44 protein-coding genes (1 of these 44 running past the window's edge) are annotated in these 57,671 nt (G+C 71.0%); 17 read left to right on the top strand and 27 right to left on the bottom strand.

The features are described 5' to 3' along the window. A partial coding sequence (locus tag JW613_RS32075) for an extracellular solute-binding protein (protein WP_209214378.1) occupies positions 1-1,267 on the bottom strand: 1,267 nt, incomplete at its 3' end. Positions 1,268-1,512: 245 nt separating this feature from the next. Between JW613_RS32075 and JW613_RS32080 the strand changes: the two genes are divergently transcribed. The 3 genes from JW613_RS32080 to JW613_RS32090 all read left to right on the top strand — a co-directional run bounded on the left by JW613_RS32080 (position 1,513) and on the right by JW613_RS32090 (position 5,322). Continuing rightward, a complete protein-coding gene (locus JW613_RS32080; protein ID WP_372448030.1) occupies positions 1,513-3,228 on the top strand; it encodes a glycoside hydrolase family 13 protein in 1,716 nt (571 codons plus the stop codon). Positions 3,229-3,253: 25 nt separating this feature from the next. Then, positions 3,254-4,267, top strand: coding sequence for a LacI family DNA-binding transcriptional regulator (locus JW613_RS32085; protein ID WP_209214379.1), 1,014 nt, complete (start codon positions 3,254-3,256; stop codon positions 4,265-4,267). Positions 4,268-4,383: 116 nt separating this feature from the next. Continuing rightward, a complete protein-coding gene (locus tag JW613_RS32090; RefSeq protein ID WP_245226638.1) occupies positions 4,384-5,322 on the top strand; it encodes a phosphatase PAP2 family protein in 939 nt (312 codons plus the stop codon). 41 nt (positions 5,323-5,363) lie between these two features. Here JW613_RS32090 and JW613_RS32095 read toward each other — a convergent pair whose 3' ends face one another. Beyond that, on the bottom strand, positions 5,364-8,378 hold the full coding sequence (locus tag JW613_RS32095; protein ID WP_209214380.1) for a bifunctional [glutamine synthetase] adenylyltransferase/[glutamine synthetase]-adenylyl-L-tyrosine phosphorylase: 3,015 nt from the start codon (positions 8,376-8,378) through the stop codon (positions 5,364-5,366). A 193-nt stretch (positions 8,379-8,571) separates the two neighbouring features. Beyond that, entirely contained in the window at positions 8,572-9,933 is a 1,362-nt protein-coding gene (gene glnA2, locus JW613_RS32100; protein ID WP_099880188.1) for a gamma-glutamylpolyamine synthetase GlnA2, read from the bottom strand. Positions 9,934-10,272: 339 nt separating this feature from the next. On the opposite strand from glnA2, the gene JW613_RS32105 reads away from it, so the two are divergent. Then, on the top strand, positions 10,273-11,358 hold the full coding sequence (locus JW613_RS32105) for an LLM class flavin-dependent oxidoreductase (protein WP_209214418.1): 1,086 nt from the start codon (positions 10,273-10,275) through the stop codon (positions 11,356-11,358). Then, on the top strand, positions 11,355-11,996 hold the full coding sequence (locus JW613_RS32110) for an FMN reductase (protein WP_209214381.1): 642 nt from the start codon (positions 11,355-11,357) through the stop codon (positions 11,994-11,996). Before JW613_RS32105 ends, JW613_RS32110 begins: the two co-directional genes overlap by 4 nt. 55 nt (positions 11,997-12,051) lie before the next feature. On the opposite strand, the gene JW613_RS32115 is transcribed toward JW613_RS32110, so the two are convergent. The 7 genes from JW613_RS32115 to JW613_RS32145 form a co-directional block, all read right to left on the bottom strand. Beyond that, positions 12,052-14,001 (bottom strand): glycoside hydrolase family 127 protein, encoded by a 1,950-nt coding sequence (locus JW613_RS32115; RefSeq protein ID WP_307866125.1) that lies wholly within the window; start codon positions 13,999-14,001, stop codon positions 12,052-12,054. After that, entirely contained in the window at positions 13,998-16,022 is a 2,025-nt protein-coding gene (locus JW613_RS32120) for a glycoside hydrolase family 31 protein (RefSeq protein WP_209214382.1), read from the bottom strand. The genes JW613_RS32115 and JW613_RS32120 overlap by 4 nt, the downstream gene beginning before the upstream one ends. Positions 16,023-16,027: 5 nt before the next feature. Beyond that, entirely contained in the window at positions 16,028-16,870 is an 843-nt protein-coding gene (locus JW613_RS32125) for a carbohydrate ABC transporter permease (RefSeq protein ID WP_209214383.1), read from the bottom strand. Further along, entirely contained in the window at positions 16,867-17,865 is a 999-nt protein-coding gene (locus tag JW613_RS32130) for a carbohydrate ABC transporter permease (protein WP_209214384.1), read from the bottom strand. Before JW613_RS32130 ends, JW613_RS32125 begins: the two co-directional genes overlap by 4 nt. 22 nt (positions 17,866-17,887) lie before the next feature. Continuing rightward, positions 17,888-19,135, bottom strand: coding sequence for a sugar ABC transporter substrate-binding protein (locus tag JW613_RS32135; protein ID WP_209214385.1), 1,248 nt, complete (start codon positions 19,133-19,135; stop codon positions 17,888-17,890). Beyond that, complete coding sequence (locus tag JW613_RS32140; RefSeq protein ID WP_209214386.1) at positions 19,132-20,187, bottom strand: LacI family DNA-binding transcriptional regulator; 1,056 nt, start codon at positions 20,185-20,187, stop codon at positions 19,132-19,134. Before JW613_RS32140 ends, JW613_RS32135 begins: the two co-directional genes overlap by 4 nt. A 76-nt stretch (positions 20,188-20,263) precedes the next feature. Further along, positions 20,264-23,860: a LamG-like jellyroll fold domain-containing protein gene (locus tag JW613_RS32145; RefSeq protein ID WP_209214420.1), complete on the bottom strand. Its 3,597-nt coding sequence runs from the start codon at positions 23,858-23,860 to the stop codon at positions 20,264-20,266. Between the two features lie 506 nt (positions 23,861-24,366). Between JW613_RS32145 and JW613_RS32150 the strand changes: the two genes are divergently transcribed. Beyond that, positions 24,367-24,849 (top strand): CAP domain-containing protein, encoded by a 483-nt coding sequence (locus tag JW613_RS32150; protein ID WP_209214387.1) that lies wholly within the window; start codon positions 24,367-24,369, stop codon positions 24,847-24,849. Between the two features lie 142 nt (positions 24,850-24,991). On the opposite strand, the gene JW613_RS32155 is transcribed toward JW613_RS32150, so the two are convergent. Continuing rightward, a complete protein-coding gene (locus tag JW613_RS32155; protein WP_209214388.1) occupies positions 24,992-26,206 on the bottom strand; it encodes a S8 family peptidase in 1,215 nt (404 codons plus the stop codon). A gap of 119 nt (positions 26,207-26,325) precedes the next feature. Next, on the bottom strand, positions 26,326-27,387 hold the full coding sequence (locus tag JW613_RS32160; protein ID WP_209214389.1) for a LuxR C-terminal-related transcriptional regulator: 1,062 nt from the start codon (positions 27,385-27,387) through the stop codon (positions 26,326-26,328). 141 nt (positions 27,388-27,528) lie between these two features. Between JW613_RS32160 and JW613_RS32165 the strand changes: the two genes are divergently transcribed. The 3 genes from JW613_RS32165 (at position 27,529) to JW613_RS32175 (ending at position 31,572) form a co-directional block, all read left to right on the top strand. Next, a complete protein-coding gene (locus JW613_RS32165; RefSeq protein WP_245226641.1) occupies positions 27,529-28,005 on the top strand; it encodes a DUF6153 family protein in 477 nt (158 codons plus the stop codon). 133 nt (positions 28,006-28,138) lie between these two features. After that, on the top strand, positions 28,139-29,734 hold the full coding sequence (locus tag JW613_RS32170) for a multicopper oxidase family protein (protein WP_209214390.1): 1,596 nt from the start codon (positions 28,139-28,141) through the stop codon (positions 29,732-29,734). Between the two features lie 86 nt (positions 29,735-29,820). Beyond that, on the top strand, positions 29,821-31,572 hold the full coding sequence (locus tag JW613_RS32175; RefSeq protein WP_209214391.1) for an NAD+ synthase: 1,752 nt from the start codon (positions 29,821-29,823) through the stop codon (positions 31,570-31,572). Between the two features lie 69 nt (positions 31,573-31,641). On the opposite strand, the gene JW613_RS32180 is transcribed toward JW613_RS32175, so the two are convergent. The 3 genes from JW613_RS32180 to JW613_RS32190 form a co-directional block, all read right to left on the bottom strand. Then, on the bottom strand, positions 31,642-31,920 hold the full coding sequence (locus tag JW613_RS32180; protein ID WP_209214392.1) for a hypothetical protein: 279 nt from the start codon (positions 31,918-31,920) through the stop codon (positions 31,642-31,644). A 279-nt stretch (positions 31,921-32,199) separates the two neighbouring features. Next, positions 32,200-33,399 carry an MFS transporter gene (locus tag JW613_RS32185; protein ID WP_099880216.1) on the bottom strand — a complete coding sequence of 400 codons (1,200 nt, stop codon included), beginning with the start codon at positions 33,397-33,399 and terminating at the stop codon, positions 32,200-32,202. Between the two features lie 225 nt (positions 33,400-33,624). Beyond that, positions 33,625-34,677, bottom strand: coding sequence for an endonuclease/exonuclease/phosphatase family protein (locus JW613_RS32190; protein WP_209214393.1), 1,053 nt, complete (start codon positions 34,675-34,677; stop codon positions 33,625-33,627). A gap of 339 nt (positions 34,678-35,016) precedes the next feature. Here JW613_RS32190 and panB point away from each other — a divergent pair, with 339 nt between their 5' ends. The 3 genes from panB (at position 35,017) to JW613_RS32205 (ending at position 37,849) form a co-directional block, all read left to right on the top strand. Then, positions 35,017-35,844, top strand: a complete 828-nt coding sequence (gene panB, locus JW613_RS32195; RefSeq protein WP_209214394.1) for a 3-methyl-2-oxobutanoate hydroxymethyltransferase — start codon at positions 35,017-35,019, stop codon at positions 35,842-35,844. 119 nt (positions 35,845-35,963) lie between these two features. Next, positions 35,964-36,965, top strand: a complete 1,002-nt coding sequence (locus JW613_RS32200; RefSeq protein WP_209214395.1) for an ATP-binding cassette domain-containing protein — start codon at positions 35,964-35,966, stop codon at positions 36,963-36,965. Beyond that, entirely contained in the window at positions 36,962-37,849 is an 888-nt protein-coding gene (locus JW613_RS32205) for an ABC transporter permease (RefSeq protein ID WP_209214396.1), read from the top strand. Before JW613_RS32200 ends, JW613_RS32205 begins: the two co-directional genes overlap by 4 nt. Positions 37,850-37,855: 6 nt before the next feature. Here the strand turns inward: JW613_RS32205 and JW613_RS32210 are convergent, their stop codons facing one another. The 3 genes from JW613_RS32210 to JW613_RS32220 form a co-directional block, all read right to left on the bottom strand. Next, a complete protein-coding gene (locus tag JW613_RS32210) occupies positions 37,856-41,302 on the bottom strand; it encodes an AfsR/SARP family transcriptional regulator (protein ID WP_209214397.1) in 3,447 nt (1,148 codons plus the stop codon). 190 nt (positions 41,303-41,492) lie between these two features. Next, positions 41,493-41,846, bottom strand: a complete 354-nt coding sequence (locus JW613_RS32215) for a hypothetical protein (RefSeq protein WP_245226643.1) — start codon at positions 41,844-41,846, stop codon at positions 41,493-41,495. A gap of 140 nt (positions 41,847-41,986) precedes the next feature. Beyond that, positions 41,987-42,925 carry a LysR family transcriptional regulator gene (locus JW613_RS32220; RefSeq protein ID WP_099880231.1) on the bottom strand — a complete coding sequence of 313 codons (939 nt, stop codon included), beginning with the start codon at positions 42,923-42,925 and terminating at the stop codon, positions 41,987-41,989. Between the two features lie 123 nt (positions 42,926-43,048). Between JW613_RS32220 and JW613_RS32225 the strand changes: the two genes are divergently transcribed. Then, positions 43,049-44,029: an EamA family transporter gene (locus JW613_RS32225; RefSeq protein ID WP_209214423.1), complete on the top strand. Its 981-nt coding sequence runs from the start codon at positions 43,049-43,051 to the stop codon at positions 44,027-44,029. Between the two features lie 125 nt (positions 44,030-44,154). After that, on the top strand, positions 44,155-44,952 hold the full coding sequence (locus JW613_RS32230) for a site-2 protease family protein (protein WP_209214398.1): 798 nt from the start codon (positions 44,155-44,157) through the stop codon (positions 44,950-44,952). A gap of 53 nt (positions 44,953-45,005) precedes the next feature. Here the strand turns inward: JW613_RS32230 and JW613_RS32235 are convergent, their stop codons facing one another. The 9 genes from JW613_RS32235 to JW613_RS32275 form a co-directional block, all read right to left on the bottom strand. Further along, a complete protein-coding gene (locus JW613_RS32235) occupies positions 45,006-45,200 on the bottom strand; it encodes a hypothetical protein (protein WP_209214399.1) in 195 nt (64 codons plus the stop codon). Positions 45,201-45,262: 62 nt separating this feature from the next. Beyond that, positions 45,263-46,768 (bottom strand): MFS transporter, encoded by a 1,506-nt coding sequence (locus JW613_RS32240; RefSeq protein ID WP_209214400.1) that lies wholly within the window; start codon positions 46,766-46,768, stop codon positions 45,263-45,265. A gap of 189 nt (positions 46,769-46,957) precedes the next feature. Beyond that, a complete protein-coding gene (locus tag JW613_RS32245; protein ID WP_209214401.1) occupies positions 46,958-47,629 on the bottom strand; it encodes a hypothetical protein in 672 nt (223 codons plus the stop codon). A gap of 26 nt (positions 47,630-47,655) precedes the next feature. Beyond that, on the bottom strand, positions 47,656-48,369 hold the full coding sequence (gene npdG / locus JW613_RS32250; RefSeq protein ID WP_209214402.1) for an NADPH-dependent F420 reductase: 714 nt from the start codon (positions 48,367-48,369) through the stop codon (positions 47,656-47,658). 111 nt (positions 48,370-48,480) lie between these two features. Continuing rightward, positions 48,481-49,011, bottom strand: coding sequence for a hypothetical protein (locus tag JW613_RS32255; RefSeq protein WP_209214403.1), 531 nt, complete (start codon positions 49,009-49,011; stop codon positions 48,481-48,483). Between the two features lie 80 nt (positions 49,012-49,091). Further along, positions 49,092-51,494: a DUF6571 family protein gene (locus JW613_RS32260; RefSeq protein ID WP_209214404.1), complete on the bottom strand. Its 2,403-nt coding sequence runs from the start codon at positions 51,492-51,494 to the stop codon at positions 49,092-49,094. A 13-nt stretch (positions 51,495-51,507) separates the two neighbouring features. Further along, positions 51,508-51,849 (bottom strand): hypothetical protein, encoded by a 342-nt coding sequence (locus JW613_RS32265; RefSeq protein ID WP_209214405.1) that lies wholly within the window; start codon positions 51,847-51,849, stop codon positions 51,508-51,510. Positions 51,850-52,120: 271 nt separating this feature from the next. Continuing rightward, entirely contained in the window at positions 52,121-52,924 is an 804-nt protein-coding gene (locus JW613_RS32270; protein WP_209214406.1) for a TrmH family RNA methyltransferase, read from the bottom strand. A gap of 30 nt (positions 52,925-52,954) precedes the next feature. Next, positions 52,955-54,058: a sialidase family protein gene (locus JW613_RS32275; RefSeq protein ID WP_209214407.1), complete on the bottom strand. Its 1,104-nt coding sequence runs from the start codon at positions 54,056-54,058 to the stop codon at positions 52,955-52,957. A gap of 380 nt (positions 54,059-54,438) precedes the next feature. On the opposite strand from JW613_RS32275, the gene JW613_RS32280 reads away from it, so the two are divergent. The 3 genes from JW613_RS32280 to JW613_RS32290 form a co-directional block, all read left to right on the top strand. After that, a complete protein-coding gene (locus JW613_RS32280; RefSeq protein ID WP_099880246.1) occupies positions 54,439-54,645 on the top strand; it encodes a hypothetical protein in 207 nt (68 codons plus the stop codon). A 212-nt stretch (positions 54,646-54,857) separates the two neighbouring features. Next, on the top strand, positions 54,858-55,664 hold the full coding sequence (locus JW613_RS32285) for a biotin/lipoyl-containing protein (RefSeq protein ID WP_209214408.1): 807 nt from the start codon (positions 54,858-54,860) through the stop codon (positions 55,662-55,664). A 170-nt stretch (positions 55,665-55,834) separates the two neighbouring features. Next, positions 55,835-57,671: the 5' portion of an NHLP family bacteriocin export ABC transporter peptidase/permease/ATPase subunit gene (locus tag JW613_RS32290; RefSeq protein ID WP_245226655.1), read on the top strand. Its footprint extends 281 nt past the window's final position; 1,837 of the gene's 2,118 nt are visible here — the first part of the coding sequence; the start codon lies at positions 55,835-55,837; its stop codon lies beyond the right edge, outside the window.

Genomic DNA, 57,671 nt, shown 5'->3' on the forward strand with positions numbered 1-57,671 from the left:
TGTAATCCTTCAAGAGTTTGCGGAACTCGGCGCCAGTCTTGGCGGCAGCCTCCTTCGGCGACTTGCCCCCGGCAAGGACCCCGTCGACGCCGACCCGAACAGGCTCGAAGAGCGAGTTGCCCTCGGCGATCCAGGGCCGCTGCACGGCCTTCTCCACGGCGGGCCGGAAGAACTTCACCATCTCGTTGCGCCGCACGGCATCCCTCTCGTACACGGACTTCCGCGTGGGCAGGAGCGACAGCTCCTTCGTCGTGCGGGCCTGCACCTCGGCGCTGCTCATGTACTTGGCGAACTCCTGCGCCGCGCGCATGTTCTTGCTGCCGGCGTACACGGACAGGTTCCAGCCGCCCTGCGGCGACCCCTGCGCCTTGCTGCCGGCCGGTACGGGGGCCACGCCCAGATTGTCGGCGTCGGCGCCCTTGAACTCCTTGCCCTCGCGGGCGAGTGCGATGTCCCAGGGGCCGTCGATGATCATGGCGACCTTGCCTTCCTGGAATGCCTTGATGCCGTTCTCCTGGCCGTCGCTGGAGTCGGTGACGGCCGCCTTGGAGTCGACGAGGTCCTTCATGGTGGCCAGCGCCCGCACACCCGGCTTGTCGTCGACGGTGACCTTCTTGCGCTCGGCGTCGATCAGGTCGCCGCCCTCGCCGTAGAGGTAGGGCAGGAACCAGTAGGGGTCGTCGCCGCGCAGGTACAGCGCGGTGGCGCCGGTCTTGTCCTTGATCTTCTTGGCGTTCTTCTTCAGCTCTGCGAACGACGAGGGGACTTCCACTCCGGCCTTCTTCAGCAGCCGCTTGTTGTAGAAGAGGCCGAGGGTGTCGGTGACCTGTGGAACCGCGTAGGTCTTGCCCTTGAAGCGGGTGGAGCCGGCTGCCGTCTTGAGGTAGTCGGACTCGTTGTCGAGCGCCGGGGTGCCGTCCAGCGGGGCGAGGTAGCCGAGGTTGGCGAAGTCGGCTACCCAGGCGACCTCGGTGCGCATCACATCGGGTGCTCCGGAGTTGCCGCCGGCCGCGTTCTTGAACTTCTGGTTGGCGTCTCCGAAGTTGACGTGCACGTACTTGACGTCCACCTTGGGGTGTTTCTTCTCGAAGTCTTCGGCGATCTTCTTGTAGGTGTCCTTCTCGCCGTCGTTCGAGGTGTCCCAGTAGGTGACAGTGCCTTCGATCTTGCCGTTGCCGTTGCCGGCACCGTCCGAATCGCCGCCGCAAGCTGTTGCTGCAAGTGCCAGCCCCGCTACCAGCGCGGTGGCGCCTATGCCACGCCGCATGTCCGATCCCTCCGCAAGGTGAAAGGGCGCACGCATCGACATCTGCTGGCCTGTGGCGGCGCCCGGCTGCGGAGGAACGTAACAGCGGTGACATCCAGAGGAAAGACCTTGCCGCAAATTTCTGCAAGGATGCGAGGCGCCCCGCTCCCCCACGTAACTCCTGGGCCGTGTCCGCGTTGTCACCCTTGACACTGGCTTGCCACCCTTCGCGACCCGTACCGGGTCCCGCCCGATGGGGAAGACTTGTGACCCAGCACGCCACCACCCAGCACGCCACCACCCGGCAAACCGTCGGCTCCGCCCCGGAGGTCGGCTCCGACCCGGCGGTCGACTGCGATCCCGCGCCCGCGTCCAGCCCCCCGCAGTCCTCCTTGGGCTGGTGGCGGGACGCCGTCATCTACCAGATCTACGTCCGCTCCTTCGCCGACAGCGACGGGGACGGCGTGGGTGATCTGCCGGGCGTGCGGCAGCGGTTGCCCTATCTGGCCGAGCTCGGCGTCGACGCCGTATGGCTGACGCCGTTCTACTCCTCCCCACAGGCCGACGGCGGCTATGACGTGGCCGACTACCGGGCGGTCGACCCCCGCTTCGGCGAGCTGTCGGATGCCCGTGCGCTGGTGGACGAGGCGCATGCGCTCGGGCTCCGCGTCATCCTCGACATCGTTCCCAACCACACCTCCGACCAGCACCCCTGGTTCCGGCGCGCGCTGGCCGGCGACCCCGAGGCACGGGAGCGCTACTACTTCCGCGACGGCCGGGGCGAGCGCGGCCAACTGCCGCCCAACGACTGGGAGTCCGTCTTCGGCGGCCCGGCCTGGAGCCGGGTGCCCGGCTCCGCAGGGCAGTGGTACCTGCACCTGTTCGCGCCCCAGCAGCCGGATTTGAACTGGCGGCATCCGCGCGTCCACGAGGAGTTCGACTCGGTGCTGCGGTTCTGGCTGGACCTGGGGGTGGACGGCTTCCGTATCGATGTGGCGCACGGCATGGTCAAGGCCGAGGGGCTGCCCGACATCGGCTCGCGTGAACAGGCACGCATGGTCGGTGCGCAGCAGCTGCCGTTCTTCGACCAGGACGGTGTGCACGAGATCCACCGCTCCTGGCGCCGGCTGCTGGAGTCCTACGGCCCCGACCGGATCGGTGTCGCCGAGGCGTGGGCGCCGACCGCCGAGCGGCTGGCGCTGTATGTGCGCCCCGACGAGCTGCACCAGGCGTTCAACTTCCACTTCCTGCAGGCCGGATGGGACGTCGGTGAGCTGCGGAGGGTGATCGAGGAGTCGATGGCGGCCACCACCGGTGTCGGCGCCCCGACCACCTGGGTGCTCTCCAACCACGACGTCGTACGCCACCGCACCCGGCTCGGCTCGCTGGCCCGGGCCCGCGCCGCCGCGCTGCTGATGCTCGCGCTGCCCGGCTCCGTCTACCTCTACCAGGGGGAGGAGCTGGGCCTGCCGGAGGTGACCGAACTGCCCGACGAGGCGCGCCAGGACCCGGCCTTCTTCCGTGTCGTGCCCGGCACGTCGGCCGAGGGCCAGGAGGGGCTGCGGGACGGCTGCCGGGTTCCGCTGCCCTGGGAGCCGGACGGGCCCTCCTACGGTTTCGGCCCGGCCGGAAGCTGGTTGCCGCAGCCGTCGGACTGGCGCGGGCTGTCCGTGCGGGCCCAGACGGGCGATCCGCTCTCCACCCTGGAGCTGTACCGCACCGCGCTGCGGCTGCGCCGGCTGCTGCCGGGGCTCGGCGACAGCGCGATGGAGTGGCTGGAGGCGCCCGACGGGGTGCTCGCGCTCTCCCGCCCCGGTCTGGTCTGCCTGCTCAACACCGGGGAGGAGGCGGTGTTCCTGGATCCGCCCGGCGAGCTGCTGCTCTCCTCGGTGCCGGAGGAGTCCCGGGACTCGATGGAGGACGGGGCGCCTGCCGGAAAGCTTCGTATCCCGGCGAATTCCTGCACCTGGTGGGCAGCGTGATGCCGGGCCGGTAAGGTCCAGTCCTGTGACCGCGCGGCTGGCTGACATCGCAGCACAAGCGGGGGTCAGCGAAGCCACCGTCAGCCGGGTGCTCAACGGCAAGGCGGGAGTGGCGGCGACCACCCGCGAATCAGTGCTGGCCGCCCTCGACGTGCTCGGGTACGAGCGACCCGTCAAGCTGCGGCGCCGCAGCGAGGGCCTCGTTGGGCTGATCATCCCCGAGTTGGAGAATCCGATATTCCCGGCCTTCGCGCAGGTCATCGCGCAGGGCCTCACCCGGCAGGGCTACACCCCGGTCCTCGCCACCCAGACCCCCGGCGGCTCCACCGAGGACGAGCTGACGGAGATGCTGGTGGAGCGCGGCGTCGCCGGGATCATCTTCGTCTCGGGGCTGCACGCCGATACGACCGCCGACGTCGGGCGGTACGAACGCCTGCACGGCCAGGGGGTTCCCTTCGTCCTCGTCAACGGCTTCTCCGAGGGGGTGCGGGCGCCGTTCGTCTCCCCCGACGACCGTGCCGCCATGCGGCTGGCCGTCACCCATCTGGTCTCGCTCGGCCACGAGCGGATCGGGCTGGCCCTCGGGCCCGAGCGCTTCGTGCCGGTCCAGCGCAAGATCGAGGGCTTCACCGGGACCATGCGCGAGCACTTCCGCGGTGATCCCGCCGAGCTGATCCAGCACTCCCTCTACACCCTCGAAGGCGGCCAGGCGGCGGCGACCGCGCTGCTGGCGCGGGGCTGCACCGCCGTGGTGTGCGCCAGCGACATGATGGCGCTCGGCGCGATCCGCGCGGCCCGGCAACGCGGCCTCGCCGTGCCGGACGACATCTCCGTCATCGGTTTCGACGACTCCCCCCTCATCGCCTTCACCGATCCGCCGCTGACCACCATCCGGCAGCCGGTCACCGCGATGGGGCAGGCGGCCGTACGGGCGCTGCTGGAGGAGATCGGCGGTACGCCGGCGCCGCACAGCGAGTTCGTCTTCCTCCCGGAGCTGGTGGTACGCGGATCCACCGCGTCCCGTAGGAGGGACCAGTAGGAGGAGCCCGTAGGAGAAGTAGTTCTCCGGGCTCCACCGAGGGTACGACGCCGGGTGTCCAAGACCCGACCGCAGGATGATCGGCCCGTGGCCCCCATCTGGCAGACTGTCGCTCTATGGGGGTACCGACGACGAGGACCGAAGACGACAGCCGGCAGGACACCGCCGAAGACCCTGCGGGCCACGCCACCGCCGACGCCGAAGACGTCGCGGAGCGTGTCACCGCCGAGGGCGGCGAAGGCGCCGCGGGGCATACCGCCACGGGCGGCGAGCCGCCGAAGGCGGCAGCCGACGCGAGGCGCGGCGTCCTGGCCCGGTGGCGCTCCCCCCGGCACCCCCGGCTGTGGTTCGAGATCGTCCTGATCGCGGTCAGTTACTGGACGTACTCCCTGATCCGCAACGCCGTTCCGGAGCAGCGCGCCGAGGCGCTGCGCAACGCCGACTGGATCTGGCGCGCCGAGCACACGCTCGGTATCGCCGTCGAGCACTCCATCAACCATGCCGTCGGCGGTGTGACGTGGTTGATCGTCTCGATGAACTACTACTACGCCACGCTGCACTTCGTCGTGACGATCGGGGTGCTGGTGTGGCTCTACCGCACGCATCCGGGGCGGTACGCCGCCACCCGGCTGGTGCTCTTCGCCACGACGGGTACGGCGCTGCTGGGCTACTACCTCTTCCCGCTCGCGCCGCCTCGGCTGATGGACGGCGGGAACTTCATCGACACCGTGCAGGTGCATCAGACCTGGGGGTCGATGGCGTCCGGGAACCTCGCCCAGATGTCCAACCAGTACGCGGCCATGCCCTCGATGCACATAGGGTGGTCCGTGTGGTGCGGGATCACCATCGCGATGCTGGCCCGCCCGGTGTGGGTGAAGGTGCTGGGGGTGCTGTACCCGGTCACGACACTGACCGTCATCGTGAGCACCGCCAACCATTTCTGGCTGGACGCCGTGGGCGGGCTGCTCTGCCTCGGTCTGGGCTTCGCCCTGTCCTACGCCTGGTACGGCCGCGTCTCCTACCGTCTCCCCCGGTTGGCCACCGCCCCGGCGTGAGCGCCAGGGCGTGAGGGGCCGCCCTCCCGGGGAGGGCGGGCTCACTCGGCGTCGTAGAAGAGGCGGTCCACCACGGCGCGGGCCCGCCGGGTCACCCGGCGGTAGTCGTCGAGCATCTCACCGACGTGCCCCGGCTCGTACCCCAGATACCGGCCGACCGCTGCGAGCTCCCTCGATTCGGAGGGGAAGGTGTCGCCGGGGCGCCCCCTCACGAGCATCGCGGCGTTGCGCACCCGGGAAGCCAGCACCCATGCCTCGTCGAGCACATCCGCGTCGTCCTCGCCGATCAGGCCGGCCTGCCGCGCGGCGACGAGCGCGGCCCTGGTCCGGGTGGTCCGCAAAGCGGGCAGTTCCGCGCCGTGCCGCAGCTGCATCAGCTGCACCGTCCACTCGACGTCGGTGAGTCCGCCGCGCCCCAGCTTGGCGTGGGTGGTCGGGTCCGCGCCGCGCGGGAGGCGTTCGCTCTCCATCCGGGCCTTGAGGCGGCGGATCTCGCGTTCGGCGTCGTCGGACAGGCCTCCGGTCGGGTACCGCAGCGGATCGATGAGTTCGATGAACCGCTCCCCCAGGCCCGCGTCCCCCGCGACGAACTCGGCGCGCAGCAGTGCCTGGCTCTCCCAGACCACCGACCAGCGCTCGTAGTAGGCGGCGTAGGAGGCCAGCGAGCGGGCGAGGGCGCCGGATTTGCCCTCGGGGCGCAGGTCGGCGTCGATGAGCAGCGGTGGGTCGGAGGTGGGGAGCTGGAGGAGTCGCCGCATCTCGGTGGCGACCGCGAACGCCGCCTTGCCGGCCTCGTGTTCGCTGACCCCTTCCCGCGGCTCGTGCACGAACAGCACGTCCGCGTCGGAGCCGTAGCCCATCTCGTGGCCGCCGAAGCGGCCGACGCCGATGACCGCGAACCGGGTGGGCAATTCGTCGCCCCACTGCTGGCGGACGGCGGCGCGCAGGGCTCCGGCGAGGGTGGCGGCGTTGATGTCGGTGAGCGCGTCGCCGACCCGGTCGAGGGCTTCGCCTGGTTCTTGCTGGGCGATGTCCTCGGTGCCGTACGCGCCGATCAGGTCGCCGGCGGCGGTGCGGAACAGCTCCCGGCGGCGCACCCCGCGCGCTGCGGCGACGGCCGCCTCGGCGCCCTCGGCGCGGCCGACGGCGGCCAGGGTCTCCTGGGTGAGCGCGGTCCGTGAGCGGGGGCGCAGCCCGTGCTCGTCGCCGAGGAGGGCGACGGCCTCGGGGGCGCGCAGCAGCAGATCGGGGGCGAACCGGCCGGCCGACAGGACGCGGGCGAGGTTCTCGGCCGCGGCGCCCTCGTCCCGCAGCAGTCGCAGGTACCAGGGCGACTTGCCCAGCGCGTCGGAGACCTTGCGGAAGCCGAGGAGTCCCGCGTCCGGGTCGGCGGAGTCGGCGAACCAGCCCAGCAGTACCGGCAGCAGGGTGCGCTGGATGGCGGCCTTGCGGGTGACGCCGGAGGCCAGCGCCTCCAGGTGGCGCAGCGCGGAGGCGGGGTCGGCGTAGCCGAGCGCTTCCAGGCGCTGCCGGGCGGCCCTCGGCGAGAGGCGTTCGTGTCCGGCCTCCAGCTGGGCCACGGCGTCCAGCAGCGGCCGGTAGAACAGCTTCTCGTGCAGTCGCCGTACGGCCGAGGCGTGCCGCCGCCATGCCTTGTGCAGTTCGGTGACGGGCTCGCTGCGGTAGCCGAGCGAGCGGCCGAGGCGACGCTGGTCGGCCTCGGCCTCCGGCATCAGATGGGTGCGGCGCAGCTGGTGCAGCTGGATGCGGTGCTCCATGGTGCGCAGGAAGCGGTAGGCGGCGTCCAGGGCCGCCGCGTCCTGCCGGCCCACGTAGCCGCCCGCGGCCAGCGCGTCGAGCGCTTCGAGCGTGGTGGGGCTGCGCAGCGAGGTGTCGCTGCGGCCGTGCACGAGCTGGAGCAGCTGTACGGCGAACTCGACGTCCCGCAGCCCGCCGGGGCCCAGCTTCAGCTCGCGGTCCAGCTGGGCCGCGGGGATGCTGGCGACCACGCGGCGGCGCATCTGCTGGACGTCGGTGACGAAGTTGTCCCGCTCGGCCGCCTGCCACACCAGCGGCGTCACGGCGTCCACGTACTCGTAGCCCAGCTGTGCGTCGCCCGCCATCGGGCGGGCCTTGAGCAGCGCCTGGAACTCCCATGTCTTGGCCCAGCGCTGGTAGTAGGCCAGATGGCTGCTGAGGGTGCGTACCAGCGGCCCGTTGCGGCCTTCGGGGCGCAGATTGGCGTCGACGGGCCAGATGGTGCCCTCGGCGGTGGTGTCGGAGCAGATCCGCATCATGCGGGCGGCGATCCGGGTGGCCGCCTTCAGGGCCTGTTCGGACTCGTCGCCGCTCTCGGCTCCGGAGCTGCCCGCGGCCGGTTCGGCGACGAAGATGACGTCCACGTCGGAGACGTAGTTGAGCTCGTGGCCGCCCGCCTTGCCCATGGCGACGACGGCCAGCCGGCAGGCGGCGGCGTCCTCGGGCGCCTCGGTCTCGGCGATCGTCAGCGCCCGGCGCAGGGTGGCGGTCGCCAGGTCGGCGAGTTCGGCGGCGGTCTGCGCGACATCGCTGGTGCCGCACACGTCGCGGGCCGCGATGGACAGCAGCGCCCTGCGGTAGGCGACCCGCAGCGCGTCGGGCCCGTCGACGTCCTGCAGCGCCGCCTCGAACTCGGCCACCCCGGGGTGGAGGTCGGCCGACTCGTAGGTGACCAGCGCCTCCCAGTCGTGCGGGTGGCCGGCCAGGTGGTCGGCCAGCGCGTCGGAGGCGCCGAGCACGCCGAGCAGCCGGTCGCGCAGCGGCTTGGCGCCCAGGAGGGTGTCGAGGAGGGGCTGGGCGTCCTTGTCGAGGGCCTCCAGCGCCTCGATGAGCCGGACGAGGCCGAAGAGGGCGAGGTCCGGGTCGGCGGTGGCGCCGAGCGCGTCGAGGAAGAGGGCGTCGTCGCGGACGGGCGCGAGTGAGGGGCTGTCGAGGAGCCGTGCGGCGGCTTCCGGGTCCGTGAAACCGTGCCGCAACAGTCGCCCGTACCGGGTGCCCCGCCGCCCTTCTGGTGCCACGCTCACTCCTCTTGTTCCATATCCCGGCCCGCCCCATCCCCCGGAGTCCGTCCGAGGGCCCGCCTTACCCGTTTTCCACGGGGGACACCGCCACGCCCCGGAGGGGGTACAACGTAGCCCCTCCGGTGTCCGGGCAGCGGGTGCCGGCGGCCGGAGCCTTCCCGGGGAAACGGTGACAGGGTGGGACAGGGGCCTACAGCACCGGCAGGCTCTTGCGCAACTCGAAGGCGGTGACCTCGCTGCGGTACTCCTCCCACTCCTGCTTCTTGTTGCGCAGGAAGAAGTCGAACACATGCTCGCCCAGTGTCTGGGCGACCAGTTCGCTGCGTTCCATGAGGCTGATCGCCTCTCCGAGGTTCTGCGGCAGCGGCTCGATCCCCATGGCGCGTCGCTCCGCGTCGGAGAGCGCCCACACGTCGTCGTCGGCCCCGGCCGGGAGTTCGTAGCCCTCCTCGATGCCCTTGAGGCCGGCGGCGAGCAGCACGGCGTAGGCGAGGTAGGGGTTGGCTCCGGAGTCGAGGGAGCGCATCTCGATGCGGGTGGAGCCGGTCTTGCCGGGCTTGTACATCGGTACGCGGACCAGCGCGGAGCGGTTGTTGTGGCCCCAGCAGATGTACGAGGGGGATTCGCCGCCCTCTCCGGCCGTGCGGTTGGCGCCGCCCCAGATGCGCTTGTAGGAGTTGACCCACTGGTTGGTGACGGCGGAGATCTCCCCGGCGTGGGTGAGCAGCCCGGCGATGAAGGAGCGGCCGACCTTGGAGAGCTGGTACTCGGCGCCGGACTCGTAGAAGGCGTTGCGGTCGCCCTCGAACAGGGAGAGGTGGGTGTGCATGCCGGAGCCGGGGTATTCGGAGAACGGCTTGGGCATGAAGGTGGCCTGGACGCCCTGCTCCAGTGCGACCTGCTTCATGACCAGGCGGAACGTCATGATGTTGTCGGCGGTGGACAGCGCGTCGGCGTAGCGCAGGTCGATCTCCTGCTGGCCGGGGGCCCCCTCGTGGTGGGAGAACTCCACGGAGATGCCCATGGACTCCAGCATGGTGATGGCCTGGCGGCGGAAGTCCATGCCGACGTTCTGCGGGGTGTGGTCGAAGTATCCGGAGGAGTCGGCCGGAACGGGGCGGGAGCCGTCCACCGGCTTGTCCTTGAGCAGGTAGAACTCGATCTCCGGGTGGGTGTAGAAGGTGAACCCGAGGTCGGAGGCCTTGGCCAGCGCGCGCTTGAGGACGTAGCGCGGGTCCGCGTAGGAGGGGGAGCCGTCCGGCATCAGGATGTCGCAGAACATGCGTGCGGTACCGGGGGCCTCGGCCCGCCACGGCAGTATCTGGAAGGTGCCGGGGTCGGGCTTGGCGATCATGTCGGACTCGTAGACGCGGGCGAAGCCCTCGATGGCCGAGCCGTCGAAGCCCATCCCCTCATCGAAGGCCTGTTCGAGTTCGGCGGGGGCGACCGCGACCGATTTCAGGAAGCCGAGGACATCGGTGAACCAGAGCCGGACGAACCGGATGTCGCGCTCCTCCAGCGTGCGGAGGACGAATTCCTGCTGCTTGTCCATGGGGCCTATCCTTGCAGGTCAGAGGGGTTCGCTCGGGTCCCCCGGCGCACGGGGCCATATCAGCATTCCACCACAGGGTTTCCGCTGGATTGCGCGGCCCGATCCGATCGTTTCACAGCGGACGACAGCGAGCATCGCCTCGCACCCGCACGCACACTGTGTGATGCCAAGGTCACACATGGAGTCGTCCGCGGGCAAAGCCGCGGGGGCGAGTGCGGGCGGTGGAATTTCCGGGAACCCACGCGCATTGAGAGGGGTGACAGGTAGTTCAATGGTCAACTACTTCGACCGAGCGCACCACCGAGGACGGCGAGCATCATGACGGCCACGGCCACCCCCATCCAGTTCGGGATCTTCACCGTCGGCGACGTGACACCCGACCCCACCACGGGACGTACGCCGACCGAGCACGAGCGGATCAAGGCGATGCTGACCATCGCCCTGAAGGCGGAGGAGGTGGGACTCGACGTCTTCGCCACCGGCGAGCACCACAACCCACCGTTCGTACCGTCCTCGCCGACGACCATGCTCGGCTACCTCGCGGCCCGGACCGAGCGGCTGATCCTCTCCACCTCCACCACCCTGATCACCACCAACGACCCGGTGAAGATCGCCGAGGACTTCGCGATGCTCCAGCACATCGCGGACGGCCGCGTCGATGTGATGATGGGCCGCGGCAACACCGGCCCGGTCTACCCCTGGTTCGGCCAGGACATCCGGCAGGGCATCCCGCTGGCGATCGAGAACTACGCGCTGCTGCGCAAGCTGTGGACCGAGGACGTCGTCGACTGGCAGGGCCGCTTCCGCACCCCCCTCCAGGGCTTCACCTCCACCCCCCGCCCGCTGGACGGCGTCCCCCCGTTCGTCTGGCACGGGTCGATCCGCAGCCCGGAGATCGCCGAACAGGCCGCGTACTACGGCGACGGCTTCTTCGCCAACAACATCTTCTGGCCCAAGGACCACTTCAAGCAGCTGATCAATCTCTACCGCGACCGCTTCGAGCACTACGGTCACGGCACCCGCGAGCAGGCCCTCGTCGGCCTGGGCGGTCAGGTCTTCATGCGGCGCAGGTCCCAGGACGCGGTCGCGGAGTTCCGCCCCTACTTCGACAACGCCCCCGTCTACGGGCACGGACCCAGCCTGGAGGAGTTCACCGACCAGACCCCGCTGACCGTCGGCAGCCCCCAGGAGGTCATCGACAAGACGCTGACCTTCCGCGAGTCCTTCGGCGACTACCAGCGCCAGCTCTTCCTCATGGACCACGCCGGTCTGCCGCTCAAGACCGTGCTGGAGCAGCTGGACATGCTGGGCGAGGAGGTCGTACCGGTACTGCGCGAGGAAATGGCCGCCCGGCGCCCCGCCGGGACCGCCGACGCCCCCACCCACGCCGCGCGGGTCGCACAACACGAGGGAGCCGCCGTATGACATCCGCCGACAGCACCCGTCCGGTGCGGCTGGCCGTCGTCTCGGCCGGACTGAGCGAACCGTCGTCCACCCGGCTGCTGGCCGACCGGCTCGCCGAGGCGACCCGGGTCGCGCTCCGCGAGGAGGGCGTCGAGGCCGAGGCCGGGGTCGTCGAACTCCGGGAAGTGGCCACCCAGATCGCCCACAACTTCGTCACCGGCTTCGCGGACGCGCGGCTGCGCGAGGCGATCGAGCAGGTGACGGAGGCGGACGGACTGATCGCCGTCACCCCGGTCTTCTCCGCCTCCTACAGCGGACTGTTCAAGTCGTTCTTCGACGTACTGGACAAGGACGCCCTGGCCGGCAAGCCCGTACTGCTGGGCGCCACCGGCGGCACTCCGCGCCACTCGCTCGTCCTGGAGCACGCCATGCGACCGCTGTTCGCCTATCTGCGCGCGGTGGCGGCACCCACCGCCGTCTACGCGGCCACCGACGACTGGGCCGCCCGGGATGACGACTTCTCCCGCCGGATCGCCCGCGCGGGCGGCGAACTGGCGAGCCTGGTCGCCCCGCACGCCGCGGCGGGCACCTCCCCCACCGCGGAACCGGACGTGGTGCCCTTCGAGCAGCAACTCGCCGCGCTCCGCGTGGAGGAGTGACCGAGCACCCGGTGCCCCGGCGCCACCAGCGCCGGGGCCACCCGGCCTTCTGGGCTCAGCGGTCCTGGTCCCGGGCGGGGAGCCAGACGCGCATGGCGGAGGGCGCGCGCTCGGCCCACTGGTGGTAGGGGACGAGTCCCAGCTGAACGGTACGCGCCGCCTCCGGCGTCCTCGGGGCGGGTGCCGGCCCGTACGGCCACACCGGTTCCGGACCGGGCCGGCGGTCGGTGAACGCGCGGACGAAGACGTGGCCCTCGCGTTCCACCGGCGCGGTGGCGCCGTCCACCGTCAGATCGTCCAGCCCGGTGCCATCCGGCAGGTCGTGGGATTCCGCGCAGTACACCAGCGGGCCGCGCTCGACGGCCACGCAGCCGCGCACGGCGTCGATGCGAGGGTCCGGCCAGGTGAAGCGCGGGTGCGTGGGGAGGTGGAGCCGGATCTCCTCGCCGGGCACGAGTTCACGGTCCACGACGACCCCTCCTGGCGCTGCGGGGCGGCGGTTGCCGCCCTCGTCGAGCACCGCGCCGTCGGCCCAGTCGGGGACGCGCAGGCGCAGTGCCATCGGGCCCTCGGGCGCCCGCAGTACGCGTACGGTCACCAGGCCGTCGTACGGGTAGGCGGTGTCGATCTCGACCTCGACGGTGCGCCCGTCCCCCAGTTCGGCGCTGATTTGTCCGCCGGCGTACTGCAGCACGGTCAGCTCCCGCTCCCCCGCGGTGGCGAGGTAGGTGTGCCAGGTGGCCAGGGTGCGGGCGACGTTGGTGGGGCAGCACGACACGTCGAACCACGCGGCGCGGGAGCCGCCTTCCGCACGCTGGCTCACCTCGCGGTCGTCGGACACGTCACCCGCTGTCCGCTGGTGCAGCGGGTTGGCGTAGAAGAAGGCCCGGCCGTCCGAGCGCGGCGAGGTGGCGATCACATTGAAGGCGGTGCGCTCGATGAGGTCTGCGTACCGCATGTCTCCCGTGGCGAGATGGAGCCGCCAGGACACCATGACCGAGGCGACGCCGGCACAGGTCTCGCAGTAGGCGCGGTCCGGGGGCAGCTCCCAGTCCTCGCCGAAGCCCTCGTCCTGGTGGCGGGAGCCCATGCCGCCGGTCAGATAGGTGCGCCGGGAGACCGCGTTCGTCCACTGGCGCTCGATCGCGGCGAGCAGGCCGCGATCGTCCCGTTCCACCGCGACGTCGACCGCGGCGGCCGACAGATACAGCTGGCGCACGGCGTGGCCGCGCCAGGTGTCGGCCTCGCGGACCGGGAGGTCGTCCTGGAAGTAGGCTCGGCCCAGCGGGATGTCCCGGAGGGTCCGGTGGCCGCGTCGGTCGAGGAACAGCCGGGCCTGGTCCAGATAGCGGCTCTCGCCGAGTGCCCGCCCGAACTCGGCCAGGCCGAGTTCGATCTCCGGATGGCCGCAGACGGCCTGCAGCCCGTCGGGGCCGAAGGTCGCACAGACGTGGTCGGCGGCGCGGCGGGCCACGGCCACCAGCTCGTCGTCGCCCCAGGTGCGCAGCCGCGCGACAGCCGCCTGGAGCAGGTGCCCGGTGCAGTACAGCTCGTGGCCCCATTCCAGGTCGATGTAGCGGTGCTGCTGGTTCGTGTGGCCGTAGCAGGTGTTGAGGTAGCCGTCGCTGTCCTGGGCGCGGGCGACGCGCGCGGTCAGGCGCCGCACGGCGTCGTCGTGCGCCGGTTCGCCCGACCTGCCGTACTCCCAGGCCAGGGCCTCGATGAGCTTGTAGACCTCGGAGTCGGAGAAGGTCCAACCGGGCCGGTCGGTACGGGTGGTGCCGTCCGCGACGCGGTCGAAGTTGGCCAGCCAGCCCAGCCGCTCCATCCACTCCTCGCAGTGCGCGAGGGTCGCGGTGGCGTTGGTGGCCTGGAGTTTCGCCCAGTAGCCGCCGGTGAGCTTCACCTGGGCCATGCCGAGTGGCCGGTGGGCGCCTCGGGGCGGTACGACCGGCCGGCCACCGCTCGGATCGACCGCGCTCGTCGCGTTCTCCTCGGCCGTCACGCGGCTCCTCCCTTGTGCTCGGTCAGCGGTATGTCCGCACCCTCGCGGGTGAAGACGGGTATGCGGTCGATGGGTGCGGCGGCCTCCACCGTGGTTCCGCCGTCGTGGAGTTCGCCGGTCGCCGCGTCGGTCCAGCGGGTGCCGGCCGGGAGGTAGACCTCTCGTGCGCGTTGTCCGGCCTGGGCGACAGGGGCGACGAGGAGGTCCGGGCCGAACAGGAACGCGTCGTCGGTCCGCCAGGCGCGCGGGTCGTCCGGGTGGTCCACGAACAGGGGCCGCATCGGCGGCAGCCCGGTCCGCGCGGCGGTACGCATCTGCCGGTGGATGTAGGGGCGCAGCCGCTCACGCAGATGCAGCAGACCGGAGATGATCCCGTACGCCTCATCGCCGTACGACCACACCTCGTTGGGTCCGCCCGATTGCGCGTACGAGGTGGGGGTGCGCGGTTCGCGGTCGCCGTGCAGCCGGAAGAGCGGGCAGAACACGCCGAACTGGAACCAGCGGATCATCAGTTCGCGGTAGGCCGGGTCGCGTGCGTCGCCGCCGTGGAAGCCGCCGATGTCGGTGGTCCACCACGGGATGCCGGAGACGGCGACGTTCAGCCCCGCGCGGATCTGCTGCCGCAAGGACTCCCAGGTGGCGGGGATGTCCCCGGACCACACCGCGGCGCCGTACTTCTGCGCGCCCGCCCACGCCGAGCGGCACAGCAGAACCGTGCCGGCAGCCTCGCCGTCGGCGGCCATCCCCTCTGCGAACAGGCGGGCGTTGTCCCGAGGGTAGATGCCGGCGACCTCCGCGCCGGGGCCCGCGTACAGCGTCAGGTTCGCCGGGTGGGCCGGGTTCAGCTCGGGTTCACAGGCGTCGAGCCAGAAGGCCCTGATGCCCAGATCGCGGTAGCCCCGCCGGACCCGCTCCCACACGTAGGCCCGGGTTTCGGGGTTGGTCGGGTCGTAGAAGGCCACCGGCATCGGGGCGGCCATGTGCTTGTCCTGGATGGTCTGGTGGAACTCGACGCCCTGGTCGCTGCCGACGAGCAGACCGCGGTCCCGGTAGTCCGCGAAGTGCTCGGCCAGCGGGGAGACGGTCGGCCAGATGGAGACCATCAGCTCGACCCCCGACTCGGCCAGTTCGTCGACCATGGCCTGGGGGTCGGGCCACTCGCTCCCGTCGAAGCGGTAGTCGCCCATCGCCGTCCAGTGGAAGTAGTCGGCGACGATCACGGACAGCGGCAGGCCGCGGCGGCGATGCTCGCGGGCGACGGCGAGGAGTTCGTCCTGGTCGCGGTAGCGCAGCTTGGACTGCCAGAAGCCGCTGGCCCACTGCGGAAGCTCCGGGGCGTGGCCGGTGGCGTCGGCGTACCGGGCGAGGATCGCCGCGGGCGTGGGGGCCGCGGTGAGCCAGTAGTCGATCTCCCGTGCCTGGCCGGCCTGCCAGCGGGTGGCGTTGTGGGCGAACTCGACCCTCCCGAGTGCGGGGCTGTTCCACAGCAGCCCGTAGCCGCGGTCGGACAGCACGAAGGGGATCGACACCTCGCCGTTGCGCTGGACGAGGTCCAGGGCCAGGCCCTTGAGGTCGAGCCGGCCGTGGGTGCGCTGGCCCATCCCGTACAGACGCTCTTCGGGGTGGGCGGCGAACTGCTGGTGCACCTCGTAGGCGCCGGAGCGGTTGCCGTGGAAGACCCGTGCGCCGGGCAGCCAGAAGTGTTCCCGGCTCTCGGCCAGCAGCACGGCTCCGGTGCTGGTACGGGTGAAGGTCAGCAGCGGCTCGGGGTAGGCGGCGGAGCAGTCGAAGTCCACCGTCACGGTGAGGTCGCCGTGGACGATCCTGGCGTGGTCCTCGGCGACGTCGATCCGTGGCGCCTCGGACGGCGGGGGCGTGTCGAGCGCACCGTGGCTCTCGGCCGGGATGCGGTACTGCGCCGCGCGTACCCGGACGCTGTCGGCGCCCCAGGCCTGGAGGGTCAGGATCTCGTGCCGGTGCCGGACCTGGAGGGCGGTGGCGGAGTGATGAAAGGTCACCATGGGCGTCAGTCCTTCACCGCGCCGGCGGTGACCCCGCCGGCGACGAAGCGCTGGGCGACGACGAGGAGCACGGCCGCGGGTACGGACGCGACGACGGCGGTCGCCATGATCGAGTTCCATTCGGTGGTGTTGTTGCCGATGTAGGCGTAGATGCCGAGGGTGATCGGGACCGCGTCGCCGTTCCGGTCGAGGGTGGAGGCGAAGATGAAGTCCGACCACGCCCACAGGAACGAGAACAGCGACACCGTCAGGACGGCGTTGCGGCCGAGCGGCAGCACCACCCACACGAAGGTCCGCCAGGTCCCGGCGCCGTCGATCCGGGCGGCCTGCATGAGCTCGGAGGGGATGCCGGACATGAAGGCGGCGAGCACCATCACGGCGAACGGGACGGCGATGGTCGAGTCGGCGACGATCAGGCCCCATACGGAGTTGATCCAGCCGAGCCGCACATAGACGGCGTAGAAGCCGATCGCCATGACCACGCTGGGGATCATCTGGGCGACGAGCAGGACGAAGCTGACCGCGCCCCGCCCCCGGCGGAGCAGCTTGGCGAGGGCGAATCCGGCCGGTGCGGAGATCAGCAGGGTGAGTGCCACACAGCCCAGTCCGATGCCGAGGCTGGTGCCGAGGGCGGGCAACTGGTCCCGCAGGACGTCGCCGTACCCCTCGAACGTCGGGTTCCACGGGAACCAGTGCGGCGGGTCGGCCCGCATGTCCTCGGTCCTGGTCAGGGAGACGTTGAACATCCAGTAGACGGGGAAGAGCATCAGGGCGGTGAGGAAGACGCCCAGTGCGGTCTTCCACCGGGTGCGGCGCCCGGGTGCGGGCCGTGCCGTGCGGAGGGTCATGGCTGCTCCCCCTCTTGGTCTGCGTGCTGTCGGCGCTGCAACTGGAGGTAGACGAAGCCGAAGGCCAGCGCCATGAGGATGAGCAGGTTGCCGACCGTGGCCGCGGGTGAGAAGTCGGGCTGCCCGGTGCCGAACGCCTCGCGGTAGGACCAGACAGCCAGGGTGGTGGAGACGTTGCCGGGGCCGCCGGTGGTCATGATCCAGATCACGTCCACGACCTTGAGCGTGTAGACCAGACCGAGCAGCAGTGTGATCGCCGAGACGGGGCGCAGGAGGGGGAACGTCACGCGCCAGAACTGCTGCCAGGCGTTGGCCCCGTCCAGGGCCGCCGCCTCGTACAGCTCGTCGGGAATGTTCTGCAGCCCGGCGTGCAGGATGACGAGGTTGAACGGGATACCGAGCCAGATGTTCGCGGTGATCACGGAGGTCAGGGCCCAGTCCGGGTCGGTCAGCCAGTTGATCTGGCCGATGCCGAACGCCTCCAGGGCCGCGTTGACGATGCCGTTGTCGCCCGCCAGCATCCACGCCCAGGTGGAGCCGGAGACGATCAACGGCAGCAGCCACGGCACCAGGAACATCGCGCGCAGCACTCCCGAGAGCCGGAAGTTGGCGCGGAAGAACACCGCGAGGGCGAGGCCGATCGCGTACTGCGCGGCGATCGAGACGAAGGTGAAAAGGAGCGTGTTGCGCAGGGCGAGGCCGAAGGTGTCGGAGGTGAGGACGTCGCGGTAGTTGGCGAAGCCGGTGAACTCGGCGTTCCCGAGCACGAAAGCGCGGACCGTGTAGTCGTGCACGCTCAGTTCGAGATTCCGGTACAGCGGAAAGGCGTAGAAGATCAGCAGGTAGGCCAGGAGCGGGGCCAGGAACGCCAGTCCCGCCCACTGGGTGGAGCGGATGCGCCGGTGCAGCCGCTGCCGCGGTGGCGGGGCGACGGGCGGCGGCTCGCCGCCCGGGGCGCGCACCGCGGGCGCGACCGGCTCGGTGGTCACTCTCATGTCGGATTCCTCCGGCCGGCGCTCAGCCGACCTTGTCCTTCGCGGTCGACTGCGCCTCCTTCAAGGCGCCCTCGGGGCTCTTGGACTTGCTGAGAGCCTTCTGCACGGCGGTCCACAGCGGCTCGGAGATCTTGGGGTAGTCGGTGCCGAGGTTGTCGCTGGTGCGGCCCTTGGCGGTACGCACCGCCTTGACCCACGGCTTCAGCCGGGGCTTCTCCTTGAGCAGCTGGTCCTGGGTGGCCTTGGTCGGCGGGATGTAGTACGCGAAGGTCTTGGCCGTCTCCACCATCCCCTCGGGGGTGGTCATGCACTTCACGATCTTCTTGGTGACGTCGTAGCGGCCGGTGTCCTTCTGGACGGGCGCGGTGATGAACTCGCCGCCGGTCGGGGTCGGGGCCACACCCCCGTCCTTGCCGGGGATCTGGAGGACGCCGGTGTCGAACTTCGCCTTCGCGGCGCTGTCGACCTGCCAGGTGCCGTTCACGGCGAAGGCGAACTTGCCGGTCAGGAACTCCTCCCAGGTCGTGTTCTGGGAGTTGTTGATCACCGACTCGGGGGCGTAGCCCCTCTTCCGCCAGTCGGTCCACAGCTTCAGCGCGTCGGCCGCCTCCGGCGAGTCGAGGTCGTGCAGGTCGGCGCCGGCTCCCCAGAACCACGGCAGGAACTGGAAGGAGCCTTCCTCGGTGCCGATCCCGGCGAAGGTGATGCCCTTCTTGCCGGCTCCGGTCACCTTCTTCAGCGCGGCGGTGAGGGAGTCCCAGTCCTTGACCGAGGCGGGGTCGACGCCCGCGGCGTCGAGGACATCCTTGTTGTAGTAGAGCGCGAGCGTGTTGGCGCCCACGGGGATGCCGTACTTCTTGCCGTCCACGACACCGGCCGCCAGCAGGTTCTTGTCGATCCCGGAGGTGCCGAGGCCGAACTCCTTCATCGTGGTGAGCATGCCGGTGTCGGCGAGGGTGGAGACGGCGGGGTTGTCGAGCAGCATGAGGTCCGGCGACGTACCCTCCTGGGCCGCCAGAAGCGCCTGGTTGGTGAGCGCTGTGGTGTCGTAGGCGGTGCGCTTGATCGTGACGCCGGCCTTGTCGCCGCACTTGGCGACGCGCTCGGCCCACTCGGACGACTTCTTGTGCTGCGGGTACGGGTCCCACCAGGTGTAGGTGTCGCTGGACTGCGCGCCACCGGCGCCCGTGTCGGACGAGCATCCGGCCATGGCCAGGACGGCGGCCCCGCACACGGCTATCGCTCGGACGGATCTCGATGCGCTGCTCATGGTGTTCCTCCTTGCACGGATGAGGTGCTGGGTACTGCGGGGGGCGGCCCGGTACTGCCGCGGTCGATGAGTTCGGGCGGGAGGAGACGCAGGATGTGCGGCTCCTCGCGGTTGTCCGGCGAGACGATGCGGCGCACCAACTGGGTCACGGCAAGCTCGCCGAGCCGGTCCGGCGCGCTCTCGATGGAGGAGAACGGCAGGGAGAAGGTGCGGGCGAACTCGTCGGAGTACCGGCCGACGACCGACAGGTCGCGCGGCGCCACCAGTCCGCGTGCGTGCAGCACCGACGGCAGGGCCGCGGCGGCGGCCTCGTTGCCCAGCAGCAGTCCGGTGGCGGTCGGGTGGGCGTCGAACAGCGCGTGCAGGCAGCGCCCGACCTGGGGCTGCTGCGACTCGCCGAAGACCGCGTGGAGCCGGATCCCGCGAGCGCGTGCCTGCTGGGCCACCGCGTTCTGCAGCCGCCAGACGTAGGCGCCGCCCCGTTCGACGACGTGCGCGGGCTGCGAGACGAGGATCAGTTCCCGGTGGCCCAGCCGGTGCAGATGATCGACCATCAGCCGGCCCGTCGCCTCGAAGTCGAGGTCGAAGACGTCGACGCCGGAGCAGTCGCCGGGCAGTCCGACCAGGGTGCCGGGCTGCGGGGCGTTGCGCAGCAGGGGCAGCCGGGCGTCGTCCTGCGCGACGTTGAGCAGGACGACGCCGTCGACCATCCGCGAGGAGGTGATCCGGCCCAGCGCGCGGGCGCCGTCGGCCTCCGTGACGAGCAGGGTGTCGTAGCCGAGCGCCCGCGCGGTGTCGCTGACGCCCCGGATGTACTGCAGCATGGCCGGGGCGAATTCGTCCTCGAGGAACTGGGCGAGCAGCCCGATCACCCTGGTCTCCGCGGTGGCCAGTGCCCGCGCACCGGCGTTGGGCGTGTAGCCCAGCTCCCGGGCCGCTTCCCGGACGCGTTCTTGTACCGCCTCGGAGATGGAGCGCTTGCCGGACAGCGCGTACGACGCCGTACTGCGGGAGACTCCCGCAGCGCGGGCTATGTCCCCGATCGTGACCATGGTGCCTTCCCTTTCGGGCCGTTGACGTCCGGCTTCCGGTGGCCGGCGGCCCCCGTCCGAGGGCCGCCGGCGGCTGCTACGGCCGGTCCGCGAACCGCGCGAGCGTGATCTTGTCGAGTACGGGTGCGTACCGGGAGCGCAGCAGGATTCCGGGGAACGTCTGTGACGCGTAGGTCCTGCCGTCGAAGTTGGGCAGTTCCTCGGCCGAGAACCGGATCGTGTTGCTGCCCTTCTTCAACCGCACAGGGACGGTCTTCTCCCAGAAGTTGTTCTCGTGGAACGTGTGCGGGAACAGCGTGCGGCGCGGCTGTGCGCCGTTGACGGAGATGTCCGCGGGCCGGGCGAGCGGGTCGGGGTTGTAGTGGGTGGCCTCGGACTGCTCCGGGTTGGAGTAGCGCACACGCATGGCGTACAGACCCGCCTTCTCGGCCTCCACCCGGAAGGTCGCGGTGTTGCCGTTGCCCGGCTCGCCGCCGATGCCGCGCACCGCGGAACCGTCGTCGGCCAGCGACAGCTTCGCGGCCTCGGCGGAACCGGCGAGCTCGGCGTCCTCGGCCTGGTAGACGGTCGGCTTGAGGCTCTTGGAGCCCTGTTCGACGGCGAGGTGGTCGACGAGGGTCCTGCCGGACTTCCCGGTGACGGTGACCTTGTTGACGCCGCCGGACAGTGAGGCGGCCACCTTCTTGGCCGACGGCGAGACGGACAGCGCCCGCTGGCCGTTCACGGTGAGCTGTGCCCGTCCGGCGCCTCGCGTGCCGAGGCTGAGCGTGGCCTCCGAGTCGGCCGGCGAGTAGACCCAGAAGGTCGCGCTGTCGCCCGGCTCCAGCTGCGCGGCGCCCGCGCCCGTGACGCCGCCTTGGTCGTAGACGGGGCGCCCGCCGTCCAGCGCGGCCAGCTCGCCCTCGTATCGCTCCTTCTTCACCTCGGGGTCGGGCAGCGTGAGTGTGAGCCGGTCGACGATCGCGTCGCCCTTGGTGGCGCGCTTGCCGTCGAGGCTCTTCGCGGCGAGCGAGAGTGTGTGCTTGCCCTTCGTCAGCTCGACCGTGGTGTCGGTGTGGTCCCAGACCACCCACTTGTAGCCCAGCGGCAGGTTCAGCTCCTGCTCGGCGCCGCCGTCCACCGTGAGGAACACATTGGTGGGGCCCCGCTCCTCGACCTTGTCGAAGGTGTTGAGCGAGTTGGCGAAGACGCTCAGGTCGTAGGTGCCGTCCTCGGGCACGTCCACGGTGAAGTCGAGCTTCACATCGGAGCCCGTCCGCAGACCCCCGACGTCGTAGCCGCCCGAGGTGTAGAACTTCGCCACGTCGGACGGTGAGCCCTCGGGGCCGTTCTTGCTGTAGCCGGAGCCGGAGTGCGCGGCGTCCTCGGCCTCGTAGCCGCCCTCCCACAGCGTGCCGGGGCGCGCGGTCTTCGTCTCCCCGCCGCCCGGGGCGAGGACGATCTCGTACGCCGACGACTCCTTCAGCGCCGGCAGGCCGTCGTCGTCACCGAAGTCGAAGACCACCGAGCCGTCGGCACGCACCTTGGCGTCCTTCTCGGCGATCAGTCGCGGGCGGGCGGCGTCGCCGATCTGCCCGCTCCAGGGGATCTCGCGGATCCAGGCGTGCGCCGTGTCCCCGAAGACGTCGGCCGGCACACGGTCGAAGATGATGTGCCCGCCGCCGTCGGAGCCGCCGAAGATCGCCCGCGCCTGGCGCTTCTTCTTGTCCAGGGTGGCCACACCCTGCATCGTGTAGTTCTCGCCGGGGAACGGCGGGTTCACCTGGACGGTGCGGCCGGTCATGCTGCCGTACGCCTGGTAGAGCCACCACTGGCCGTTGCCCCGGTTGGCCTGCACCGCCGAGTCCGACAGATTGCCGTCGATGTTCCAGTAGGCGATGTCGGCGTCGACCTTCGACTCCTCGATCGCCGAGATCCACTGGATCATCTGGCCGGGGACCGAGGTGTGGTAGTTGTACGCGTACTCGTTGATGTTGATGGGCAGTTCGGTGCCCTCGTGAGCGGTGCCGGCGAAGATCTTCTTCTCCCAGCCGCGGTACTTCTCGACGCTGGTGCGGATCTGCTCGGGGTGGCTCAGCTCGTGCCAGGTCATGACCTCCGGCACGGTGCCGGCCCGCACCGCGTGCTTGAGGAACCCCTGGACCTGGGTGAACAGCACACTGGTGTTGGGCCCGGCGATCCGCGCGTGCGGCATCTTGCCCTTGATCAGCCGGTTCACGTCGTCCCACGCGGCGAAGTAGTCGTCCGGCTCGTCCAGCCAGCTGGTGCCGTTGTAGCTCCACTTTCCGGTGCCGAACATATTGCCCTCGGGCTCGTTGAAGGGCACGAAGACGATGTTGTCCTGGTACTTCGCGGGCAGCTTGAGGACCTGGTCGACCTGCTTGGCGATCTTCTTCTTGTAGGTCCGCATCTTCTCCGCCGGCGTGTCGCCCTCCCACTGGTAGGGAAAGCCGCGGTGGATGTCGGTCATGTAGATGTAGACGTCGCCGTCGGTGCTGTCCGCGAGCGGTTCGACGACCTCCAGCGCGTCGGCGCCCGGGTGCTGCGGCCCGTCCTGCGCCTTGGTGGAGACAGTGCGCAGGTTCATTCCCTCGATGAGGTTGTTCGTCGGCACGTCCTGCCCGTAGAGCCCGTAGAGGGTGCCGGACGCGCCACCGTGGAAGTCTCCGGTCTCCTTGCCGAGATCGACGGTGAGCTCTCCCTCGCGGACCACGGTGACCTTCGCGGTCACCGTCCGCCCGGCGGCCTTGCCGGACACGGTGAAGGAGCCGGGCGCGGCGTACTGGTCGGGGTCCACCGGATCCCAGTCCACGGCCACATGCCGGTCATAGCCGTCGGAGTAGGTGGCACGCACCGTGTCGGGAAGCTTCGGAGCGGTCCCGGTGGTGGTGCGTATCCCGTACTCCTCCTTCGTCAGGCCGGTGGGCGTCGGCCTCTCGCCGACCGTCCGCGCGACCTGGTCCGCCGTCAGGGCCGCGTGGTGGATGGTGAACTCGTCCACGGCACCGGCGAACAGCGGGTCCTGGTAGAAGGACTTGCCGAGGTATCCGGCGAATTTGCCGGCGTCGTCGATGAGCTCACCGGCGCTGACGGTCGTTCTGGCGGACGCCACGGCGGCGCCGTCGAGGTAGGTGGTGACGCGGTCGGCATCGGTGTCGAGCGTGACGGTGAGGGTCTTCCACTCCTTGTCCGGCAGCGCGGCCGTCCCGGTGACCTTTGCCTCGCCGCCACCGCCGGAGGTGGTGACGGACGTGCGCAGCAGCCCGTCTGCGTTGTACGGCGTGCTGAACAGATACCGGTCGGTGTCCTTGCCGAGTGCGTAGATCCACTGCCACGGCGCCGTTCCGCCGTCCCAGCGCACCCGGGCCGAGACGGTCAGATCGGTGGCCCCGCTCAACGCTCCCTCGGGCAGCCGGACGTAGGACCCGTCGGAGTCGGCCGCTCCACCGGGAAGGTCGAGGGCGGACCCGCCCGCCGCGCCGTCGACCAGCGCCGCGCTCCTTCCGTTCACCAAAGTGCCGTCCAGCCCGTTGCCCGAACTGTCGGCGACGGTCCCGGAGGCCAGGTCGTCGTCGTCGAACGTGTATGTGAGGGCCGGCTCCGGCAGTTCGGCGGCGGACGCCGTGGTCGGCGGGCCCGCACCCAGCAGGCCGATGCCCAGTGCGACAGCCAGCGCCACGGACAGGCCGGCCCGGACCTGACCCGTTCGCGGGCGTTGCTGTCGTGCTCTCGCACGTGTCTGTCCTGCTCTCAGTAGCACCATCGTTGCGGCTCCTGCGAGGTGTCGTAGGACTGTGTCGAGCTGCCTGGAGGGGTGTCGAACCGGTTCGACACCGCCCCGAAGACGCGATGCCTTCCGTTGTGCGGCGGTGATGTGGATCTGTGACACGCACGTGCGCGCCGTGAGTGACGGGGAGCGACAGCACCCGGCCTCGAACCGCCGGCCGAGACCTGACGTTCGAAATATCGGATGCCATTCCATGCGCCGAACGCAACATAAGGTGAGGCAGATGGGGCGTCAATGCTCCGCGCAACGCCTTTCACCCACGAGCCGGCCGCGGGCGGGCCGCGCTGCGCGCGACTCGTAGCACCGCGCTCCGAAGAAATGAAGAGATTCTCCGTAAATGACCCCTAAAGTGGCATGCGGCCCTCAGAGCTGACGAGAATTGAGAGGGACGTATGGGGTTCGTGTTCAGCCGGATCGCCGGGCGCGGTGGCGCGGCCTTCGGGCTCGCGCTGGCACTGGTGACCGCCACAGGGTGGGAGGCCGGCGCCGCGCCCTCACGCGCCGATGTGCTGGCGCTGGTCAACGCCGAGCGGGCGCGGGCGGGCTGCCCCGTGGTGGCCGAGAACGCCGCGCTGCGGCGGGCCGCACAGCGGCACAGCACACGGATGGCACGGGCACGCGTCCTCTCCCACACCCGGCCCGAGAACGCGGGCCCCGGGCGACGCGTGGCCCGGGAGGGTTACCGGTTCCGGCGCGTGGGAGAGAATCTCGCCCGGGGCCAGTGGCACGCCGCCGATGTGGTGCGGGCGTGGATGCGCAGCCCCAAGCACCGCGCCTCATTGACCAACTGCGCCTTCCGGGACGCCGGCGTGGGGGTGAGCCGCGCTCGCGGGGGCCCCTGGTGGACGCTGCTGCTGGGCACCAGGAGCAGATAGCACCGCCGGCGTAGGCGCACACGCGGCGTGAGCGCACACGACCGCGGCCCGGTGTGTGGGGCACCGGGCCGCGGAAGGTGGGGGGTTGCTCGGGTGGTTCGTTCGTCACCCGACGGCGTTCAGGCCGCTTCGACCGAAACCGTCACTCGACGACGTTCAGCAGCAGGTTGGGCGAGCCCTGGCCGGGGTTGCCGACGACGTCCTTGGAGGCGCCGTCCGTCAGGGCCTTGGAGACGGCCTCCGGAGTGGCGTCCTTGTGGCCCGAGAGGTAGACCGCCGCGGCGCCCGCGACGTGCGGGGAGGCCATGGAGGTGCCGGAGATGGTGTCGGTGGCGTCGTCACCGGTGTTCCAGGCGCCGGTGATGTCGACGCCGGGCGCGTACAGGTCGAGCACGTCGCCGTAGTTGGAGAAGGTGGCCTGGGCGTCCTTGTCGTCGGTGGCGCCGACGGTGAGGGCTTCCTTCACCCGGGCCGGCGAGCTGTTCCCGGCGTCCGTGCCCTCGTTGCCCGCGGCCACCGCGAAGGTGACGCCCGCCTTGATGGAGTTCTGCACCGCCTTGTCCAGCGCCTCGTCGGCGCCGCCGCCCAGCGACATGTTGGCGACCGAGGGGGCCTTGGCGTTCTTGGTGACCCAGTCGATGCCCGCGACGACCTGCTCGGTGGTGCCCGAGCCCTGGTCGTCCAGGACGCGGACGGCGACCACGTCGGCCTTCTTGGCGACGCCGTGCGCCTCGCCCGCGACCGTGCTGGCGACATGTGTGCCGTGGCCGTTGCCGTCCGAGGCGTCCTCGTCGCCGTCGACCGCGTCGAAGCCGCTCTTGGCGCGGTCGCCGAAGTCCTTGTGCGTGGTGCGGACACCGGTGTCGATGATGTACGCGGTGACGCCCTCACCCGCGCTGTCCGGGTAGGTGTACTTCTTGTCCAGCTTCAGCTCGGGGGTGTCGATGCGGTCCAGGCCCCAGGAGGGCGGGTCGGCCTGCTCACCGGTGATCGAGTGCTTCTGGTTCGCGTAGACCTTGTCGACCGCCGGGTCGGCGGCCAGTTCCTCGGCCTCGCTCGCGGACATCTTCGCCGAATAGCCGTTGAGAGCCTTGGTGAAGGTCTTGCGCACCTTTCCGCCGTGGTCGGCGATGACCGACCGGCCCTTGGCGGAGGCCGACTTGGTGCTCACGGCCGACTTCTTCATCGTGACGATGTAGCTGCCCTTGACGGCCTTCGCGGAGCCCGCCCCGACGACGGTGCCCTGTGCGGGCGCCTCCGGAGTCGCGTTCGCGGGGAGCGCCGTGACGGTACCGATGGCCGCCGCGGCCACTGCCGCGGATATGCCGAGAGCAACTTTCTTACGCGTCACTGCCATGGCGAGGGTTCCTCCTCGTGTGGGGGGATGCGCATGTGGGGTGCGCGATCGGCACGCTAAGCGCACTGTCACGAGCAGGACAAGAGGGCGACTGTGACGCGGGTAGACGGTCAATTGCCTTACGCGGTGCCATTCTTGGCAGTTCGGGCGGGACCCTCCGGCGGTGCCTGCGGGAGCCAGCCGAGGCTCGCCGCGCGCATGCCGAGCTGGAACCTCGTCGTCGCTCCGAGGCGCTCCATCAGCCCGTGCAGCCGCCGCTGGAAGGTGCGGTAGCTGATACCGAGCTGCCGGGCCATCACCTGGTCGGTCATACCGGTCATCAGCAGCGCCAGCAGCTTGGCCTCCTGCGGGCTCGGCCCGTCGGGCGCACCAGGGCGGCGGCCCGAGAGATAGTCCGAGATCGGCAGCGCCCTGCCCCACAGCACCTCGAAGAACTCGCACAGCACCTCCAGCAGCCCGGAGGGATGTACGACGACGCTGCTGGCCAGCTCGTTCGGGGCGGCGCGCAGCGGGATCAGCGCGATGCGGTCGTCCGCGATCAGCATCTTCGTCGGGGTGTCCGCCATCACCCGGGCGTCCTCGCCCAGTTCGGCCGCGGCGCCGATGTCCGTGTCGAACCGCTGGGAGGTGATGAGCCCGTCCGTGTCGTAGATCACCCGGTACCGGATCCCCCGCCGCATCATCTGCGCCTGCACCGGCATCATGCCGGTCTTGGGGTCGAGGCGGTCCGGGTCGCTGTTGGCGTAGGGCGGCCGGTCGATGCCCCGTATCTCGGCGTGCGCGCTGCGCTGGAGCTGGTCGACCTGGCGGATGACCGCCGCCCGGCCCGTGACGATCTCCACCAGCTCCAGGGGGTCGCGGCCCGCCGTGTGCGCCCGGAACCGGGCCGCCAGATGCTGGATGTGCCGGCGGGTGCGGTGGATCTCCTCCTCGCGGGCGAGCAGCAGCGACTCGAAGGCGATCTCCGGGGCCACCGGCAGATACCGCTCGGCACCCCCGCCGCCCCGGTCCGCGGCGAAGCGGCCCACCAGATTGAGCTTCTCCAGGGAGGCGAGCGCGGCGCGGACGCGGGCGGCGCTCACCCCGGCGGCGGCACGCAGCTCGCCCACGGTCACGGCACCGTCCACCAGCGCCTCGTAGACCTGCTGCTGGACGGGGTCGAGATCAAGAGCCTCCAACATGCTGCGCATCCTGTGCGCGGTGGCGAGTTCACGTCAATGACCGAACACCGCCAGCGGCCCGTCAAATACCCAAGAACCCTGCGGAATCCGACCCCGCACACCGGTGCATACCCCCGGCGGGCATCCGGTTAGGCTGCTCCCATGCTGACCGGCGAGCGCGCACCCGACGCCCGCACCGTGTGGTGCGGGCGCGTACTGCTGCTCGCCGCGCTGCTGTTCGGGCTCGTCACCATGCACACGCTCGGACACGTCGCGCCCGAAGAGGGAATGCGGGAGGCACCGGCCGTCGCCGAGCACCTCTCCGCCGCACCGGCACCGGACCCGGCTCCGGCAGCGGACCCGGGTCCGGCCCATCATCAGGCAGTACCGGAGCAGCAGCCGGCCCCGGAGCACGGCGACGGACATGGGACGGGAACCGACCCGCTCTCCCTCTGTCTGGCCGTCCTGGGCGTCTGGACCGCCGCCGCGCTGCTGGGGGCGGTCGCGGCACTGGTGGCGCGCGGACGCGGCAGCGGCCTGCTGCGGCCGTATCGCTGCCGCGCAGTGCCCGCCCTGTGGCCACTGCCACCGCGAAGAACAGCGATAAGACTCGCCCAGTTGTCGATCCTGCGGATCTGAGGGGGCCTCACGCCCTCTTCCAGGGGCGGCCCTGTGCACAAGGGGCGCCCTGTTTCTCGGCGTTTCCCGCCGTTTCCCGGCTGCTGTCGGCAGCCGTGCCCTCCGCACCCGATCGACAACACGTGAGGCACCCATGCGTTCTCTTCCCACGCGCCGAGCCGTACTCGGTACCGGCGCAGCCCTCGTCGGCGGCGGCTACCTTGCCGCGTGCACCAGCGGCGGCAGCCGCGACGGCGGCGACCGCAACCCCGACGGCTATGTCGAGCCGGACGGGCCCGAGGTACGTGCCGCCGAGGCCGAGCGCCCGCAGGGCCGTACCGAGAAGGTGCGGCTCACCGCGACCCGTACCCGGCTCGAACTGGGCTCCGGCACCACCGTGGCCACCTGGGCGTACGGCGACCGGGTGCCCGGCAGGACGGTCCGCGTCACCGCGGGTGGCACCCTGGCGCTGACCCTCGCCAACCACCTGTCCGCGGCGACCTCGCTGCACTGGCACGGACTCGCGCTCCGCAACGACATGGACGGGGTACCGGCGCTCACCCAGCGGGAGATCAAGCCGGGCGCGGACTTCACCTACCGTTTCGCGGTCCCCCACCCGGGCACGTACTGGTTCCATCCGCACTCCGGCGTCCAGCAGGACCGCGGGCTGTACGCCCCGCTGATCGTGGAGGACCCCCGGGAGCCGCTGCGGTACGACAAGGAGTGGGTGGTCGTCCTCGACGACTGGGTGGACGGTGTGGACGGCTCCACCCCGGACAGCGTGCTGGCCGAACTGCGCCGCGGCATGGACCACGGCGGCCCGGACAAGGACGGCGGAGACGAAGGCGGTGACGGCGGCGGTGACGGCGGCGGCCACGGCATGCACGGGATGGGCGGCCGGTCCGAGCCCACGCCCTCCGGTCCGTCCCGGATGATGATGGGCGCCACCAGCGAGCTGCTGGGCGGCGACGCGGGCGATGTGAAGTACCCGCACTATCTGGTCAACGGGCGCACCGCGGCCGACCCGGAGAGCTTCCGGGCCCGGCCTGGCGACCGCATCCGTATCCGGTTCATCAACGCGGGCGGCGACACCGCCTTCCGGGTCGCGCTCGGCGGCCACCGGATGACCGTCACCCACACCGACGGGTTCCCCGTCGAGCACACCACCACCGACGCGCTGCTGCTGGGCATGGGCGAGCGCTACGACGTGCTGGTCACCGCGGAGGACGGGGTCTTCCCGCTCACGGCGCTGGCCGAGGGCAAGAAGGCGACGGGCCGCGCGCTGCTGCGTACCGCCCCGGGCGACGCGCCCTCTCCCTCGGCCCGTCCGAAGGAGCTGGAGGGCACGCCGCTGACCGCCCGGAAGCTCAAGGCGGCGGACTCGGCCCGTCTCGCGGCGGGGAAGCCGGACCGTACGGTCACGCTGCGGCTGACCGGCTCCATGGCGAAGTACGACTGGGGGCTCAACGGCAAGCAGTACGACCCTCGGCAGCGGCATCCCGTCACAGCGGGTGAGCGGGTACGGCTGCGGTTCGTGAACACGACGGACATGTGGCACCCCATGCATCTGCACGGCCACACCTTCGCCCTGCCGGACGGCGGCCCCCGCAAGGACACGGCGATCGTGCTGCCGGGGAAGACGTTGGAGGTGGACTTCGACGCCGACAACCCGGGGCTGTGGATGGTCCACTGCCACAACGTCTACCACGGTGAGGCGGGGATGATGACGGTGCTCGGCTACCGTAAGTAGCCGACTGCGCGGGCGAGGCGCCGAGGCGGGGCACTCCGGCCGCCTCGCCCGCCCATAGCGTCAGCCCGACGATTACACTCGGCTCCGTGGCTCAACTACGTCTCGCGCTGAATCAGATCGACTCCACCGTCGGCGACCTGGAGGGCAACGCCGCCTCCGTCCTGCGGTGGACCCGGCACTCCGTCGAGCAGGGCGCCCATCTGGTCGCGTTCCCGGAGATGATGCTGACCGGCTACCCGGTCGAGGACCTGGCGCTGCGCCGGTCGTTCGTCGAGGCGAGCCGCACCGCCGTGCGGGACCTCGCGCGTCGGCTGGCCGACGAGGGGCTGGGCGAGGTGCCGGTCGTCGTCGGCTACCTCGACCGCTGCGCCCAGGCCCAGCCCCGCTACGGCCAGCCCGCCGGCGCCCCGCAGAACGCGGCGGCGGTGCTGCACCGCGGGGAGATCGTGCTGACCTTCGCCAAGCACCACCTGCCCAACTACGGCGTCTTCGACGAGTTCCGCTACTTCGTGCCGGGCGACACCATGCCCGTCGTCCGGGTGCACGGGGTCGATGTCGCCCTCGCCATCTGCGAGGACCTGTGGCAGGAGGGCGGCCGGGTCCCGGCGGCGCGGAGCGTGGGGGCCGGGCTGCTGCTGTCGATCAACGCCTCGCCCTACGAGCGGGACAAGGACGACACCCGGCTGGAGCTGGTGCGCAAGCGCGCGCAGGAGGCCGGGTGCACGACCGCCTATCTGGCTCAGACCGGCGGCCAGGACGAGCTGGTCTTCGACGGCGACTCGATCGTCGTCGACGCGGACGGGCGGGTACTGGCGCGCGCGCCCCAGTTCGAGGAGCGGTGCGTCGTCCTCGACCTGGAGCTGCCCGCGGCGGCGGCCACCCCGCCCTCGGGCACGGTGGACGACGGCCTGGGCGTGGAACACCGCGTCCTGAGCGCCGAGCCGCTGCCCGCCTACGCGCCGGCGGCCACCGGTGGTGAGGCGCCGCGCATGGCGGACGACGAGGAGATCTACACCGCGCTGGTGGTCGGGCTGCGCGCGTACGCGGTCAAGAACGGCTTCCGCTCGGTGCTGATCGGGCTGTCCGGCGGTATCGACTCGGCGCTGACGGCCGCGATCGCCTGCGACGCGGTCGGCCCCGAGAACGTGTACGGCGTCTCGATGCCGTCGCGCTACTCCTCCGAGCACTCCAAGGAGGACGCGGCCGAACTGGCCGAACGCACCGGGCTCAACTTCCGCACCGTGGAGATCGAGCCGATGTTCGCCGCGTACATGGGCTCACTGGGTCTGAGCGGGCTCGCCGAGGAGAACCTCCAGGCCCGGCTGCGCGGCACGCTGCTGATGGCCCTCTCCAACCAGGAGGGCCACATCGTGCTGGCCCCGGGCAACAAGTCCGAGCTGGCAGTGGGCTACTCGACGCTCTACGGCGATGCGGTGGGCGCCTACGGCCCGATCAAGGACGTCTACAAGACGAACGTCTTCCGCCTCGCCACCTGGCGCAACCGCGCCGCCCAGGAGCGCGGCCACACCCCGCCCATCCCCGAGCGCTCCATCACCAAGCCGCCCAGCGCCGAGCTGGCCCCCGGCCAGGTGGACACCGACTCGCTGCCCGACTACGACGTCCTCGACCGCATCCTGAAGCGGTACGTGGACGGCGACCAGGGTGCCGCGGCCATCGTGGAGGCGGGCTTCGACGCGGAGACCGTGGTCCGGGTGCTGCGGATGACGGACCGCGCCGAGTACAAGCGCCGCCAGTACCCGCCGGGCACCAAGATCTCGCCCAAGGGCTTCGGCAAGGACCGCCGTCTGCCGATCACCAACCGGTGGCGGGAGGGCTGACGGGCCCGCCCGGGTCTGCCCGCCGGGGCGCTGCGGGCAGACCCGTCAGGCGCGCGGGTGCCGCGCGCCTCAGTCCTCGACGTACAGCGCCCAGCCGCGCAGCGGGTCCAGCTGGCAGACGTAGCCGCTGTAGCCGTGCCGGAGGTAGTAGGCCCCGCCGTTCTCACACTGCGTCTTGTTGGGGTACCACGCGACGAACTCCATGGCGGCGATCTGCTGCGCGGAGGCCGGGGCGACGGGCGCCGCGTTGTCGGCGGGGGCGGCCACGGCCGGGGCTGCGGCGGCCAGGGTTCCGAGGATCGCCACCGCGGCGGCGGTGGCGGCGAGACGGGCCGAACGGGATCTCATAGGAGTTCCTCCCTCTGGGGCGCGAACGGACCTCACGGGAGCACGTGCCAGGCGGCGGGAGCCGCCCGGCAGCCGATCACTCGGACCTCAACTCGCCTGTTGTGCTGGCGAGTTGGGAACCCCCGTGGTGACGCGAAGAGCGTATGCAGCCCTCGGGGCAACCACCACTGGCATACGCGGTGACTCAGGTCACACATTTCCCCCACGACGCAAACGCCCCACAGTGAGCGGAACTCACCGTGGGGCGCAGGTGTCGCACTGTGGCCCGGCAGCCGGCCGCTAGCGGCCCGAGTGGGCCTCCACCGGAACGTCGTGGGCGCGGGCCACCACGCGCGAGTCGCCGCGGTCCAGCACGCCCGCCGTGACGGCGATGGCGAGCCCGACCAGCGCGAGGGCGGCACCGACCAGGGTGGGGGACGTCCATCCCCAGCCGGCGGCGATGACGACACCGCCGAGCCACGCCCCGCCCGCGTTGGCGAGGTTGAACGCCGAGTGGTTGGAGGCCGAGGCGATGGTCGGCGCGTGCGAGGCGGCCCGCATCACCAGCATCTGGACCGGGGTGGTGATCAGGAAGCCGACGGCTCCCAGCAGCCCCACCAGCACCAGCGCCGCCCACTTCACGGGCGCCACGAAGTGGAAGGCGACCATCAGCGCCGCCATCAGCCCCAGCGCCGCGTACAGGGTGCGCCGGGGTGCGCGGTCGGTCAGCGGCCCGGCGACCAGGGTGCCCAGCGTCATGCCGATGCCGAAGAGGGCGAGCACCCAGGTCACCGAGGTCTCGGCGAGCCCGGTGACCTGGGTCATCATCGAGGCGAGATAGCTGTAGACGGCGAAGACGCCGCCGAAGCCGAAGACGGCGGTCAGCAGCCCGAGGACGACCTGGCGGTTGCCCAGGGCGCGCAGCTCGTGACGTACGCCGCCCTGGTGCTCCAGCGGCATCCGGGGCACGAGCAGCGCGAGGGCCGACATGGCGACCAGACCGATGAGCGTGACGACCACGAAGGTGGCGCGCCAGCCGAGCTGCTGGCCCAGCGCCGTGCCACCGGGGACGCCGACGATGTTGGCGACGGTCAGCCCCAGGAACATGGTGGCCACGGCACGGGCCGCCCGGCCCTCCCGGACGAGCCGGGCGGCGACCACGGCGCCGACGCCGAAGAACGCGCCGTGCGGCAGCCCCGCCAGCACCCGGCCGGCCAGCAGCGTGCCGAAGCCGGGAGCGAGGGCGGAGGCGAGGTTGCCGAGGGTGAACAGTGCCATCAACAGCAGCAGCATCAGCTTGCGCGGGACGCGAGCCCCCACGGCGGTCAGCAGCGGGGCCCCGAGGACGACACCGAGGGCGTACGCGGAGACCAGGTACCCCGCGGTCGGAACGGACGTGCCCAGATCGTCGGCGACGTTCGGCAGCAGGCCCATCATCACGAACTCGGTGGTGCCGATACCGAAGGCGCCCACGGCGAGTGCGAGCAGAGCCAGTGGCATGCGAAGTAAACCTTTCGCGCGTAAGAAGGCGTGACGGAGTGCGTTGTCGAGCGCCCGGGAACGGGCGCTCGGGGAAGGTGGTGGGCCGACGCGGCGCGGGAGCGGCGGCCGCGGCGGGACGGGGCGACACTGCCCCTATGTTTTGCTCTGCAACAAAGTCTCGCAGCCAGATGTTCCAGGGCGCAAAACGAGGCGTTACGGGCCGCCGAATCCCGGTCGTCCGGCTCAGTCCGCCAGGTCGATCTTCGCGGCGACCGGCAGATGGTCGCTGGCCGTCGCCGGGAGCGTCCAGGCGGAGACCGGGTCGGCGCCCTTGACCATGATCTGGTCGATCCGCGCCATGGGGAACGAGGCCGGCCAGCTGAAGCCGAAGCCGTCCCCCGCCGCACCCTGTGCGGAGCGCATCTGGGAGGTGATGGGCGCAAGCGCGCGGTCGTTCATGGTGCCGTTGAGATCGCCGAGCAGGATGACGTTGTCCGCCGGGTCGCGGGCGATGGCCTCACCGAGGGCCCGGGCACTGCCGTCCCGCTGTCCGGCGGTGAAGCCGGAGCGGAACTGCACCCGCACCGAGGGCAGATGCGCGGCGTAGACGGCGACATCGCCCTCGGGCGTGCGCACCGTGGCGCGCATGGCGCGCGGCCAGCCCATCTTGATGTCGACGGCCCTCATCTCGCTCATCGGGTACTTGCTCCAGATGCCGACCGTGCCGGTGAGCTTGTGATACGGGTGCGTCTTGTCGAGGGCCGCCCGGTAGGCGGCGGCCTTCGCCGGGGAGACCTCCTCCAGTGCGATCACCTCGGCACCGGATGCGACCAGCGCCTCGGCGGTCCCCCGGGGATCGGCATTGCCCGCGTTGACGTTGTGGGTGACAACGGTGAGGTCACCGGCGCCGCTGCCGGTCTTGTCGTTGAACAGACCGCCGAACAGGTTCACCCACATCAACGTCGGCAGCAGCAGCGCGACCAGCGCCGTGGCGGAGCGGCGCAGCACGGCGCCGACCAGCAGGACGACGATCAGCAGCCCGCCCCACGGCAGGAACGTCTCCCACAGCGAGCCGAGGTTGCCGACGGCGTTGGGGACCTCGGCGTGCAGGAAGAAGGCCAGCCCGAGCAGCAGGGCGGCCACCGCGAGGAGCACCCCGCGCCGCCATTTCCCCGGCCCCGACCACCCCGGGAAGCCGCCTCGGAAGCGGTCGCCGGACCAGCGGGACCACAAGCCCCGCCGCCCGTCGCCGCCGTCCTCGCGGTGCGTGGCCTCCGACGTGTACACGCGCGTCATCCGCCGTCCTCACTTGCCTGTGCTGGTGCCCGATGAACGATAGGCGATGCCGTTTTCCAGGCAGTTGAACCCTTCGCTGCAACTGCCGCTTTCGCCCTGAAGTCCGATGTGGAGTCCGAGAAGAGGACGAGACGCGGCAGCGCACGGGTTCCAGCAGGTCGGGGCTGGATCGCGACTGTGACACAACCCGCACACGACCGCAGCCACCGGTCGGCCGCGCCGGCGGGTCCTGGGCGCCGAAGCCGGTCCCCTACCGGGCGGCGGAGGGGCGTGCCAGCATGGACAGCGGATCCGGAGACGCCGTAGGGGCGCTTCGAGACGACAACAGGAGTCAATGCCATGCCGCAGACGCTCTACGGGGGAACCCGTAATCGCCGTGTGACCGTGCGCGACCTCGCACTCGCCAAGGAGCGGGGCGAGAAGTGGCCCATGCTCACCGCCTACGACGCGATGACCGCCTCCGTCTTCGACGAGTCCGGTATCCCCGTCATGCTCGTCGGCGACTCGATGGGCAACTGCCACCTCGGCTACGAGACGACCGTGCCGGTCACCATGGACGAGGTGACCATGCTGACGGCCGCCGTGGTGCGGGGCACCAGCCGCGCCCTGATCGTCGCCGACCTGCCGTTCGGCTCGTACCAGGAAGGGGAGATCCAGGCACTGCGCAGCGCCACCCGGCTCATCAAGGAGGCCGGCGCCCAGGCCGTCAAGCTCGAAGGCGGCGAGCGTTCCGCCGACCAGATCGGGCTGCTGGTGCGCTCCGGCATCCCGGTGATGGCGCACATCGGGCTGACCCCGCAGTCCGTCCACGCCATGGGCTACCGGGTGCAGGGCCGCGGCGAGGAGGCGGCACACCAGCTGATGCGTGACGCCAAGGCGGTCCAGGACGCGGGGGCCTTCGCCGTGGTGATGGAGATGGTCCCCGCACCGGTCGCCGCCGAGGTCACCCGGGCACTGCACGTGCCCACGGTCGGCATCGGCGCCGGAAGCGACTGCGACGCCCAGGTGCTGGTGTGGACCGACATGGCGGGCCTGACCCCCGGCAAGCTGCCGCGCTTCGTGAAGCAGTACGGCCAACTGCGTACGGCGCTGGGAGAGGCGGCGCGCGCCTTCGCCGAGGACGTCACCACGGGCGCGTTCCCGGCACCGGAGCACTCCTTCGAGTAGCCCCGGGCGCTCCTCGGGGTGAGTGACACGACGGCCCACCGATCCAGCCCGGCTCGGCTGTCGGTGGGCTGTCGGTCGGCTGTCGGTCGTTTGTCAGTGGCGACTGTCATATTGGCGGCATGACGCGAGAGAAGACGACGAACGCGGTCGAGGTCCGCGGACTGGTCAAGCACTTCGGGGAGACGAAGGCCGTCGACGGCATCGACCTCGATGTGCGCGAGGGCACCGTGATGGGAGTGCTGGGCCCCAACGGCGCGGGCAAGACGACGCTCGTCCGGATGCTCTCCACGCTCCTGCAGCCCGACGGCGGCACGGCGAAGGTCGCCGGGTTCGACGTGGTGCGCCAGCCGCGCGAGCTCCGCCGCACGATCGGGCTGACCGGCCAGTACGCCTCGGTGGACGAGAAGCTGGCGGGCTGGGAGAACCTCTACATGATCGGGCGGCTGCTCGACCTGTCCCGCACCGACGCCCGCAAGCGCGCCGACGAACTGCTGGAGCGGTTCTCCCTCACCGAGGCGGCCCGGCGCCCCGTGATGAAGTACAGCGGCGGGATGCGCCGCAGGCTCGACCTGGCGGCCTCCATGATCGGGCGCCCGAAGGTGCTGTATCTGGACGAGCCCACCACGGGTCTGGACCCGCGCACCCGCAACGAGGTGTGGGACGAGGTCAAGAACATCGTGGCGGACGGCAACACCGTGCTGCTCACCACCCAGTACATGGAGGAGGCCGAGCAGCTCGCCGGCGAGCTGACCGTCATCGACCGCGGCCGGATCATCGCCGAGGGCCGGGTGCCCGAGCTGAAGGCGAAGGTCGGCGGTCGGACGCTGGAGATCCGCCCGGCCGACCCGGGGGAGCTGACCCGGATGGTCGGCGCCATCGCCCAGGCGGGGCTGGACGGAGTGGCCGGTGCCGCCGCCGACGAGGAGTCGGGCATCGTCAGTGTCCCCATCGTCAGCGACGAGCAGCTGACGGCCGTGGTCGCGCTGCTGGGGGAACGCGGCTTCGCGATCTCCGACATCGCCACCCACCTGCCCAGCCTGGACGAGGTGTTCCTGGCCCTCACCGGCCAGAAGGCCACCCACCAGGACGACGAGAACGAGCACGAGGAGGTCGCGGCGTGAGTACCGCCACCGTCAAAGCGCCCGGGTCCGAGAAGGCCCCGTCCGGCTCAGCGCCGGGGACGAGTCCCGCGCCCGGCAAGCCCGGCACGGCAGAGGGCCGCATCGGGCTGCGGGCCAACCTGCGGCACATCGGCGCGCTCGTCCGCCGCAACGCCCTGCAGATCAAGCAGGACCCCGAGTCGATGATGGACGCACTGCTGATGCCCATCATCTTCACGCTGCTGTTCGTCTACGTCTTCGGTGGCGCCATCGGAGGGGACGGCGGCAGCGGGAGCCGGGACCAGTACATCCAGTATCTGATCCCCGGCATGATGGGCATGATGGGGATGTCCATCGCGATGGCCGTCGGCACGGGCATCAACGAGGACTTCCGCAAGGGTGTGATGGACCGCTTCCGGGCCATGCCGATCGCCCGTTCCTCGGTACTCATAGCCAAGTCGGTCGTCGAGATCGGCCGCATGCTGGTCGCCGTGACCGTGCTGCTGACGGTCGGCTTCCTGGTCGGGTTCGAGATCGACGGGCACTGGCTGGGCATGCTGGCCGCCATCGGGCTGACCGCGCTGTTCGGCGCCTCGCTGCTGTGGATCTTCATTCTGCTGGGGCTGACGATGAACACGGCGCAGGCCGTGCAGGGCGTCTCGTTCCTGGTGCTGATGCCGCTGCAGTTCGGCTCGTCGGTCTTCGTGCCGACCGGCACCATGCCCGGCTGGCTGAAGGCGTTCACGGACGTCAACCCGCTCACCCATCTCGCGGACGCCGCCCGCGGGCTGATGCTCGGCCAGGGCGAGGTGGCCAACCCGGTGATGTGGACGGTGATCTGGTCGGTCGGGCTGACGCTGCTGACCGCGCCGATCGCCATCGCGAAGTTCCGCAAGAAGACCTGACCCCGGTCAGGTGCCACACACCAGGGCGACGGCCTCCTCGACGGAGAGGCCGTTGCCCGAGGCGTGCGCACGCGCATACTCCTCCTCGGACAGCACTTCCCGCACAGCCGCCTCGGCGGCCTCCCGCGACTCGCGCTCGACGGGGTGCGGGAAGTGCCCTTCCGGCAGTTTCGACAGCCCGTCGTAGGCGCCCACCAGCCGCCCGGCCTCCGTACCGCGCCCGAGCATGGCCAGGGCCCGTGCCGCGGTCAGCAGCTGGCTGAGCGTCAGATGCGGGGCGACGGCCTCCGCCATCACATCGCGGGTCTTGAGGATGGATCCCCGGAGCTTGGCCAGCGCCTCCTCGGGCCGGTCGTCGGCGACATGGGTCCAGGCCGCGATGCCCGCGATCATCCCCGCGAACAGCTGCGGCACCCGGGCGGCGAAATCCTCCTCCAGCGGCGCCAGCAGCTCCCTCGCCCGCCGGGGCTGCCCCTGCCGGGTGAGATGGACGGCGTACTGCACGGCGGCGAAGTTGGGGCCGTCCCCTCCGATGTGGTCGGCCTCCTCCATCGCCTCCCGCATCAACCGCTCGCCCTCGGCGGCGAGTTCGGGGCTGTCCAGCTCCACCAGCACCGAGCCGAGCCGCGACTTGAGCTGGGGCACCTGGCTGTGTGCGCCGAGCTGCTCGGCCCGTGCGATGGCCAGCCGGCAGTCCTCGGCGGCGCGGGCGAACTCCCCGCGCGCCGTGAGCGCCTCCGCGCGGCTCGACAGCGCCTCCGCCTCTCCCCAGGCGTCCCCGATCCTGCGGAAGATCTCCAGGCTCTCCGCCGCGTCCGCCTCCGACTGCTCCCAGGTGGCGGGGTGGTCGCTGGTCAGCTTGGACTGCAGCTGCAGGGCGAAGGCCAGCTCCCATTCGAGGCCCAGCTCGCGACAGCCGGCCACGAAAGCGCCGGACAGCTCGGCGAGCTTGCCGTACTCGCCGGTCATCATCCACGCGAAGAACCACATACAGCCGGGAATCCGGCACACCTGCGGCATCCCCGGGGTGTAGGCCCGGGTGATGTTGCGCAGTTCGGCCTGCCGTTCGGGGCTCTCCAGCCTGTTGACCCCCTCCTCGGCGTCGGTCAGCACCATCAGCCGCACCCCGCGCCGGGCCTCCCACAGCTGCTCCTCGCTCATCGGCGGCGGTGTGGCGGTGCACGGCTCGTACAGCGGCGGCGCGGGGCGCAGCGGCGAGGCGAAGGGGTCGGGGCCGAGGGCGAGGGCGGCCTCGCTCCAGTGGCGCGAGTCGGCGCGGTGGCCGCGCAGCTGCCAGAACCAGGTCATCGACAGGATCAGGCACAGCGCCTCGTGCTCGTCGCGCGCGGCGATGGCCCGGCGCAGCGCGGTGCGGATGTTGTCGTGCTCGCGCTCCAGCCTGTCCAGCCACTCCACCTGCTGGGGCCCGCGCAGCAGCGGGTCGGCGGTGCGGGCCAGTTCGCGGTAGACGATCAGATGGCGGCGCTCGGCGTGCTCCCGCTCGCCGGGCACCGCGTCCAGCTTCTCGGCGGCGTATTCGGCGACGGTCTCCAGCAGCCGGTAGCGCATACCCGCCGTGCCCTCCCCGGGCACGGCCACCACCAGCGACTTGTCGACGAGGGAACTCAGCAGCGCGGCAGCGTCCCCGGCGTCCCCGGCGTCCCCGGCGTCCCCGTCCGGCCCCTCGACGAGATCGGCGCACACCTCCTCCGCCTGCTCCAGCTCGCAGCCGCCCGTGAAGACCGCCAGCCGCCGCAGCACGGCACGCTCCGCCTCATCCAGCAGCTCCCAGGACCAGTCGACCACCGCGCGCAGCGTCTGCTGACGGGGCAGCACCGTACGGTTGCCGCTGGTCAGCAGCCGGAACCGGTGGTCGAGACGGCGGGCGAGCTGGCCGGGGGTGAGGGAGCGCAGCCGGGCCGCCGCCAACTCGATCGCCAGCGGCAGCCCGTCGAGCCGACGGCAGATCTCCGCGCAGGCCTCCGGATCGTCCTCGACGCGGAACCCGGGACGCGCCGAGGCGCCCCGCTCGGCGAGCAGCCGGAGCGCCACCGGGTCGGGCAGCGGCTCGACGGGACGTACGAACTCACCCGGTACGCCGAGGGGTTCGCGGCTGGTCGCCAGGACGGTGACGCCCGGACACTCCACCAGCAGCGTCTCCACCACCCGCGCCGCCGCGTCCAGGAGGTGTTCGCAGTTGTCCAGCACCAGCAGCATCCGGCGGGCCGCGCAGCGCTCGGCGAGCTGGGTGAGAGGGTCGCCGACAGTGGGGTCGGTCGCCGCCCGCAGCCCCTCGGCGGTGGTACCGGTCAGCACCGTCTCGCGGCCACCGAGCGCGGTGAGCACGGCCTCGGCCGTCGCGCCCTGGTCGTGCGGGTCGCGCACGGCGGCGAGTTCGGTCACCCACACGCCGTCCGCCCACTCCTCGCTCCGCCCGGTGTGCGCCCGGGCGGCCGCCTCCAGCGACAGCCGGGTCTTGCCCGCTCCGCCGGGCCCGGTGAGCGTCACCAGCCGCGCCGAACCGAGCTCCTGGCACAGCGCCTCGATCTCGCCCTCGCGCCCCACGAACGAGGTCAGCCGGGCACGCAGATTGCCCACGGCCCGCCGGGGCACGGTCCGCGGCGCGGAGGGGCCGACAGGTGCGGAAGGACCGACAGGTGCGGCGGACTCGGCGGGTACGGCTGGTTCGGCGGGTACTGCGGGGTCGGCGGGTTCGGCGGCCAGCAGTTCGGCGTGCAGGGCGCGCAGTTCGGCGCCGGGGTCGGCGCCGAGCCGGTCGGCGAGACGGGCTCTGACCGTCTCGTACGCGGCCAGCGCCTCGGCGGTGCGGCCGGCGTCGCGCAGGGCACGCAGCAGCAGGGCCTGGAGCGGCTCGTGCAGCGGGTGCTCGGCGGCCAGCTGACGCGCCGTGGGCAGTACGGCCTCCGCCCGGCCGAGCGCGAGTGCCGCCTCGGCCCGGTGGCGGCGCGCGGCCAGTGCGCGGTCGGCGGCGCGGACCCCTGCGGACCCTCCCCCGTCGGGCAGATCGGCCAGCGCGGGGCCGCGCCACAGCGCGAGGGCGTCGTCGAGCAGGCCGACGGCCTTGGCGGGGTCCCCGTCCGCGAGGGCGTCCGCGCCCTCGGAGGCCAGTCGCTCGAAGCGGTACAGGTCGATGTCGTCGCGCGCCGTCACCAGTCGGTAGCCGCCCTCGACGGAGTCGACCGCCTCCCGCCCCAACGATCTTCGCAACCGCCCGACGAGCGCCTGGAGCGCCGCCGTCTCGTCGGCGGGCGGGTCCTCGTGCTCCGACCAGACGGCGGCCACGAGCTCACCGGTGTGCACGGCGCGGCCTCCCGCGAGGGCGAGCGCGGTCAGCAGGGCGCGCAGCCTCGCTCCGCCGACCGGCACGGTGGTGCCGTCCTCGCGGAGGACCTGCGTGGTGCCCAGAACGCGGTAGAGGTAACGCACCCCCACATACTGCCACCGGCCTCCTTCGGCCCCGTCGGCAGACGGCTCGTCCCGGCGGCTTCCGGGCGCCGACCCGAGCACGGCGTCGCGGCGAGGGCGCCATGGGGAGGGCGTCGGTCGTCCGGCGCGGAACGCGACGGCGGGCCGGGTCCACGGCTGTCCGTGTCCCCGGCCCGCCGGGCGGGCGCGCCCCGGGTCAGGCCCGGCGGCAGTCCTTGCCGCGCACCCACTTGGGAACGTTGGCGTAGCCGGAGTTGCCCTGCCTGTTGACGCAGACCACCTTGTGGTGGCCCTTGCGGGTCTCGATGGTGAACGTGCCGCGGATGGTGCCGTGGCGCGGCGCGTTGATGGCACGGCACCGGCTGCTGCCGACCGCGGCGTGGTGGTCACGCTCCAGCCGGTCGCAGACGTAGCCGCGCTTGTGGTGCTGGCCGCCGCCAGGTCCGTCACCGGCGACCGCCGCCACCGGGGCCATGCCCACCATGGCGGTCGCCATCGCTGCCACCACCGTCAGAGCCCGTGCGCGGCGGGTTGTTGCCGACTTCCTCATACTGCTGTCCTTTCGCTTTCCCTGTCTGCTCCGCCCCCATCGGCGGGACTTCGGGGGATGTGCAGTCGCACACGCTCAGCAGAGCAGCCACATCGGCCTCCGGCGCAGAACAACAAGGCAAGGTCACCCGTTGGGCGAGTTCACACCACCCTGTCGGTGGCATTCGCAGCGTTACGGGAGGGACCGGCGCCCGCGGCCTCGCGCAGGGCGCGCAGCGTCGCCCTGACCGCCGGGCGGCGCAGGAGGCAGTCGCGGGTGACGGCGAACAGGCGGCGCGTGGGTACCGGTTCCAGCGCACGCAGCACCACCCCGTCGGGCAGCGGACCCCGGCCCAGCCTGGGCAGCAGGGCGATGCCCAGGCCCGCCGCCACGAGGGCGGTCTGGGTCTGGAACTCGGCGACGTAGTAGGCGACGTCCGGCTCCTGGCCCGCGGTGCGCAGCGTGGTGTGCAGCCAGTCGTGACAGACCGTGCCGGGCGGCTGACACACCCAGCGCCGACCGGCCAGATCCGCCGTCTCCAGCGTGTCGAGGGCGGCGAGCGGGTGTCCGGCGGGCACCAGCACCTCGCAGTGGTCCTCGCCCAGCGGAACGCTGCACACCCCCTCGGGTGCGGGCATCGGGGCGATGTCCCAGTCGTGGGCGAGGGCCAGATCGATCTCCCCCCTGGCCACCAGGCCCACCGACAGATGCGGGTCGACCTCCGACATCCGAAGGTCCAGTTGCGGATGGTCGGCGGCGAGTTGGGCCAGCACGCGGGGCATCAGACCGCGGGCGCCGCTGGGGAAGGCGGCGAGCCGCAACCGGCCGGCCGGGCGGCCCTTGCGCTCCTCCAGCGCGACCTCGGCCTGCTCGGCGAGGCTGAGCATCTCCTGCGCCGTACGGACGAGCATCAGCGCGTCATCCGTGAGAGCGATACCGCGCCCCTGCCGCTGGAGCAGGGTGGTGCCGGTCTCCCGCTCCAGCTTGGCGATCTGCTGGGAGACGGCGGAGGGGGTGTAGCCGAGCGCCTGCGCGGCGCCGCCCACCGAGCCGTGCAGCTGGACGGCGTGCAGGGCACGCAGCCTGGACAGGTCGAGCATGCTGTGCGGACCTCCCGCCCGGCGGGCGCTCTCGGTATCGACTCTTCAGTATTGCTGAATCCATCATGCACGAATCCGTGCTGGTGCTGAACAGTACGACCGGCGACGATCAACGGCATGCGTCTGCGCCCTGTCCACTTCGCCCTCGCCGTGCTCGTCGCCGCCGTCTGGGGCGTCAACTTCGTCGTCATAGAGGTCGGGTTGCGGCACTTCCCGCCGCTGCTCTTCTCCGCGCTGCGCTTCCTCGTCGCGGCCCTTCCCGCCGTCTTCCTCGTCCGCCGCCCCCGCGTGGCGCTGCGCTGGATCGTGGCGGTCGGACTGGCGCTGGGCGTGGCGAAGTTCGGGCTGCTGTTCATCGGCATGCGGGAGGGGATGCCGGCCGGGCTCTCCTCGCTCGTCCTGCAGGTGCAGGCGGTCTTCACCGCCGTCTTCGCCGCCGCCACGCTGGGCGAACGGCTCGGAAGGGTGCGGCTGACCGGTATGGCGGTGGCGCTGACCGGAATAGCGGTCGCCGCCGTCGGCCAGGGCGCCTCCGGGCCGCTGGGCGCGTTCCTCCTCGTCGTCGCCGCCGCCGCTGCCTGGGGCGTCTCCAACGTGCTGACCCGCAAGGCCGCGCCGCCCGACGCGCTGTCGTGGATGGTGTGGGTCAGCCTGGTTCCGCCGCTGCCGCTGATCGTGCTCTCCCTGCTGTTCGAGGGGCCGGCCGCCGACCTGGCCGCGCTCCGCTCCCTCGACCTGAGCGGACTGGGCGCCGTCTGCTTCGTCGCCTGGGTCGCCACCTTGTTCGGCTTCGGCGCCTGGGGCTTTCTGCTGCGCCGCTACGACGCCTCCGCCGTGGCGCCCTTCTCGCTGCTGGTACCGGTCTTCGGCATGACCTCGGCCGCGCTGCTGCTCGACGAGGGCATCACCGCACCGGACGCCCTCGCCGCCGCGCTGCTGATCGGGGGCGTCACGCTGGTCTCCCTGGCCCGAGGGCGCGGCACCGCGACGGAACCGGCGGCCGACGCGGCGGCGGAGCCCACCGGGACGGTGCAGCGGGCCGGGGCCGGCTCGCGGGCCGCCGGCGCCGGCTCGCAGACCGCCCGGGCCGGCTCGCGGGGCTGACGACGGCGGAGGCCGCTGCGGGTCCGGCGGCACGGTACCGGACCCGCCGACGCCCCGCGGGCCAACGTCCCACGGCGTGCGCCGGGTTCGCCGGGCGCGGCCTGCTGCCGGTACGGTCTGACCCCATGACCAGCGCAGCCACCCACCCGGACCACCACCGGATCAGCCCGGTCTTCCTCGGACTCGTCGCGATCATGGCGGTGTCCGGCTGGGGCGTGTGGGCGGGCTGGGCCGAGGTGACGGGCGTCGCCGTGTTCTTCTTCGTCGTCTCCGGCTGGATCGTCTCGCTGTGCCTGCACGAGTACGCGCACGCGCGGTCCGCACTCGGCGCCGGGGACGTGTCGGTGGGCGCGAAGGGCTATCTGACGCTGAACCCCCTGCACTACACCCACGCGATGCTCAGCATCGTGCTGCCGGTCCTCTTCGTCGTCCTCGGCGGCATCGGACTGCCGGGCGGGGCCGTCTACATCGAACGCGGCCGGATCAGCGGCCGCTGGAAGCACAGCGTGATCTCGGCGGCGGGACCGCTGACGAACGCGCTGTTCGCGGCCGTGCTCACGGCGCCGTTCTGGCTCGACGCGATGGGGAACGTGCCCATCGCCTTCCGCTGCGCACTCGCCTTCCTCGCGCTGCTCCAGGTGACGGCCGCGCTGCTGAACCTGCTGCCCGTGCCGGGGCTCGACGGGTTCGGGATCATCGAGCCCTGGCTGTCGCCACGCGCCCGGCAGCAGGCGGAGCCCTTCGCTCCGTTCGGGCTGCTGATCGTCTTCGGCTGTCTGTGGATTCCGCAGGTCAACGAGGTCTTCTGGGACTTCGTCGACGCCCTGCTGCGCGGCATGAACGTCTCCGAAGCCGAGACCTATCTCGGTCTCGAATACTTCCGCTTCTGGGAGGGCGAACCCCAGAACGTGCTGGTGCCGTAGACGGCACGTGCCGGTGCCGTGGGCGGGAGGCCGCCAGGCGCCGGACCGTTCGGCTAGTCGGCGGCCCGGGCCGTACGGCGGTGGTAGTACCAGGCCATGTTCGAGGTCAGGCCCGCCAGCAGGACCCAGACGACGCCGAGCCAGCTGCCCTTCGCGAAGGACACCACGGCCGCCACGACGGCCAGGACACAGATGACGGTCGCGTAGAGGGCGAGGCCCTTGGGGACGCGGCGGGTGGGGGCTGACATGGCTCGGTCTCCAACGAGAGGGGCGGTGCACGGGTGCACAGGCGTGCACCCGCCATTGTCCCTCACGCCTGACGGCGAGCCGCATCGCGGGCCGCGTCCCGGGCGTCGCGGCGCCCGAACAGGATGTCGACGACGGCCACCACCAGCGCACCAGCGACGAAGCACACCGCGGTGAGCAGCCCGTAGTCCAGCGCGGTCGCCCAGTCGTGGCTGCTGGCCAGCCAGGCGAAGAAGACGGCCCCCACGGCGGCGATCCCGGCGGCGGAACCGATCCGCTGGCCGGTCTGGATCACGCCCCCGGCGGCGCCACCCTGCGCGACGGGCACCGAGCGCAGCGCGAGGGTCTGGTTGGGGGAGATGACCAGCCCGGAGCCGAGGCCGGCGCAGAGCATCGGCCCGATCAGCGCCCAGCCCACACTGCTGTTCTGCACCTCGTGCACCGTCAGCGCCGCCCCGGCGAGACCGATCAGGACGAGCACCAGGCCGAGAGCGATCAGCGGGCGGCCCACACGGGTGATGAACCGGCCGCCGACAGCCGCGGAGACCGCCGAGCCGATGGCGAAGGGCGTCAGCGTCAGTCCGGCCTGCAGGGCGCTGTAGCGCATCCCGTTCTGCAGGAAGAGGGTGAAGATGAAGAAGATCGTGGTGAACCCGGCGAAGTACACCAACCCCAGCAGCGCCCCCAGCGAGTACGAGCGGTCCTGGAAGAGGCGCAGGTTGACCAGAGGCTCCTTGCCGCGCCGCAGATAGACCCGCTCCCACCACACGAAGGAGCAGATCAGCAGCACACCCAGCGGCTCCAGCAGCCACTTGCCCTGCCCATGCCACTGGCGTTCCTCCACCAGCGGCAGCATCACCGCGATCACCCCCGCCCCCAGCAGCAGTACACCGAGCGGGTCCAGGCTGTGGCGGTGCTCGGTGTCGCGCTCCGCGCAGGCGCGGGGCACCAGGCGCAGGGCCAGGAGGAAGGCGATGATGCCGATGGGCAGGTTGACGAAGAACACCCAGCGCCACCCCTCGGCGGCGCCGAAGACCTGGATGAGCAGCCCGCCCAGCAACGGGCCGATCGCGGTCGACAGGCCGATGGTGGAGCCGAGCATCCCGAAGGCCTTGCCGCGCTCGGCGCCGCGGAACAGCTGCTGGATCATCCCGGAGATCTGCGGCATCAGCAGCCCGCCGCCCACGCCCTGCAGCAGCCGGGCCCCCACCAGCCACCCGGCGCCCTGTGCGAATCCGCAGGCCATGGAGGCGACGGTGAACAGGATCAGCCCGGCGAAGAAGGCGGTGCGCCTGCCCAGCGCGTCCCCGATCCGGCCGGAAGGCACGAGCACGAGACCGAAGGTGAGGGCGTAACCGGAGACCACCCAGGAGAGTGCCGACTCCGAGGCGCCCAGCCCCTTCTCGATGGCGGGCAGCGCGACGTTCACGATCGAGACGTCCAGCAGGGACATGAAGCCGACGAGCAGACACACCGACAGCGCCTTCCAGCGCCGTGGATCCGGTGTGTAGTCCTGCTCGTCCGTGGTCGCCCCGGCCCGCCCGGCGGCGGGTGCGGGCTGCTGTGCCATCCGTGCCTCCTGGCGAGCGCGCCCGTGACCGGTCACCGCTCCACCCCATGATGGGCAGGGTGTGCGCGGCCCGCATGTCCGAAGGCTGGGTGCCCGGAGCAACGGCCGGCTACACGGCGCCGGAACTCTTCAGATTTGCGCCTGGATGCCCGGATACGCGGCAGTCCAAGGCGCCGTCGAGCGCGAGCGCTAACGCCGGGCCCGGTCCGCGAGCCGGGCGGCCAGATCCGTGACCTGGCCGCGCGTGAGCCGGGTGTCGCGGTCGCCGATGCTGACGACGAGGGCGACATCGCCCTCGCCGCTGACCGGCAACCGGACAGCGGCGACGTTCCCGCTGGGGGTGAGCAGCGGCTCACCGCGCTTCGTTTGCTGCGCCCGGTCCGCGTAGCCGAGCAGATCGTCCATCGGGAGCCGGGCGTCGTGCTGGATCTGGGGAAGCAGCACATTGACGGCATGGCCCTTGCGGACACCGATCGTGAACAGGTGGAGCCGCTCCTTGCCGAGGCGGTAGCCGCAGTCGACCAGCGCACCGTCCGACCGGGCCAGCGGCGAGTCCGCGCCGTCGGGCAGCTCACCCTCGACGGAGCCGGGCGTGACGGCACCCTTCGCCCCGGCGGCGTGCGCCGCCTCGGCCACGTCGTAGCGCACGGGACAGTCGGTGCCCGGCTTCGCAGCCATCCGCTCGACGGCGGCGACGCTCAACGGCGCGGACGTGTGCCGATTCCCCGCACCGTTCGCGCCACCCCCGTGCTCCGCACCGCTCCCGCTGTCGTCCCCGCCCCGCTGCGAGCAGCTGGCGAGCACCGCAGCGACCACGACGGCGACCGTCCAGCCGCCGCCGGGGATCTTCCGCTCCCCCACCGTCCCTACCTGCCGTTCGATGTTCCTCAGATGTCGGTGAGGCGGACGCCCGCGTGCGCCTTGTAACGCCGGTTGACGGAGATGAGGTTGGCGACCAGCGACTCCACCTGGTGCGCGTTGCGCAGCCGCCCGGCGAAGACGCCGCGCATCCCGGGGATGCGGGCTGCCAGCGCCTGCACGATCTCGCAGTCGGCGCGCACCTCGCCCAGCACCATCACATCCGTCTCGATCTCCTCGACCTCCGGGTCGGAGAGCAGCACCGCGGACAGGTGATGGAAGGCGGCCGTCACCCGCGACTCGGGCAGCAGCGCCGCGGCCTGCTCGGCCGCGCTGCCCTCCTCCGGCACCAGCGCGTAGGCGCCCTTCTTGTCGAAGCCGAGCGGATTGACGCAGTCCACGACGAGCTTCCCGGCCAGCTCCTCGCGCAGCGCCTCGATCGTCTTGGCGTGCCCCTCCCACGGGACGGCGACGATCACGATGTCGGACTCGCGGGCGCACTCGGCGTTGTCCGCGCCCCGCACCCCGTGCCCGATCTCCTCGGCCGCCTGCTGCGCCCGTTCGGCGGCACGGGACCCGATCGTGACGGACATCCCGCCCCGCGCGAGCCGATAAGCCAGCCCGCGCCCCTGGTCCCCGGTCCCCCCGAGCACCCCCACCCGCATCCCGGACACATCGGGCAGCTCCCAGGGGTCCTTCTTGGGCGCACTGGCATTGGCGGCGGAAGAGGCAGCAGAAGTCATACGCCGCATCCTGCCATCCGGCAGCCCCGGTGGCCGCTGCGTACGGCCGTGAAGGTGATCACTGTCCTCCGACCGGCCACCGGACGGCGGCGGGTCGGAAGAGGACGCCGATCACTTCCCGGTGCACGGCAGCTTCCTCACCACCTTGCTCATGACAGTCTGCGCAAGCTTCCCGAACACTTTGTGGGCCCGGTCCGGATCGTCGTTGAGAGGGGTGTCATTGGCATAGACATCGACGAGGAACCGGTTGTACTCCTTCTCAGGATCATCTTCGGCACGCGGACAATCGATGGCCGCAACGCCTCCCGCGGACCATGTCGCCACGTCGTAGCGGCCGGGGTATTTCTTGGGGGTGTCCCGGGTGTTGCGCTGCTCGATCGCCTCGGCCGGTGTACTGGCCGCCACTGTGTCATTCCGCTTCGCCCACCTGCCGACAACGGACACCTTGGGGTTACCGTCCACCAAATAGTCACAACCTTGCGACGCCGTACCGTTCCCCCACCTCCATAGCTTGTCCACCTCGATCTCTTTTCCTGGGCCGAACAGCGACGAGTAATATCGCTGAGGGATTTTCAGGCCGCAGAGGTCGTCGGGGACGGCGTAGTCCCGGCCGGGTGGAGAACTGCAGGAACTGAGCACCACGACAAGCAGCGCACCCGCCAACAGCCGCACAGGAACCGCGACAGTGCTGTGCAGCGGAGCGAAGCTCCTGCGCCTCAAGGTCAATTTTGCGGTCTCACGCTTCCGTGGGATCCGGCGGTGTGGGAACCGTCGGCAAATCCACTGAGCGTCCATTTGCGCGCACCATCCTTGACTGCCGCCAGTGTCTCTCCGTCCAGCCCGCGCTCCCTGCCGAACCTCCCGGCCCAGTCCTTTGAGAACTCAGCAGTCTCATGGCTGGCCTCGGTGTATTCGTAACGGGCGTCGTCCTGCGCATTCTGGGAAACCTGAGGAATATCCTTCTTGATCAACTTCATGATCGCTTCGTTTGCGCTCTCCTGCGCCCAACCCGCAGGCGTGGACAGGTGCGCACCCGGCCCCTGACTTCCTCCGATACTCCCGGTACCCAGACCGACGAACCGATTGACCCACTTGCTGGCGCCATCCGCTTTTTCGTTGAAGTCTCGGGCCTTTGCCGTCTCATCCTGGTAAACGGCGTCAGCCTTCGCCTCGCTGAGAATCCCCGAGACGTATGATCCACCGGCGACCGCGTCTCCGGTGAGACTCTCGACGGTCCCTCTTTCGGTGCCCGGTTTGATGTCGTTGATCACTTGCTGCAAATGGTCGAGGGTGTACATCTGCTGAGACGTCTTGATGACTCCGTAAGCATGCGGATCCCGCGCCACCTTGTTCAGGTAACCTTCGAGAGCTCCGCTGTTGAAATCAGCTTCTGCCCCCTTGACCTTGTACTCGTCGTCGGCGGTCACATTCCGCTGTACGTCCGCCGGATAGTCGGCGATCATCTCACCAAGAGTGCCTCGCATGTCGGCGAAATCGCCGCCCTTGCTGAGGGGATGGGTCTCGTCGCCGTCGACGGGGGTGCCGAACACCCGCACGGCCTCTTCCATGACGCCGACGTTGGCCTCCGAATGCACCGGTAGCTTGCCGGAGGCCACCGCGTCGGGGAGACGGCCGGTGGCACCGGCTTTCAGGGCGGCTTCGAAGCCTTCCTTGGAGTGTTTGTCGAGTTCGTCATTTTTGTCGTAGACATCGACGTCGACGATCTTCCAGTCGCGGTCCCTGACGAGGTATTCGAGGCGGTCGTTCCTGTCGGATTCGCCGTCGGCCGGATCCGGGTCGGAGGCCGGGTCGAGGTAGCCGGCTGCGGTGTCCGGATCCTTGGACATGATGCGAAGGAGGCCGTCGTACGGATCGTTCTCGAAGCGGCGGCCTGCCATTTCCGGGAGGGCAGCAGCATCGGACCCCTTCTTGCCGAAGCCGCCGTGGTCCCAGATGCCGGGGTCCTTCTCCTCGGCAGCGCGGATGTCGTCACCGAGGTCGTACAACATCTGCGGGGAGTAGCCGTCGCCGTGCTTCATGAGGGTGACGAGGGACTGGTAGCCGCGGCCGTAGGCCGAGGTGCTGCCGATGCCGCCGGCCTCGCGCAGGTTGTACTTCCACTCCTCGGCGCCGGCCTTGCGCATCTCCTTGCGCCAGTCGTCGTAGAAGTCGCCTTCCTTGCTGCGGAGCCACGCGGCGTATTTCTTGCCGTACTCCGGGGAGCTCAGCTTGAGCTTCTTGCCGTGACCATCGCGGAAGACCGGCACATTGGTGGCCGTGGCCAGGGAGTCGGCCAACGATTTCTCCGTTCCCAGGTACAGGGAACGGTGATCCTTGTCCGTGCGGTAGGCGAGGGCGTTCAGTTTGTTCGTCGCATCGATCAGCCCCTGCGGGCCGAGCGAGTTGAGCATGGTGCGGCTGAACTGCTTGTCGTCGGCGTTCTCCCTGAGCATGGTGCGGAGCTCACGCCATTCCCCGGCGCTGAGACCGCCGCCGTCCTTCAGGGAATCGAGACGACTTGCCAGGTCCGCCGCTCGCTTCCCGGCGAAACTCTCAACGTCGCCGAGGGCCTTGCTATTGAATCCGCCGGTCTCGCCCTTGCCGTCCTTGTCCTTCGCAGCCGCCTTGAGCGCCAGCATGTTGTCGTAGTCGACGTCATCGACATGTGCGACCGCCTTCTGGATCCGGCGGTTCCATTTGCGTTCCGCGTCCATGCGGCTCGGGTCGCGCAGGGCGCCCTGTGCTTCCTCGTCCGTCATCTCGCTGGTGTCGAGGTTGCACTTACCGTACTCGTCGACCTTCATGCCGCCTTCGTTGATGGCCTGGTCACGGACCTTCTTCAGCTGCTCCCGGGCCTCGGTCAGGCGGCCGTGTGCGTCGTCCAGCAGCTCGGCGATCCGGAGCGCCTGGTGTTTCGCTGCGGACAGTTCGTGGAGTGTGATGCCCGACGACTTCCAGAAGGCGTCCGCGGACTCCCCCGCCCAGCCCTTGAGTTTGCTCCGCACGTGGTCGCGGTAGTTGTCCCGCAGCGTGCCGCAACGCTTGGCCATCGAGCGCCAGTTCTTGGCGGCCTCGGTGAGGGCGGAGAAGCGGGCGGTCATGATGTCGTGGTATGTCAGTTCCATGCGGCCCGCCTCCTCACAGATCGTTGAGCCGGCTGCTGCCGGCCGGGATCTGCAGGCTGTTGAAATCCCGGACCCGGTCCAGCTCCAGGTTCTGGAAGGAGGTCTTCGTCGCGTTGAGGGCGTGCATCTCGCCCCTGAGCCGATCAGCGGTCTTCTTCCACGCCGCTTCCCAGCGCTCCAGGCAGAAGTCGAGCCCTTTTCTGGTGTCCCAGCCCCGCAGCTCGCCCGGCGTGGTGTTACTGCTGCCGAAGACGCTGGTCGACGCCAGCACGGCTTGGCCACCCTCCTGTACCGCGGCCGGCCCCAGGTCGGTCTCGATATAGCGGGCGGCCTCCTTCTTGTCCGTCGGCGTCACCGACAGATCCGGGCCCTCTCCACCCTTGCCCCCGGGCGCGTGCGGTGCCCGGTTGAGTTGCACAGGTGCGGATGAACCCGCGTTGTTCCGCTCTTCCCCGAAGGACAAAGCCTTCCCCCCTGCATCCGGTGAACTCGATCCCCCGTGTTCTCCGCTTCAGCAGTCCGCCACTTCGCGAACGCGGACCGTGACAGAGCGAGTACTTTACCGGCCCCGGGGAGCGGGGGGTCAACCGGCTCCGATCGGGCCCTCCCTGTCCGCGAGTGGGCTGTCAGCGTCGTTGGCGGGCTGCCTCGTAGAGGGTGGCTGTGGCGGCGTTGGCGGCGTTGAGGGAGGAGGCGGCGCCGTGCATGGGGATGTGGACGGTGCGGTCGCAGCGTGCGCGCCAGGTGTTGCTCAGGCCGGTGGTCTCGTTGCCGACCAGCAGGAGGACGGGGCCGGTCAGGTCGGTGTCCCAGAGGGCGGACTCGCCGTGTTCGTCGGTGCCGATGACGGTGATGCCGCGGTCGGCCAGCCAGTCGTCCACCTCCTGGGGTGAGGGGACGCGAACGGTGGGGAGGGAGAAGAGGGAGCCGGTGGAGGCGCGGACGGACTTGGGGTCGTAGACGTCGGCGGCGTGGCCGGTGACGACCAGCCCGTCGGCGCCGAAGGCGTCGGCGGAGCGGATCAGGGTGCCCAGGTTGCCGGGGCTGGTGGGACGGTCGAAGAGGACGCCGAGGAAGGAGGGGCCGACTCGGATGCGGGCGAGGTCGTCGTCCGGCATCCGTACGACGGCGACCAACTCGGCGTCGCCCTCCGCGCGCTCGCTCAGTTCGGCGAGGAGTTCGGGTGCCATGGCGATCCGCTCGCCGGGCGCGGGCGAGTCGAGGAGTTCGCGGGCCCAGTTCGACAGCCGGCGGCCCTCGGCGTACAGCAGTGCGCTGGTCGGCCAGCCGTGCTCGACGGCCAGGGTGATCGGGCGTACGCCCTGGACCAGGAACTCCCCGGCACGCAGGCGTTTGGTGCGGTTGGTCAAAAGGGCGTGCCACTGCTGGAAGCGGGCGTTGCGCGTGGTGATCCGTGGGGCTCGCGGCATTCGGTCGAGAGTAGTCGAGGCCGGCGGTACTCAGCCGAGGTCGGTCACGGGGATGCGGCGGAAGGTGATCGTCTCGTAGGCGCCGGCGTCGCCCGTCTCGTAGAGCAGTCCCACGGTCTCCTCGTCCACCCGCACCAGGTCGGAGTAGGCGGCCCGCCGCTCGTCCACGGTGTGCGCCTCGCGCCAGGTGGCGCCGCCGTCCGTGCTGGCCCGTACGGACATCCGGTGCCGGGTGGCGGGGTCGGAGGGGGCGGAGAAGAGGAGGACGTCGGGGTCGCGGAGGTGGAGGACGGAGCCCTGGACGACGGGGGTGGTGAGCCGGGGTTGGGGGCTGAAGGGGGCGGTGAGGGTTTCGCCGCCGTCGGTGGAGCGGGCATCGGCGCGGTGCGCCGGGGCGTCCGAGTCGTTGCGGGTGTTGAAGTAGACGGTGCCGTCGGGGAGTTCGGCGGCGGTGGTCTCGTTGACGTTGACCCAGCCGTCGGGGTTGTCGTCGACGTAGCCGATCCGCCAGGTCGCGCCACCGTCGTCGCTGAGCAGGTCGTGGCCGCCGTTGTAGCGGCCCTCGGTGCCGTCGTCGCCGGGGGTGGTGGGCGGGGTGGAGTGGTTGGCGGGCACGAGGACGCGGCCGGAGCCGAGCTGGAGGGCGTGGCCGGGTGTGGTGGCGTACCAGCGCCAGTCCGCCTGCTTGGTGGTGGCGGTGATCTCGCGGGGCGCGCTCCAGGCCAGGCCCGCGTCCTCGCTGTGCTGGACCCACACACGGCGGCCTTCGGCGGCGCCGACCTCGCCGCGCCGGATGCGCTCCTCGGTGGCGTCGGCCGCGCTGCGGACGAAGACGAGGAGGACCCGGCCGTCGGCGAGGGTGACGGGGGCGGGGTTGCCCGCCGTGCCCTTGACGGGGTCGGTGCCGTCCTCGTCGCTGTAGCGGGCGGCGACGGACAGCGGGCCCCAGTGGCGGCCGCCGTCCGTGGAGCGCTTGAGGACGATGTCGATGGCTCCGCTGTCCTGGGCGGAGTCGACCCGCCCTTCGGCGAAGGCGAGGAGGGCGCCGTCGGGCGCGCGGACGACGGCGGGGATCCGGAAGCTGGCGTAGCCCTCGCTCCCGGCGCGGAACGGTACGGAACTCTCGTACGGCATCGAGCGATTCCCAACTGCCGGAGGTAGAACGTCCCTTGTCCTGGGGGGAACGGTAGGCAGCCCGCAGAGGGCCGTCAAGAACGAGCGGCGCGAGTGGGCGGCCCGAGCGGGCGGCACAAAGGAGACGGGGGTGTGCTGACTCTTCACCAGGCGGTGCACCATGTGGAGATCTTGAGACGAGTGGGCCCTCAAGTGGCGGACGGCTGCACCGGCGTGTTTCGCTCTTCGGGCAGTCGGGCGGAACGACCGCTACCGGTTCCGAATTCGTCCGGTTTTCCGGGTGTGCCTGTGCCCGACTGATGAGCGTCCCGATCGGCAATTTGCGTCGTCCGGGGCGAGTCCCCCTCATAAACCCGAAAGCAATGAAGGGAAGCGCATTCATGCGTCACCACATCGAGACCGCTGAGCTGGCCGACACCGAGCTGGACGCCGTTTCCGGCGGCCTGCTCCAGGAGACCGTCAGCGAGGCCGGCGCCACCGTCGGCGGCGTCGAGGGCCTGGTCGGCAACACCGTGAACGGTGTCAGCGCCAACGGTCTCCCGAGCGTCGGCGTCTCCCTCGGCGCCGGTGCCGACGCCCAGGCCTGAGCATTCGACAGGCCTTCAGGTGTCATTGACTGACACCTTTCCCGTGCCGCAGCGGAACCGCCTGCTTTTTGTCCGAGCGATTCCGCGGCCCGGGTAGGAGCCATAAGCCCCGGAACATTGTTCCGGGGCTTATGTGTTACGGTCATGCGCCGCTGTCGGCACAACGGTGACCGACTGCGGAAAAGCGTGAAGGAAAGGTAAGGAAAGGTGACGTGGAGTTCCGCCAAAAGGCGCTTGCCAAGCTGCAATCGCCCGAAGAACTCGACGTTCCGGTACGTTTCGCACGGCCGCAGGGCCTTCTCGTACTCGTCGTCACTCTTGTGGTGATGGCGGCGGGTTGCGCCTGGGCCGTCACCGGCACGGTCTCCTCCAAGCTCAACGCCGCCGGTGTCCTCACCCACACCGAGGGCAGCTATCTGCTGCAGAGCCCCGTCGCGGGCCAGGTGACCGCCGTGCACGCCGAGGCGGGGCAGCGGGTGGAGAAGGACGCGCCCGTGGTGAGCGTGCGCACGGAACGGGGCGTACGGGCAGTGCGCGCGGTGGCGCGCGGCCGGGTCACCTCCCTGGCGGCCGAGGTCGGCGCGGTGGTGACCACCGGGGCCGACGTGGCGACCGTCGAGCGCGTCAAGAGCGCCGACGACCCGCTGGTGGCGATGCTCTACATCCCCGCGGACAAGGGCGCGACGGTGCCGGTGGGCGCGAAGGTGGACCTGACCGTCGGCTCCGTGTCCTCGGACCGGTACGGGCTGCTGCGCGGCACGGTGCAGGCCGTCGGTCAGACGCCGCAGACCCGGCAGCAGATCAGCGGCTTCCTGGGAGACAAGGACTTGGCACAGCAGTTCACCCGCCAGGGCCGGCCCTTGGCCGTCGTCGTGCGGCTGAAGCGCTCGTCGGCCACCGAGTCCGGGTACGTGTGGTCCCGCGCCGGCGGCCCCCCGACCGCGCCCGACTCCGCGACGCCGGTGAGCGGCGCCGTCCACCTCGCCGCACAACGGCCCGTCGAGTGGCTGCTGCCGTGAGCGCACCACAGCAGCAGCGCCAGCCAGAACAGCGCCCGCGGGAGCAGCGGCAGCAATCCCGGCGACGGCACCGCGGCCGCCCCTCCCCCGCGCCCGAGCCCACCGCGCGCAGGGCGCAGGCAGCGCCCAAGCGCGGGCACAAGAGCGTGCGCACCCCGACCGTCCTGCAGATGGAGGCCGTCGAGTGCGGTGCCGCCGCGCTCGCCATGGTGCTGGGCCACTACGGGCGGCATGTGCCGCTGGAGGAGCTGCGGATCGCCTGCGGCGTCTCCCGGGACGGCTCCCGGGCGAGCAGCCTGCTGAAGGCAGCACGCGGCTACGGGCTGACCGCCAAGGGCATGCAGATGGAGCCCGCGGCGCTGGCCGAGGTGCGCGCGCCGGCCATCCTGTTCTGGGAGTTCAACCACTACGTCGTCTTCGACGGGCTGGGCCGCCGCTTCGGCCGCCGCGGGGTGCACATCAACGACCCGGCGCGCGGGCGCCGGTTCGTGCCCATGGAGGAGTTCGACACCTCGTTCACCGGTGTGGTGCTGACCTTCTCGCCGTCCGACAGCTTCCGGCGGGGCGGTCGCAAGCCGAGCGTCGCCGGCGCCCTGCCGGCACGGCTGCGCGGCACCTCGGGCGCGATGCTGGCGGCGCTGGTGGCCAGCTTCCTGCTGGTCGTGGTCGGGGCCTCGGTGCCCGCGCTGAGCCGCACCTACATCGACACCTTCGTCTTCGGCGGGCAGGACTCGCTGCTGGACGTGCTGTTCGCCGCCATGGGCGCCACCGTCGTGCTCACCGGCGTGCTGACCGCGCTCCAGCAGGGCAATCTGCTGCGCGCCCGGCTCATCTCCTCCACGCTCAGCAGCGCCCGGTTCCTGCGCCATCTGCTGCGGCTGCCCGTCACCTTCTTCGCACAGCGCAACCCGGCCGATCTCGTACAGCGCCTGCAGTCCAACGACACGGTGGCCGAGACGCTGGCCCGGGACCTGGCGGCGGCGGGTGTGGACGCGGTGGTCGTCGTCGGCTACGCGGTACTGCTGTGGACGTACGACCCGCAGCTCACCCTCGTGGGCGTGGGGATCGCGCTGCTGAACGTGGTGGCGATGCGGGTGGTGATCCGGCTGCGGGCCACCGGGACGCAGAAGCTGCGCGCCGACCGGGCCAAGCTCACCAACACCTCCTACAGCGGCCTCCAGCTCATCGAGACGATGAAGGCCACCGGCGGCGAGAACGGGTACTTCCGCCGCTGGGCGGGCCAGCACGCCACCACCCTCGACGTACAGCAGCGGCTGGGGATACCCAGCGCCGCGCTGGCCGTGGTCGCCCCGACGCTGGCCACCCTCAACAGCGCCCTCATCCTGCTGATCGGCGGTACGCGGGCGGTGGACGGCGCCATCACGGCGGGGCTGCTCGTGGCCTTCCAGGCGCTGGTCACCAGCTTCACCGCGCCGCTGACCCGGCTGAACTCGGTGGCGGGCCGCATCCAGGACTTCGCCGCGGACGTCGCCCGGCTCAAGGACGTGGAGGCCTTCCCCGCCGACCCGCTCTACACCCGGCCCGAGCCGCCGGCCAGCACCCGGCGGCTGGCCGGACACATCACGTTGGAGAACGTCACCTTCGGCTACAACCCGCTGGACAAGCCGCTGCTGACCGGCCTGTCGCTGGCCGTGGGCCCCGGTCAGCAGATCGCGCTGGTCGGCGGCTCCGGCAGCGGCAAGTCCACGGTCTCCCGGCTGCTGGCGGGCCTGTACACGCCGTGGGAGGGCGCCATCCACATCGACGGGCAGCGGCTGGAGGACCTGCCGCGCGGCGCGCTGGCCGCCTCGGTCTCCTTCGTCGACCAGGACGTGTTCCTCTTCGAGGGCACCGTGCGGGACAACGTGGCGCTGTGGGACCCGTCCATCCCCGACGACGCGGTCGAGGAGGCCCTGCGGGACGCGGAGCTGTACGAGGACGTCGCACGGCGTCCCGGCGGCCTCCACAGCCGCGTCGAGCAGGACGGCCGCAACTTCTCCGGCGGCC

The sequence above is a fragment of the Streptomyces smyrnaeus genome (assembly GCF_017676345.1).
GTDB classification, from domain to species: domain Bacteria; phylum Actinomycetota; class Actinomycetes; order Streptomycetales; family Streptomycetaceae; genus Streptomyces; species Streptomyces smyrnaeus.

What these genes read in the sequence shown, in the direction of transcription:
- JW613_RS32155 (WP_209214388.1), bottom strand. Translation starts at nt 26,206, where the DNA reads ATGGCAGTGACGCGTAAGAAAGTTGCTCTCGGCATATCCGCGGCAGTG.
- JW613_RS32125 (WP_209214383.1), bottom strand. Translation starts at nt 16,870, where the DNA reads ATGACCCTCCGCACGGCACGGCCCGCACCCGGGCGCCGCACCCGGTGG.
- npdG (WP_209214402.1), bottom strand. Translation starts at nt 48,369, where the DNA reads ATGACTTCTGCTGCCTCTTCCGCCGCCAATGCCAGTGCGCCCAAGAAG.
- JW613_RS32240 (WP_209214400.1), bottom strand. Translation starts at nt 46,768, where the DNA reads ATGGCACAGCAGCCCGCACCCGCCGCCGGGCGGGCCGGGGCGACCACG.
- JW613_RS32180 (WP_209214392.1), bottom strand. Translation starts at nt 31,920, where the DNA reads ATGAGATCCCGTTCGGCCCGTCTCGCCGCCACCGCCGCCGCGGTGGCG.
- JW613_RS32120 (WP_209214382.1), bottom strand. Translation starts at nt 16,022, where the DNA reads ATGGTGACCTTTCATCACTCCGCCACCGCCCTCCAGGTCCGGCACCGG.
- JW613_RS32280 (WP_099880246.1), top strand. Translation starts at nt 54,439, where the DNA reads ATGCGTCACCACATCGAGACCGCTGAGCTGGCCGACACCGAGCTGGAC.
- JW613_RS32260 (WP_209214404.1), bottom strand. Translation starts at nt 51,494, where the DNA reads ATGGAACTGACATACCACGACATCATGACCGCCCGCTTCTCCGCCCTC.
- JW613_RS32150 (WP_209214387.1), top strand. Translation starts at nt 24,367, where the DNA reads ATGGGGTTCGTGTTCAGCCGGATCGCCGGGCGCGGTGGCGCGGCCTTC.
- JW613_RS32170 (WP_209214390.1), top strand. Translation starts at nt 28,139, where the DNA reads ATGCGTTCTCTTCCCACGCGCCGAGCCGTACTCGGTACCGGCGCAGCC.
- JW613_RS32275 (WP_209214407.1), bottom strand. Translation starts at nt 54,058, where the DNA reads ATGCCGTACGAGAGTTCCGTACCGTTCCGCGCCGGGAGCGAGGGCTAC.
- JW613_RS32200 (WP_209214395.1), top strand. Translation starts at nt 35,964, where the DNA reads ATGACGCGAGAGAAGACGACGAACGCGGTCGAGGTCCGCGGACTGGTC.
- JW613_RS32140 (WP_209214386.1), bottom strand. Translation starts at nt 20,187, where the DNA reads ATGGTCACGATCGGGGACATAGCCCGCGCTGCGGGAGTCTCCCGCAGT.
- JW613_RS32230 (WP_209214398.1), top strand. Translation starts at nt 44,155, where the DNA reads ATGACCAGCGCAGCCACCCACCCGGACCACCACCGGATCAGCCCGGTC.
- JW613_RS32135 (WP_209214385.1), bottom strand. Translation starts at nt 19,135, where the DNA reads ATGAGCAGCGCATCGAGATCCGTCCGAGCGATAGCCGTGTGCGGGGCC.
- JW613_RS32185 (WP_099880216.1), bottom strand. Translation starts at nt 33,399, where the DNA reads ATGCCACTGGCTCTGCTCGCACTCGCCGTGGGCGCCTTCGGTATCGGC.
- JW613_RS32270 (WP_209214406.1), bottom strand. Translation starts at nt 52,924, where the DNA reads ATGCCGCGAGCCCCACGGATCACCACGCGCAACGCCCGCTTCCAGCAG.
- glnA2 (WP_099880188.1), bottom strand. Translation starts at nt 9,933, where the DNA reads ATGGACAAGCAGCAGGAATTCGTCCTCCGCACGCTGGAGGAGCGCGAC.
- JW613_RS32090 (WP_245226638.1), top strand. Translation starts at nt 4,384, where the DNA reads ATGGGGGTACCGACGACGAGGACCGAAGACGACAGCCGGCAGGACACC.
- JW613_RS32190 (WP_209214393.1), bottom strand. Translation starts at nt 34,677, where the DNA reads ATGACGCGCGTGTACACGTCGGAGGCCACGCACCGCGAGGACGGCGGC.
- JW613_RS32220 (WP_099880231.1), bottom strand. Translation starts at nt 42,925, where the DNA reads ATGCTCGACCTGTCCAGGCTGCGTGCCCTGCACGCCGTCCAGCTGCAC.
- JW613_RS32130 (WP_209214384.1), bottom strand. Translation starts at nt 17,865, where the DNA reads ATGAGAGTGACCACCGAGCCGGTCGCGCCCGCGGTGCGCGCCCCGGGC.
- JW613_RS32110 (WP_209214381.1), top strand. Translation starts at nt 11,355, where the DNA reads ATGACATCCGCCGACAGCACCCGTCCGGTGCGGCTGGCCGTCGTCTCG.
- JW613_RS32165 (WP_245226641.1), top strand. Translation starts at nt 27,529, where the DNA reads ATGCTGACCGGCGAGCGCGCACCCGACGCCCGCACCGTGTGGTGCGGG.
- JW613_RS32215 (WP_245226643.1), bottom strand. Translation starts at nt 41,846, where the DNA reads ATGAGGAAGTCGGCAACAACCCGCCGCGCACGGGCTCTGACGGTGGTG.
- JW613_RS32235 (WP_209214399.1), bottom strand. Translation starts at nt 45,200, where the DNA reads ATGTCAGCCCCCACCCGCCGCGTCCCCAAGGGCCTCGCCCTCTACGCG.
- JW613_RS32160 (WP_209214389.1), bottom strand. Translation starts at nt 27,387, where the DNA reads ATGTTGGAGGCTCTTGATCTCGACCCCGTCCAGCAGCAGGTCTACGAG.
- panB (WP_209214394.1), top strand. Translation starts at nt 35,017, where the DNA reads ATGCCGCAGACGCTCTACGGGGGAACCCGTAATCGCCGTGTGACCGTG.